This is a genomic window from Vibrio sabulosilitoris, from assembly GCF_055391395.1.
Map to the genome: position 1 here is coordinate 2,298,625 of NZ_AP029599.1, position 57,671 is coordinate 2,356,295.

Below are 57,671 nucleotides of genomic sequence, written 5' to 3' on the forward strand. Positions count from 1 at the left end.
CGGCATAAGAGAGCGGCAACTGGTGTTTGTACTTAATTAAAAGATCGACGGCAATGAGCTGATATTCTCGCTGCGGAAGGCTCCATAACTCGCGCACAATTTCTGCCAGAGAGTTAATAGAAGGTAATCCCTCTTTGCTAAACAAGTGCTTGATAGCCTGTCTTCTCGGAGAGGACTGAATACCATAAAATAAGAATTTATCTCGCATATAGGCTTGCATATTTGATGCATTGTTTTCATCTGCAAGTGGCTCGATTGCTAACTTAAGGGCTTGGTTCCATGAGTGAAGTGGCTGATTGCTCATAACAAAACTGACTTATTAGACGATTGTGTTAACCCACCATTTTAATTGATATACCAAGTAGACCTCAAGATTCAGTTTGCTCATTAAGCTATAGGGACGGTAAAACAACAACACACCAAAAGGGGCTCCTTTTGGTGTGTTGACTTGATACTGTCTAAGCTAGAGGTCATCTAGACTTGAGAGGTGATTCAGAAAATCAGGTGCCCACACAGTGCAATAATTGGCAATGTAATCAAGGTACGCAAAACAAAAATCATCAACAGTTCGATAATGTTAACCGGAATTTTGCTTGATAGGATCACCGCTCCCGTTTCAGACATAAAGATCAGCTGAGTAATCGATAGTGCTGCAATAACAAACTTGGTTAGCTCACTATCAATCGTTGACGCAGCAATAATCGACGGGACATACATGTCCGTAAAGCCAACCATTACGGTTTCTGCAGCAGCAGCCGCCTCCGGCAGGTTTAATAGCTCAATCAGGGGCACAAACGGCATACCAAGCAAAGTAAACAGAGGCGTGGTTTCAGCAACGACCAGACCCAAGGTACCAACAGCCATCACTACTGGCAGTACACCAAACATCATATCCAGTGCACTGTGAAGGCCTTCTTTTGCTACACCACCTAAACTTTTTACCTGACTCGCGCGACCCAGTGCCAATTGGTAGCCGTAAGCCAAGGTTGATTGTCCCTCTGGTACTAACTCTGCGTCTTTGTCTGGTACTGAGCCATCGATGCACACATCGGGCTTATAGCACAGTGGTGGCAAATACTGGATCAGCATTGCTGCAATAACGCCAGAAATACAGATGGTGGCATAAAAAGGCACAAAGTAGTTTTCTAGGCCAACTTGCGTCAATACCACGAGTGAAAACGAGATCCCGACTGGCGAGAACATGGTCGCGACAACAGCCGCCTCTCTGGCCGTATATTTCTTCTGCTCATACTGCTTACTGGTCAAAAGTACGCCAACGGTGCCATCACCCAACCATGACGACATACAGTCAATCGCCGCTCTTCCTGGCAAACGGAACACTGGGCGCATCAATTTACTTAGCAGGGTACCGAGAAGTTCAAGCAGACCAAAGTTAAGTAACAAAGGAAGAAGTAGGCCAGCAAAAAAGAAGGTCACGAACAATGAAGGCAACAAGTCATGCAGCACCAAACCGCCCGTATCGCCACTCCAGATAAATTCAGGCCCAACCTGATGCAAAGCAAGCAAGGTAAATAACGCGCCTAAAACACGCACTGCAACCCACACAGGGGGGAGAACAAACAGGCGCGAGAGTAACTCAGAGCGCTGAAAGAGTTTAGGCTTTATGACATTAGCAATAGTAGTCACTGCAGCAGAGAAACAGATGATCGCAGTAACGGTTGGCAAAATTGCCTCGCCCAGCACACTCTTCACACCTTTAGCCATTAAGGCCAGTGGAAACGACACATTGCCATCGACACTCAATGGCGCAAGAAAGAAGAACAGGCCCAATAGGGAAGGAATTACAAACATTAGCACAGTTCTTATGCTGTGCGGCTTGGTTTGAAGGGTAAGTGTATCGCTCATCTACAACCTCATGATGACTAATAATGCCAATTTTGTGCATAAATTTTCAAAAACAAGCTAAGTCTACCAATCTCGCTCGATAGTTCAAGTGAAAAATATGGTAAAAATTCACTCTGACAGCATTTATAGTTAACATTAGACAAAAAGGCTGCATAGTCTGCTCATTTTCTGGTCAGTGAATCAGAAAACTGCATGCTATCAGAGAGCTCGCCAGATCCATTTTTGAGATAGCGATTCGCGCTCCTATCGATAATCATCAAAATGCATAATAGATGCCAGTACATTGAACGTAACCGTTCACCGGAGTAGCTTGACTCAAGTAGCAAGCTCAAAGACATCAGGGTATGGTTGGCGGTGCACAACAGCAGTGATAATCTGACTCAACACATCCATTGTTGATAGGCCGCGTTTCTTGCAGGTTTCGATAAGCGTATGGATCCGGCTTCGGAACTTGTCACCAGCATCAGAAGTGGTTCCATAGCTAATTTTACGCATGATCACGCAACCTCGAAGACGTCGCTCCGCCTCATTATTGGTCAGAGGGATCGTGAGATCCTTGAGGAAGACCCACAAGCTACTTTCATGCTTAAGTAAGTGAGCACACCTTCCTCGATATCGCTTAACCATCACATCTGTGCCTTTGTTGAGCCAACTATGTAACGATTTCCTCAAGCGCTGCATTCTGCGAAGGTAGACAAGTTCTGTGATGTGGCCTTCTTCTAAGTTGTGACGATTACGGAAGACCAAGTTGACAATAAAGCATAGGTGCTGACCAATAAAGGCCGTATGCCCACCACCACTGTAGTCGGCCATCTGCTGTAAGTTTCGTTTTACATGAGCCCAGCAGAGTTGGTGGTTTTCGCTAGGTAGCCAGTTGTAACTGGCATATTGATCAGAGACAACGATACCTGTGTATTTTTCTCCGAGCACAAGCTTGGCAGAGTGTATGGAGCGGGAGTATAAGATCTTCTGATAAACAAGATCCTCACTGGCAACCAGCCAACACCATCTTAGACTCTGCTCATCATTACGGATGTGTGAGGTTTCATCGATATGAACTAACGGCGCTTTGTTCACTGCCAGTTTAATGGCTTGGTGCAGTGGTGTTAGCATTGAGGCCACTTTGGTTTGAGCTTCACTGATAGCACCAATCGAAAAGGTTGTTCCCAAATGCTCTTTGAGTAGAGATTGGATTTTACGGACACTGAGATGATACTGCCCCGCAAGCAAGGCGATGTAGCTTAATAAATTCGGACCCAAGATACCTTGTGGGGCATCATCTGGTTTCTTGGCTCGAACTTGGGTTTGACAGTGGGAGCAATGGCCAGAATAAAGTTGATATTCGATGATGTGAACAACAGGCTCGGGTATTTCGTGAACTTGGTGGCGATAAAATGGCGACGAGTTTATTTTGACGTCGGGTTTTCCACAACATGGACATTGAGAGTCAGGCAAGCATTTAACAACGTTGTCAGTGGGTTTTAGTTTGCTGATTTCTCGTCGATGCCCTGTGTGGCCTTGTTGAGCTCCTCGCGTATTGCCACTACTAGGGCTTTGAGCTTTTTTCTTTCGGCTCGCTCTTTAGGGCCGTCCGATGAAGGTGATTTTGAGGAGTTCCGTGAACTGGTCGCAAGCTTATCCTCATAAAACCGAAGCTGCTCCCAGAGCTCGTCAATAAGCGCCTTTGCCTCACTTAGATTAGAGACCTCAGGCGGGGCTAGTTTAAAGCTGGCTTTTTTCTTTTTCATGGTTTCCAGCATGAGCCAGCGGAATGATCAATCAATAGGCAAAAGTGGATCAAGTGCTCTTAGTCACATTTTCTGTGTCAATAGGGGGCAGGTGAACGCTTACCATTGAACTACTGGCTCAATTAGACCCTGCTCTGAGCTTAATTTAGCTTTTATTTCTTATTCACTGCTTCTTTCACTGGTATGCTTTGCCATTCTTTTTATTGGCTTTTTATTTAAACCTAGAGTAACAACACCAAATTAAATAGCCATAAACCAAAAATAAATGATTTTTTTTGAAAGTAATAAAACTTCCCCAAGGTCTTTATTCGTACCCTACACTAATCGAGTCGGTTAGATTCGATAACATTTCAGGTAAGAAAGGAGAATATTATGAAACGTCTAATCACACTACTAAGCGTAATGACTATCGCCGCCCCTGTATTTGCTGGCGGTTACAGCTGGACCAACAGTGAAGAGATGATCGAGGGTGCCATTGTCGATAACAAGCAAGCAGCGTATGCGATCGGACTGGACATGCTTGAGGGTTATCAAGCGAAATCTGCGGATGAGCTAAGAGATGAGTTTATTCTCGACTTCACCTATGTTGATAATGATTCATTTGCGATCACTGAAGCCACGGTTACCGTCGATGAGTTCCTACAAGAAAATGGCAAAATTGTTTATCAACCAGTGCTAAACCTAGAGTATGAATATCGCGTAAGAGAACTCGGTAGTGACCGCTAAAATAAATAGCCTTGCTATCTATTACGTGAAATAAAATTTTCGACCTACCCTATTAATAATAATTTAGGGTAGGTTAACTTTTCAAATTTATATCTTATTATCTAAGCGGTCTCAAATTACTATCCCTTCAAGATTTGCTTACTTTACCAGCGCGAAACAAACTCAGGGATCGACTGTGTTTATTGAAAGGAAAACACGCCAGCACGTGGTGACACCTCGCTCCTCGAAACGCAGTGTCCCCGCCACCTGAACCTGTTTTTAGATATTGTCTAAGCGGATATGGCTGTTCTTAAGATCATCACGCGTGATGCCTTGACCTTGATTCATGTTATTGAACTCGCGCAATAGACCTGCGATAGCATGAATCGAGGCTAACAAGTCACCTGTGTGCGCCGATTCAGAAGAGGTGTGCATGTTGCGAATTGGGTAACCCAAGGTGATCGCCGCGCTATCAACACCAGCTAGTGCTGCTGCCATGCCGTCAGTGCCCATATCGCGTCCAGTAAAATCAAGCTGGTATGGGATCTGTTGTGCTTTACACACATTCTCAAGGGTCTGAACTAAGAACTCCGAGGCCACAGATCCGCGACCGATGGTAAAGCCCTCGCCCATTTTCAGTGGATTCATATTGCGATGACCAATGCCTGGCGCCGCCTCGTAGTCGTGATTCACGTCCGTCGCAATCAACACGTCTGGTTTTAGCTCACCCACCAGCTGCGTTGAGCCAAAACGACCGATCTCTTCATGTGTTGCAATCGTGTACAGCACGCGCAGGTTATCCAGACCTTCTTTTGCTACCAAGCGAGCGATCTCGGTGACCGAAAAACAGCCTAGGCCATTATCGAGGTACGCACCGTAGAAGGTGTCTGGTGATACGCCACGTTTGATGGGACGATCAAGAATGATTGGGTCGCCTGCGCGCAAGCCAAGTGCCTCAACCTGTGCCTTGCGATCTTTACCATGGGTGTGCAGCTCAAGATAAATCGACTCTGCCTTGATACCTTTCTCACCTGTTCGCTGTCCTGGTGATGAGAAGTGGATAGCGCCAAGTGCTTCTACTGTGCAACCCTCGATGACCTTGTATTTACCCGCTTGCTCTGGGTGTTGGCAGAAAACTTTCACCTCATGACCGATTAGGGTCGTTGGCAAAAATGAGTCAGTATTAATCCACACCTTGCCATCGTTGTCGATCTTACGTACCTGCATGCGGATCTTATCCGCATGCCCCACAATCATCACACTCACCAAATCATCTCGACCCGGATGTGAATCAAACACTAAGCCCGCATTGGCTTTAAACTGATGCACGCCCCACCCTTGAGGCATAAAAGATTCAAACTCAGGCTTGATCACGCCGTAGCTCATCGCTGCCTCAAATCCAATCGGCGAAGGTGATGCAAGGACCCTCTTCATAAATTCAAACTGATCCGATGGCATCTCATTTTGCCACACTTGTTTTTCCATGTTGCTTTCTAAACTCATGATGTTGCTCTGTTATTCTCTTGGGATAGTGTTCTCTCTTACGTTGCCAATTCGTCAGATATTGATGATAGGGACAGGCAAGAGGCCAAACAAACTATCGTGAGCACGTAGCAACTGCAAGCGTTAGCGCAAATTAATTTGCTGAAATCACTCAATAATACCTAGCTGTCTACTGCAGCGATAACGATCAGCTATCATCGCCGTTCCTGACATCCTGTATCCGTTGAGGTTACGAGAAAGCTCTTGTGTGGTTGCTCACCCTCAATAACCGCTACAGCTTCACTATCAGAGCGATCTTTAAGCACGATGCCTGAGTTCTCAATCCGTCGAGCTTCATTTAGAAGGTAAACGGCGCGCTCACAAGCAGTTGAATAACTCAACCCTTGGGGACGCACATTAGAAATACAGTTACGTTGCGCATCTTTTGTTCCCCTTGCCGCTCCCCAAGTTAAGTACATTCCCATGCTATCGGGCGAAGACAGTCCCGGCCTTTCACCAATCAGCACCAGAGCCGCTCTAGCATTGAGTCGCTGGGCAATATCATCACCAACCGCCACTCGTCCCTGCGACACGATACATATGGGAGCAAGGCGCCAAGGAGGTTCAGTATCACTGACCAAGCGCGGGATCAGGTAATCTAACACCTCTACCGCGTGAGATTGCACCGCAACCGCCGAGAGCCCGTCGGCAATCACAATCACAAGGTCATACACTTGCTCAGGTAATTTGCCCGGTATGGTTAGCTCCTGCCAAGCCCTATCACTCAACTCACGCCCCCAGTCAGGGCGCTGCAAGTACGCTAATCGATCGGGTGCTTTGGTCTCAAGTACCTTGGGTGGCATCGGGGTATGTACGCAAATGGCCTGATTGGCTGCCAGCTCTGTCACCAAAGCCTGGATATCCAGCGGGGCGTGCACCGCGTCCATTGCTTTAGCGTGGTCAAGCTGAAACTTGAGCAGCTCATTGGTCGGTATGCTGGTGCCACTGCGGCCAATTGCCACGCGTGCTGAAGTATATTGGCGCAATGCTTGCCATGGCGTATGTGTGACCCCCAGTGATGTTGCTTGTGTCGGTTTAGTTGTCATAGTCACCCCCTGTGAGCATAGACTCAAGACTGTGGGTAAAGTGCGGCGACACCTTGTCGCTTAGGGCCACGCTGCCGACATCATCAAAAATCTGCATCCGCTGCAGCCACTGCTCAAATTCTGGCGCTGGCTTTAACCCCAGCACCTTTCTCGCATAAAGCGCATCGTGAAATGACGTGGTTTGATAGTTAAGCATCACATCATCAGAGCCGGGTATACCCATAATAAACGAGCACTCAGCAACGCCCAACAAGGTCAAGAGATTGTCCATATCGTTCTGATCGGCATAGGCATGGTTGGTATAACAGATGTCACAGCCCATTGGCAGTCCAAGCAACTTACCGCAGAAATGGTCCTCTAAGCCAGCACGAATGATCTGCTTGCCATCAAAAAGGTACTCAGGGCCAATAAAGCCCACCACGGTATTGACCAGTAAAGGATTAAACGCTCTCGCCACGGCATAGGCGCGCGCCTCACAAGTTTGCTGGTCGACACCATGAAACGCATTGGCTGACAGCGCGGTTCCTTGTCCCGTCTCAAAATACATCACATTGTTGCCCACTGTTCCCCGCGATAACGACAGCGCCGCCTGCTCCGCCTCTTTGAGCAAGGCAAGATTAACGCCAAAGCTCTCGTTCGTCCCTTGGGTACCGCCAATAGACTGAAACACTAAATCGACTGGGGCGCCCTGCTCTATCGCCTCGAGCGTGTTGGTCACATGAGTGAGCACGCACGATTGCGTTGGGATCTGGTAGCGCTCAATCACTTCATCAAGCATAGAGAGTAGTCGAACGGTCTGCGCCACGTTATCGGTAGCAGGGTTGATACCGATTACCGCATCGCCATTGCCGTACATCAGTCCATCAAAAATGCTCGCGGCAATACCATCTAAGCTATCGGTGGGATGATTAGGTTGAAGTCGGGTCGAAAGACGATTAGGCAGACCAATCGTGCTACGAAATGCGCTGATCACACTGCATTTTTTGGCGACTAGGATCAAATCTTGATTGCGCATAATTTTGCTTACTGCGGCCACCATCTCCGGAGTCAGCCCCTTGGCGATCCGCGACAAAGTTTGCGTATCAGCTTCATCACTCAGCAGCCAGTTGCGAAAGTCTCCCACTGTAAGGTGCGCTATGGGCATAAATGCATCAAGGTCATGCGAGTCGATGATCAAGCGTGTCACCTCATCACTCTCGTACGGGATCACCGCTTGATTGAGGAAGGTTTTGAGTGGCAAGTCAGCTAATGTCATTTGCGCGACAACGCGCTCAGTGGCGCTTTGTGCTGCGATGCCCGCCAGCGTGTCGCCGGAGCGCAGTGGCGTTGCTTTCGCCATTAATTGTGCCAGTGAGTCAAAGGTGTAAACCTCACTTCCCTGTTGCCAACGGTATCCGCTCATTGCTTTCCCTCTCTAGAGATGCATCTAGTCATCTAGATCTAATAATCAATACATATGGAGTTAATTCTAGACCGCCCGTGTTACAACGAGATAAACAGCTCCGCTGAGCCATCCCATAGCAACTTAATCCCAGAGATAAACAGAAAGAAATAACACAACTGATAAATCCGCTTTTGGCTCACGCGGTCAAGTAGCCACACCCCAAGCTTGACGCCAATTGGCGCAATGGGAAACAGCACTAAAGCCGTGGTAAGATTGGTCGCATTCATCTTACCTAGCGCAATGTACGGGATCATCTTAAACAGATTCATTGCCCCAAACAGCACCGCCATGGTGCCAATCATCTCCATCTTATTCAGCCTTTGCGGCAGTAAATAAATACTGATCGGCCCACCACCTGCGTGAATCGTGGTACTGGAAAAACCGCTTAGCAGGCTCCAGAAATACCCTTGCGCCTTGCGTGGCGGCCGACTCGCTTCGGTCTTGGACAGCACATACTGGATACTAAACAGCACAGAAAGCAGCCCAATCAGGATCTGCAAGCCAAACTCAGGGGTGACACTTAAGAACAACCCAGCAATAAATATCCCCACCACCGCAGATGGCAGCATCACCCACAACTGCTGGTAATTGCAGTTTTTGGCATGATGCGAGATAGCGATGATATCCATAAAAAACAACAGCGGCAGGAGGATTGCCGCCGCTTCAATCGGCGATGTGGTCAATGTCATCAGGGGTACTGCGATAATGCCAAGCGCACCACCGAGTCCCCCCTTGCCGATCCCGTAAATCAAGACGGCAGGGATCGCCGTCAGGTAAAACCAAGGATCTGTAATCATAATATTAGCTTGCTATATAGGTTTAACGGCTAAGTAAGATCTGTTGCCAAATCGCAACCTCGTCAAACAGCACATACTCTCGACGCAGTCCCCACGGGCCAAACTCAGCGTGAGCCGCACCCATGATATACACATCAGCACCGGTTGGAGCGCCAAACATACCTGGCCCCTCGTGCTTACCCTCGAGTGTCCAACGTATCGCAGCGCGCGGTGGCATCATTGGGTCATCACGGCCGATCCGGTGGTGAATCTTAAATTCTGCATTAGGAAACGCCGAGCGCAGGCGCATCCAAAAGCTATCGATTTCAGCATGCGAGTGGGCCTGGACCTCACTTGGGTACTCGGCGATACAGGCGCGATCATATTCCCTAGGGATCACGGAAAATTCTGCCTGCATAATCCGCTCGAGAATATCTTGGTAACGACAGCCCCATTGTGAGTCATTGCCGACACCGTGGTAAGGACCTTGGATATCTTGCTCACGGGTAAAAGGTCGTGGGCATTGCTCCCCCCCACCCGCTTGCTCGATCACGTATGCGGCTTGCTCCTTGGCAGTCTTACCTAGGTGTTTCGCTATCGCACCATGATCGCGAATCATCCACTCGTCATTAATCTGATCATTGATTGCATGACAATCAGCGATGATACGGAACTGGACTTTTTTGCCGGTCTCAAGTTGAGTGGCAGTGGATAAGATCCGGTGTGATGAGTACATGCCATACTCAGGGTCACCTGACCATATCACGTCCTCGCCCAGCAGCACCCGGTCGGGAAACTCAGCCAGCACTCCCATGGTCGCATTAATCACATCAACGTTACCCTGTGACACCGCCAATGGTGTGCGCACCACAATGTCCGGCGCATAGTAATGATGCAGGGAGTGCAATTGACGCTCCTCCCAGATCTCCTTAGTGATACCCAAAATGTAGTCTGGGAAATCTTTGAATTTTGGGTTGAATCCTTTCATCATTTGCTTGGTCCTACTACTTATCAAAATTGCGATAGCGCGCTTTGTTCAGCTCGCGCATTCGAGCCAATACATCCACACCCAGCTGTGCATAGGCGTGGAGAATATCCACCAGCACCCAGTTCTCACGAATCATACCGTTTTCACAGCGCCAGAAATCTAGGCTGCGTAACGTGATCTCTTTATCGCTTGGTGCGATACCTAGCCAGCCATCGCCTGACACCTTCATCGCCATACCCGGCCAACCAGTAAACGCAACATAGTTATCCTCAGCAAACAAATAGCCGTTCTCTTCTATCGTACGCCGGTCCGGCATGGCTTTTAGAAAGGGGATCTGATGCCAATTGCGAAACCCTTTGATCCCGCGGCAGGTACCGATCCCCGACGGGCCATACCAGCTGCATTTTGGGTGCCAACGTTTTTCGAGTTCCATCGCCTCCACGCCGCCCTCGGCGTAGTTCGACAAAGCATCGAGCATATCACCCACTAACTTGAGGCTTTGTTCAGTGCGGTCTGGGCTTGATGCATTGACTAAACCGTCACACGTCGCCGGAGCAGGTGTATGCCACTCACGTCCCAAACTCGGTGACATTGGCCAAGCGCCTGCCTGCATCATCACCTCTGGAATATCCCATAGAGCCTGCATCTCTACGATTTTATTGTTTTCAATACAATAAAATTCATGAAAGCGCATCGAGACCTGATGGCCGGTTGGCGGAATGTCTAACCAGCTATACAGAAAAGCCCCAGTGTAATAGCCTGCGCAGCCAACCCAACATTTGCCTTCTGCTTCACCCACCATGGAGATATAGGTGCGTTTTTCTAGATCTGGAATCGCATTAAGCAGCAGTCCGTAAACCTCCTCCCATAATGCATCCACACCAGAGAGCGTCTCAAATGGATACGCCAGTTGGATCAGCGCCTCTCTATCAAAGCTGGCTTCAATCAGGCTGCGCACCTCAAGCGGGTCAAAGTCGTACATCGCGGCATTGAGCCGGTCGACAACAGCGCGGCTATCTGCTAGCCCTCTCATTCCATCACCTCAGCAGTGTGGACCAAAGGCCCCTGCTCACTGTCCAGGTTCTCCCAACCATGACCAGAAAACGGGTCAACACCAAGCTGCATCATGATGCTCGGAAAATCGACGGTCACATAGTTGTCGACGATCTTGCCATCCTCGACCTTCCAAAAGTCCATGTAACGGATGATGACCTTTTTGCCGGTTGGCTCAATCCCCATAAAGGTGCCAGAGTGGATCGCTTCTTGACGACCAAAGGCCGCGCACCATTGACCTTGTGTAATGCGCGCCTCATCAACGCAAATCTTATTCGAGAACGCCTGTTGGAATGGTCGCTGCCAACCGTCTTGAAACTCTTTTAAGCCATTTTTAAAGCCACAGCCGCCATTGCCCATCCAGCGAAATGACTCGGCGAAAAAGCGTCCCATATTGTCGATATCGTGATCGTTAAGACCATCGACCATAGAGTCAATCACGCGCAAGGTCTCTTCGGTCTGGCTCAGATCGTTGTCTTTGGTCAATACACCTTGTTCTGGACGATTCATAACTACTCCTTAAAAAATTATCCTTTAACCGCTCCGGCAACGAGACCTGATACGATTTTTTTCTGAAAAACAATGATTAATGCAAGAATTGGAATGGTGATAGACACAGCACCTGCCGCGCTCATCGACCAGTATTTAATGTCATCGGCACCAAACTGAGATATTGCCACCGGCATGGTCGCCGCATCGGTCGCGGTCAGCGTCAGTGGGATCAAAAACTCGTTATAGGCCAATAAGAAAGTAAACAAGCCGGTGGTGATAATGCCGGGCCACATCACGGGTACAATGGCTCGCAAGAAGGCTTGGAACTGATTACAACCGTCCATCATTGCCGACTCTTCCAGCTCTTTGGGAATGTTCATAAAGAACGAGCGCATCATCCAGATAGTAAACGGTTGGTTGATGGCCACGAGGATCATGATCAATACCAAGTGGGTATCATACAGCCCAGTAATTCGGGTGAACTCATAGTAAGGAATGAGGAACACCGTGTGAGGTAACGAGCGAAACACCAAGGCTAATAGCAGCAGAACAAAGCCGAGCTTGCCCGAGTAGCGCGCCAAGGCGTAGCCTGCCAAGCAGCCAATAGAGAGTGAAATTACCACCACACCTAGCGTGACGATAACCGAGTTCCATAAAAACGTATTGAACCCAAACTCCAGCCAAAGCCCGGCGTAGTTTGCCGCGGTCGGCTCAAATACCCATACCGGCGGATTAGAGAACGCATCAACGGGGTTTTTAATCGAGGTCATGAAGGTCCAGAAAAACGGGAACGTACAGTACACCAACCAAATAAACAGGACTGGGTAGATCAGCAGTGCACTTTTATTTCGCAATAAGTTTGCCATTAGTGGGCCCCTCTCTGCTCTTTGTAGGTGAGATATAGAAACGGCATCAAGAAGATAAAGATACCCAGCATAGTCAGTACTGAAACTGCGCTGCCTTTTGCCACCGCATCCTGAATAATCCCAATGCGATAGTTGTAGTACATCAGGGTTTCGGTGTTGTTCAGCCCACCAGTCATGATCGCAACGGCATCAAACAGGCGATAGGCATCCATGATGCATATCATCGAGACAAACAGCACCAATGGCGCGAGTGCTGGCAGCATCACGTGTTTGATCTGATCCCAACTGCGCGCTCCATCGAGCACGGATGATTCAATCGTGTCGCTTGGGATGGCCTGTAGCCCGGCAAAGAACACTATCGCGGCGAACGGTGTGACCTGCCAGATGCCATAAAGGATAATCAACAGTCGAGACTCAAAGGTTTCACTAAACCAATACACCTCTATCCCCATTAGGTTGAGCAGATAGGTGACATAACCAAAGTCTTGGAACAGCCAAGAAAAGATCAGCGTACCGACCACGGGGGTGATAACAAAGGGCAGCAAAGTGGCGGCCATAAACACACCGCGAACCTTCTTGTTCATATTGTTAAGCGCCAGCGCAATGCCAAACCCCACGACTAAAACAATTAAGGTCACCGAGACGGTGTAGACAAAGGTAAACTCAAACGCCTGCCAAAACTCGCCGTCAGACAAAATATCGAGATAGTTGTCGAATCCCACCCAACGTAAATCGCCCTTAAAGTTAAATCGATTGAGCGACAGATAGAGCGTCATCACCAAGGGTGCTGACATCAGCAGCACCATGGTGGCAATAGACGGCCCAGAAAATGCGAGAAAATGTCGTCTATTCATACTCATCCTACTCCAAATAGCCCTGGGCTTTGGCCTCGCGATGATAGGCGCGCGCCGCCTCACTCAAGGCGAGTTTGATCTGTTTACGACCGCGTAGTGCGTCTGGTAACTTACTGCCAATTTGGTTATGCGCAATCGAGTAGTAGGCTTGATTTGGAAATGGCTTAGCGCCTTTGGCGATATTGTCATGCATCGCGGTTAGGTAACGGTATTGATCCCCTGATAAACCTTCGCTTGCAGAGCGTCTAGATAAAAAGGCTAACTCGCTCGCGCCGCGCATCGATTCAGCCTTTAACGCCTCCATAAGGACCTTAAACACCAATTCGCGGTCGGCCTTGATTCGATTTGGGATCACATAACCGTCCCAAAATACGCTAGTTGCCGGAATCGACGACGCCACAGTGGCAGTTGGTGCAGTGGCATATTGGATCTTGCCGACAACTTTCGATACCGCGGCATCATCCATTTCAGCGGCGCGTGTACCCCAGATATTACCCATCACGGCTTTGTCTTGCTGTAAGTTGACCATCACTAGGTCATTAGACATAGACAAGGCATTGGGTGACATATAAGGCAGTAGGCCCTGTAAAATCTCCGCAGCTTCAACACCTTTATCACCATCAAACAGCGGTGCACCCTGCTTATCAAAGAACTCACCGCCGAGTGACAAATAGATGTTGGTAAATTCAGTGGCCAAGTTCCAGCCCATACTCATAGCCTGAGCAAGCGGATATTGAATGCCGGCCTCTTGGAGTGTTTTCGCGCTGGCAACCACATCTTGATAGGACTGGGGAACAGACAAACCGTATTGATCAAGTACGTCCTTGCGATAGAAGAACTGCTGCATATTCATTTGCAGTGGCACGGCATAGATTTCGCCATCAACGGTCGCCAAGTCCCAGACGCTTTGTGGAATATCATCCAGGGCGTACTCGTCCCAGTATTTCTCTACTAGGTCGGTAATTGGCTGAATTTGCTGTTTGGTTTGAAACTCGTGAAAGCTCTCAGCCGAGACCTGGATCAGCTCATACGGCACGTTACCTCGACGGCCCGAGAGTACGATTCGTGATTGCTCTTGCACAGCGCTACCGCTGACTAACTTACTGCTCACCTTAAATCCGCTTTGCTCACAAGATTGGATCGCATCAGAAAAGTACTTGAGCACCGCGTAGCTGTTTGATAGCAGCGACAGTTCGCCTTTTGCCTTAACACCAGTCAGATCGCACTGTGCACTTGCCGTCGCGCTGGCTAAAAGAAGTCCAGCTGCTAATAGGTGTTTTTTAAATTTTGTCATCATCTGTTCCCTCAGAATTATGCAGTTAGTTTGGCGACACTCTCTTCAAGGACAAAGTCAATCCGTTGCTCTGTTTGAGAGTTGAATAAGTAGGTATGGTGAAGGTCGAATTGGTAGCCAATGGTGTCGCCAATCTCGACTTGATAGTTTTTATCTGCGCGCGCAACGACCAAGTTGCCATCAATAGCAACCGTAACCAGAGTGCTCTCTCCGGTCATCTCAATCGAGTACACCTCACCAAAGAGATGTCCCTCGTCAGCCAGACATACGGTAATGTCCTCCGGTCTTATGCCTAAGGTGACGCCTGCATTAGAAAGACGCTCAAAGCCGCTCACCTGACAGTTTTTGCTGCTAAAACTGCCTTGTCTTAGCGAGCCCTCAATAAAGTTCATCGAAGGTGAACCAATAAAACTGGCCACAAACAGATTGCGCGGATTGTTGTAGATGTTCTTTGGCGTATCCAGCTGTTGAATCTTACCCTTAAACAGCACTGCAACTCGATCTGCGAGTGTCATCGCCTCAATCTGATCGTGAGTGACATAAATCGTGGTACGCTTAAACTCGTGATGGAGATTTTTCAGCAGTGCACGCATTGAGACGCGCAATTTGGCATCAAGGTTAGACAGTGGCTCATCCATAAGAAAGAACTTTGGTTCACGCACAATCGCCCGCGCTAATGCGACTCGTTGGCGCTGCCCACCAGATAACTGGGCAGGCTTACGATCAAGTAGGTGGTCTAACTCAACCCGCTTGGCGGCTTTGAGCACCCGCTCATGGATCTCCTCCTTTGGCAGTTTTTTCATCTGCAAAGGAAAGGCGATATTGCCATAGACGTTCTTTTGCGGGTAAAGACCATAGCTTTGAAATACCATTGCGATATCGCGATCTCTTGGGTGCCAGTCGTTGACCACTTCCTGATCGAAACGCACTTCACCTGCGGATGGAGTGTCCAATCCCGCGACCATCCTCATTGTCGTGGTCTTGCCACAGCCAGATGGACCAAGAAGAACCAAAAACTCTTTATCGTGGATTTCGAGATTCAGATCCTCGATCACCGTAGTGCCACCCCAAGTTTTCTCTATATTGCTTAATGTGATAGACGCCATGCTTCATCCCTCTGCATTGCCTTCTCGCTATACAATGAATAGATTCTCATTGCATAGGAATTCAGTATTTAAGTTTTTATCGCTAAATTGACTAGAGCAAGTTACGTACCAAACAGAGTAACTTAAGCAATACAACTTAATAATATTGTTATTTTTCAATATCTTAATAAATTTTCACGATATTTGCGGTTACAAAATACCTGATAAATTGCATACGCCTGCATTTTGCATATTATGCATGCACTATGCATTGGCTTACCGTGTGCCATTTTGATGCAATTTATTGCTCTTAATATCGAAAGAAAGTGACATGGTCCACTGATATCGGGAGTAAACGCCATTCCACGTAGTTGGTATCAGATTTGCTACGTCGAACAGACTAGGTTTTGACTAATCAGGATGATAGGAAAACGATGGCGAACGGAAAAATCACCTCCACTGATGTAGCAAAGGTACTTGGCGTCTCTCAATCCATGGTATCCAGAGCGTTTAATCCCAACGCCAGTGTCGCTGAAGATAAACGCAAGAAGATCATTGAGGGAGCACGTAAACTCGGTTACACCCCGAACGCATTAGCCAGAAGCCTGACCTCAAATCGCTCTGGTTTGGTCGCGATTGTCGCCAGTAGTGAGCAAAACCCTATCTATGATGAAATCACCCGTCAACTGACCCTCGCGATTCAAATGAAGGGCTCGCAAAGTGTGTTGTGCTTGGTGAGTGAGCACAATTTTGAGGGAGCGATCTCCAAGGCAATAGAGTATCAAGTTGACGGTATGGTGATCGCCTGCAGTGGTATCAGCAGTGCTCTACTGCAGCGTTGTATTAACCTTGGGATTAGGATCAGCTTTATTAATCAGTATCATCAAGGGGTAGCCGCACAGAGCTATTGCTCCGACAATGAGCAGATTGGTCGAGATGTGGGCAACTATCTCATCGACCGCGGCTATCAAAAAATCGCTTACCTGGCTGGCGATAAAGGCAGTATGGTCAACGAAGAGCGTTGGGCCGGACTGCGCAGCAGCTTGTTCGATAGAAACGCCGAGCCGCCACTTTATCTCTCGGGCAGCTTTTCGTTCCAATCGGGCATTGAAGCTGCCGAACTATTACCGACTAAGCCGCAAGAGATAGATGCGGTCTTCTGCGCCAGTGATATTATCGCCATTGGCTTGATCGAAGGGCTGAAAAAAACGCCTGATTATCGGCATATCGCGATTATTGGCGTGGATAACATCCCGATGGCAAGCTGGCCTTCTTTTGAACTGACGACGGTTGAACAGCCGCTGACACTGCTAGTTCACGACTGTATCAACACCTTATTCGATCAGATCCACTTCAACCGTTATTGCGATGGACAGTATCACTATTATCGAGCCAAGATCATTGAGAGAAGGACGACATAATATTGAAAAAGCTCTACCCCAATCGATATAGAACCTAATTAGCCACTATTTCTGCGAATAAGACCATTGACACCAAGCCACAAAAATAACCACCAAATGCCGCTACTAGCATCTTTGTCGGAGATTGCGCAGCGTCCGTATTAAACATAGCCATAGTTTGCATATGTCGGTTTAAGGCTTCGTTATTGACTGGCCTAGGGTAAATTCCATATCAACACGCGTTGGCAATCCCGTTGGAGAAAAAATCATAACCGTTTGGGTCAACAATAATGACATTTTGGTCTAGCTTTTATACGCAGAATGGTCAACATTATGCGTATAAGCATCCTACAAAAAATACACTCACACCTTTTGCTCATTCGGATTGGCGCCTAACTTTCCTGTGATAAGCCCAAAAAATCTCTCTCTGTCTGGGTTTGCGTTACTAGAGATGGATGCTTTATCTGACATAAGTTAACCTTTTGGAGATTGATTTAATGAAACAAGTCATTGTTATAACAGGTTCCACTGGCGGCGTAGGACAACTGATCGCCCGTGGTTTAGGCTCAAAAAACCGACATATCATTTGTGTTGGGCGTAATGAGTCGCTACTAATTAATCAGGTCAATGAGCTTGCATCAACCTCCTCACCAGAGGCTAAGTTTTCTTATCGAGTTACCGACATGATGGATGCGGTTCATGTTGACAACGTCGCTCGCAGTATCTTGCACGAGTTTGGCAAGATTGATATGTGGATCAATAACGTTGGCGTGAATAATATCAAAGCCATGGGACCGACGTGGGGGGTCGAGCCTAGTGAGTGGTTGAAAGAAGTAGAGCTCAACCTCTTCACTGCGTTTGCCGGCACCTCTGCCGCTATCAAAGTAATGAAAGATCAGCCCAAAGGTTACGTAGTCAACTTAGGTGGCGGCGGTGCGGACACCCCCAAGCCGTTCGGCTCGGCTTACGGTGCTGCAAAGGCAGCAGTGGTCAAGTTTAGTGAGACGGTAAACCAAGAGTTGGTCGAGCAAGGCTATAATATCCGTGCTTTCTGTTTCAACCCTGGCTTTATTCGCAACACCCGAACCGAGGCCTTAGTCGAATCTGATATCGCGCAAAAATACATGCCGATCCTGGCAGAAGTGATGAACAGTGACAAAATGTCGAGCATTGATGATTCTTTGTTCGTCTTGGAATCGATCTGTTCGGGTGACGTCGACGAACTCGCCGGTGGGTATTTGTTCGCTGATACGTTCAAGCAAAATCTAGATAGTGGGTTAGATAAACAATCCTTCTATCTGCGTTGCAACAACTAAATTCAGTGACGAGGGGCGAGCAGTTTTTCAAGCGCTTCCCCAAAAAATAAAAGCCTACCTAACCGTGTTGGTTAGGTAGGCTTTGGTTTCACAACGTGCAGTCTAGCTCAGATCGAATCTGTCGGCGTTCATTACTTTTGTCCAGGCGGCAACGAAGTCGTGGACAAACTTCTCCTTGTTGTCATCCTGTGCATAGAGCTCTGCATACGCGCGCAGAATCGAGTTAGAGCCGAAGACTAGGTCGGCTCGCGTCGCTGTCCAAGCGGCAGTCCCCGTTTGACGACTGCGGATCTCATAGAGGTTCTTGCCTGTTGGCTCCCAGGTGTAATTCATGTCGGTCAGGTTGACGAAAAAGTCGTTAGTCAGTTGCCCTACTCGGCTGGTCAACACACCGTGCAGTTCACCGCCATAATTAGCGCCCAACACTCTCATACCTCCAACCAATACCGTCATTTCACTCGCCGTCAGTCCCATTAGCTGCGCCCGATCAAGCAGCATCTCCTCAGGCATCACCTTATAGTCCTGCTTCAGCCAGTTACGGAAACCGTCATGGACCGGCTCGAGCACCTCAAACGAGTCTTGATCGGTCATGTCCTGACTGGCATCCCCTCGGCCCGGTGCAAATGGCACATCGATATCCACACCCGCTGCTTGTGCTGCCTGCTCTACGCCGACGTTACCCGCCAAGACAATCACATCAGCCAGACTGGCTCCGCTGTCATCGGCGATATTACCAAGAACCGTGAGCACTCTAGAGAGGCGTTCTGGCTCATTACCCACCCAATCTTTTTGCGGCGCAAGACGGATTCGAGCACCGTTAGCCCCACCGCGATTGTCTGAGCCACGGAAAGTTCTCGCACTGTCCCAAGCAGTCGCGACCATATCACCAATCGACAGTCCACTTGAGGCTATCTTAGCTTTGACTGAGTCAACATCATAGCTTGTACTGCCTTTGGGAACCGGGTCTTGCCAAATCAAATCTTCTGCGGGCACTTCTGGCCCGATATAACGCGCTTTCGGGCCCATGTCTCGGTGTGTCAGCTTGAACCATGCGCGAGCAAACACCTCTGAGAAGTAGGCCGGATCATTATAAAAACGCTCAGAAATCTTGCGATACTCTGGGTCCATCTTCATCGCCATATCGGCGTCGGTCATGATCGGATTATGACGTACTGAAGGGTTCTCGGCATCAACGGGCTTGTCCTCTTCTTTGATGTCGACTGGCTCCCATTGCCATGCGCCAGCAGGACTCTTCTTCAGCTCCCAGTCGTAATTAAGTAACAAACTAAAGTAGCCGTTATCCCATTGGGTTGGGTTAGTTGTCCATGCCCCTTCGAGTCCACTAGTGACAGAATCAGCACCAATTCCACGATTGGTTTTGTTGAGCCAACCAAGAGCTTGGTCGTGAATATCACCGCCCTCTGGCTCGGGGCCAAGTAGCGTGGCATCACCGTTACCATGTGCTTTACCAACGCTATGACCACCGGCGGTGAGCGCTACCGTCTCTTCATCATTCATGGCCATACGACCAAAGGTCACGCGGACGTCATGTGCGGTTTTGAGTGGGTCTGGATTACCATCAACCCCTTGGGGATTAACATAAATAAGGCCCATGGTGACGGCGGCGAGTGGGTTTTCCAAATCGCGCTCACCAGAGTAGCGGCTGTTGGGATTATCTGTTGGCGCCAGCCACTCTTGCTCTGAGCCCCAATAAATGTCTTTTTCTGGATGCCAAATGTCTTCTCGACCAAAGCCAAAGCCAAACGTTTTGAGTCCCATTGACTCATAAGCGATGGTGCCAGCATAGGCGATAAGGTCAGCCCAACTCAGACTATTACCGTATTTCTTTTTAATTGGCCACAAGATGCGTCGTGCCTTATCTAAGTTGGTATTATCAGGCCATGAGTTGAGGGGAGCAAAACGTAAGTTACCGGTTCCTGCACCACCACGACCATCGGCGATACGGTAAGTACCCGCCGCATGCCAAGTCATACGGATCATTAGACCACCGTAGTGTCCCCAGTCTGCTGGCCACCACTCTTGGCTATCGGTCATTAGAGCGATCAGATCTTGTTTCAGCGCGGAAAAATCGAGTTTTTTGACAGCTTCTTGATAGTTGAAGCCATTCATGGGGTTAGTTTTGTCATCGTGTTGGTGGAGGATGTCTAGATTCAGCGTCTTTGGCCACCAGTCCATTTCTGTCCGGTTGTTGGTCGTCATCGAACCGTGCATAAATGGGCAGCCGCCCGACGACTGAGTTTTATCATTTGGCATAATAACTCTCCTTATTTCGTCCTTTCCAAGTGCTACTTGGTAAAGCTAGCGGCCGGCACCCAGTTACGGCGATACAACTCTGTTAACGTGGCCAACTAACCTGTCGTTTTACTACTTATCTCTATTGCGTACGTGCTTGTTTAAAGAGTGTGCTACTTTTGAATCGTTCTCAACATCCAAGCGGTTTTCTCATGGATGCGCATGCGATCAGACACCAAAGCGACACTCGATTCGTCATCGGCCTGCTGCGCAAGTTTCAATACCTCACGCGCTGTTCTTACCACGCGCTCGTGCCCTTTGGTGAGGATATCAACCATCTCGGCGGCACTAGGCACACCCTCCACTTCCTCTACAGAACTGAGGCGTGAGAATTCGTGAAAGGTTCCAGGCGCGGGTACATCGAGGGTACGAATACGCTCAGCGATGTCATCAACCGCGGTGGCAAGTTCGGTGTAGTGTTCTTCGAACATCAGGTGGAGTTCACGAAAAAGGGGCCCTTCCACATTCCAATGAAAGTTGTGGGTCTGCAGGTACAGAGTGTAGGAGTCTGCCAGTAGTCTTTTTAAGCCATCTGCAGTGCTCAGTCTATCTTCATCATCAATACCGATATCGATTTTGCTCATACTTATTGCCTCTCGTCTGGTGCGAAAATGCGATGCATAAGTTGTGTAAAAGTTAGGACAAGTATTGTTGAGAACGAGATATTTGTAAAAGTGATAAGATTGAAGATAGTGTTCGCTTTTTTAGAATGATCCAACCGATACATTAGGTTTTGACTAACAAAAAAACCAACATACTGAGTTTATTGAAAAGTCTTCGAGACTCAACAAAACTGCACCTAGCCGCAAAGCTATTTTTCCTCGTAACTAGAAGCGTTGCGTCCCCGCTCCCCAGCGCTTTCTTTGAGGGACTTGCGCGCCAAATCCGCGAGTATTTCCAAGCTTGCGACATTGACGTAATTAGGCCTAAATATTAGCGCAATCCGTCGGTGTGGGCTCGGCTCCTCGAGATGGACGACCGACAAGTTTGGGTATTGATCGACCAACTGCCCTATCGCCATCTTGGGGATCAAGGTTGACCCCATGCCGCTGATCACCATTTGGATCAGCGTATTTAAGCTGGTTGCGCGATAGCCTTGGTTGGTGTCTTGCTCGGGTAAGCGACATACATCAAGGATTTGATCCTTCAAGCAATGTCCGTCCTTAAGCAGCATCAGGTTGCTTGTGGTTAGGTCGTCGGTGGTGACACCGGTTTGGTTGGTATGCTCTTGCCCAGTCTGCGCAACCCAATAGAAGTCCTCCTGCCAAAACTCGATACTCAGTAAGCCCTGACAAGGAAATGGTAAGGCCAGCACGGCCGTGTCAATCTCGCCTCGCTGGACCATATCAACCAAGACATGGGACTGCTCTTCGAAGATATTTAGCGTCGCCTCAGGATAGTGGCTTTTCACCTCTGACATTAATCTTGGCAACAGGTAGGGAGCAATCGTTGGGATCATGCCAATACTCATCGGAAAACTAAAAGGTTGGCCATGGCTCTCAGCTAAGTGAACCAGTTCATCAATCTGATCTAGAATGTTTCTCGCTTTCTCTACCACCTCCTCACCGTGCTGAGTTAGGAGGACTTTTTTGTTGTCTCGCTCGAATATCTTGATGCCTAATTGGCGCTCGAGTTCATTAAGTCCAGTGCTCAAACTGGACTGACTAACGTGGCATAGCTCGGCCGCTTTTCTAAAATGCATCGTTTTGGCCACGGCAAGTGCATAAGTTAACTGTTTCACCGATATCATAATCCCTCGCTCGTCTTATCCTTTTTGTCCGCCTTGTTACAGCCTATTAAATTACCAACCCAATAAGCGAATCTCGTTCTCTATCTTGGCTGCGAGTTGTTGAATTTTAAAATCTAGATACTGAGAATCACATCTCATGCTGAGCATATCTTCAACAAAATATTCCGCTCGGACTAACCTCATTGCCTGTTGGTTTTTGCACACAAAATCAACACAAGGCAGTCCGTGGGAGTTTAAATACTCAATCACATAGGTAGCTGGTGTTTGCTGATTGAGGTGAATATTTAGCTCATCAATAAGTTCGAAATAATGGGCATTAATCCACTCTGAGTAGTGGCTAATAAAGTAGGCTTTGAGAGATTCATAACTGAACTGCCCCTCTTGGTGCAACGCTCTCTCCCCCGCTAATGTTGCACCATTATGTGGCAAAAGTTGATGACTGGATAAGAACTGGAATGGGTACCTAGCGTGAAGCCAGGCTGCGACTTCGACAAAGGCTTTGTACATAATGTAATGTAGAGCGCTGTATAGGTTGCCATAAACAAAGCGCTGTCGGTAAAAGAGCCGAATCCATTCCCCCCTGAGCTGATTCACATAACAATTTGGGGCCGTCATATTTAGGGCATACTTGCTCGCCTCAAAGCCTATCACACCATCACGCCGCCCTAATTTGTTGATTTCATGTAGCTGTCTATTCCAGTAGGCGATATCAAAAGTAAGTAAGTTAGGCCACTCAACTATCGAGGTCTGCGGCCGCCTGGGTTCGTTTAGGGTGATCCGATCTTGGCCTTCGCCTAACTCTATTTGACTCGCCGCATGCGACTGATAAGTCAATTTCGCGTCTTGCTGATACTGGAGAGAGGGTGTATCTGTCGCATCACCCAGCACTCCAGACTCGCGCCCTTTGTTCCATGACGTTCGATTTAGCATACTGCCTCCCCAAATCAGTGCACAATCTTACTAAGTATATACTCAATTTCTAATAGGCGTGACCACCGTCACACTGCTGTTAGATCAAAATCAAGCGGTGATCTCTTTGCGCAAGGATTGTGGAAACGGCACTTTGAGCTTGCCGGATATATGGATTGGAAGCACAGAACTTATTTAGTCACCCTTTAATTTCTCTGACTGGCTAAGTCTACTGCTGACCAAACTAGCAACCATAATTGCTAAATAAAAGCTGCCGAGAAGAGATTCAATAAAAACGAAAAAACGCGGAATCGGTAGCAGTGGCGAAATATCACCATAACCTACGGTAGTTAAGGTGATAAAACTAAAATAAATCACCTCAAACAGGTTATCTAACCATGGCTTTTGCTCTAGTCCATTAAAAGCCTCAGCAAATAATTCAAGCTGAATGAGATAGATGATCGCCCAGGTAAGGCCAAACAATAGATAAACACAAATAGAGCCGACAATTTGGTTTTTACTCACATGGTCGGTGATCATTACCTGCTTTAATGCGGTGTAGGTGTGAGAAAGTAAAAAAAACAGCAAAGCTGACAGAGTCAAGAGCGACATATCGAACTCGTCGAAAAAAGAGACCACACCGGAGATGGCCGCTAGACTGAGCAAGAACCCGTACCAACTGCGATAAAAGGTTTGCTTATGCTTAACCCCAACGACAGAGAAGGCCAAACAGAGGATAATTAACGCCAGAATTGATTTTTGCCCGCCAATATTAAATTGCTGCATCGCCGCACTTGAAAATAATATTGCGATCAAAGCGCAGAACAAAAAATAGAAGTTATCATCGCTAGACATTCGTCTCATCTATCAATCCTCAGCCTTAACCTCGATATCAAGCCACGCCACCAGCAATTTATAACTCAGACTGAGGATAACGGCGCCAACAAACAAACCCACAATGCCTGACATCGCCATACCGCCAAGAGCGCCGAGTAAAATAACCAGCATAGGAATATCTGACCCTCGGCTAAGCAGCATGGGTTTCAATACCGCATCACTACCACTAACTAGCAATGACCAGATCAAAAACAACACCGCGGTTGTAGTAGTGTCGACGCTAAACAAATAGACGATTGGGATCAACAGCGCCAGAATTGGCGGCAATTGAACAATCGCCACTAGCAATACTGCTAGAACCCATATTCCCGCAGCGGGCACACCTGCCACGACTAACCCAATCCCGGCAGCTATCGATTGAATCAATGCCACACCGATCACTCCTTGAACCACACTGCGAACCGTGACTTTGGACAGTTGGGTGAGCTCTTCCCCTCTCGCGCCTGTGAGTCGGTTAGCCACCAAGATAAACGCGCGCTGGCACCTATCAGCGTTTGACATAAACACACCGGCAATAACGGTCGAGATAATGAACTGAACAATCCCACCACTTAAAGAGCCAAGCACAGAAGCAAGCTTGGTCACAAGTGCGGTAATCTGCTCCCCATATTTACTCAGTGCTACCTCAAAGTTCGAGGCCGCGAGAGAAAAGGCGGCATAAGCCTTATCGCCAATCACGGGCCAGTCTTTTATTGAAACATCAGGCTTTGGGATCACCAAATCACCACTTTGATACTGAGCGACCACCTCAGAGGTGCTGGCATACAGCCCAGTGGTGATTAGAATTAACGGAATAAGCAGCAGCAAAACACCGATGAACGACAGAAGTCCACTCGCCTTAGATTTTGATAATGAAAATCGACCATGCAGCCAAATAACCACAGGATAAAGTGCCGTCGCGATAATCCCTGCCCATACAATCAATAAGATAAATGGACGCAATATCGAAAAGCACCAAAAAGCTAAAATCGAAATTGCGGCGATTTTAATAAACGCATCTATCGCATTGGCAGAAAAGGGGGTGTGGTTACTCATATCGGCTCCAATTAGCTTTATTTCAGCTTCCCGACAGCATCATTTGACTGTTTCGGGCTACTCGGCGACCATTTACCGCTGCTAATCCTATTTAGCCGACTCGATTGTGCTTGTTTATCCATCAAAAACACTCCACAGTCTATTATCAGATTCTGTTATTTATAGAAGTGAATGGGTTAGATTGTAAATGTTCGCCTTGTTAGTGAACTCTATTCACTCTGCACATCGCTTAACGTTGACCACGGTATGATACCTTCAATCTCGGGTAGTTTTGATTGGCCTTTGGTGAACATCGAAAAGTACTGGCTATGATGTTGTTGGATAGGAGAGAGCCCCGTATGGGGCCGAGAATTGAAATTGAGCCGGAGGTGTTGCTGTGGGTACCAAAGATTTTGGTGTCAAGATAATCATTGGTGTCACAATGACACTGAAACCCCAAGGTCGGCAACAGTCCAAGCTCGAGGCGGTTCCTTTGCCAGTTTATGCGGCTTGAACAAACAAGGCGCGATCCAAGGCTTGAATGAGCGATGGTATATCATCTTGTTTGAGCGATTCAGGTAGCGTGACCCACTGCTCTAACGCCCCACAAATGAAACTGTTATATACAAGGCAAGCCGCTGAAGACGTCAGTCCAGGGTTAAGGATCCCTTGCTGTTTCAAAGACATCATAACCTTGTTAAGTTTTTTGTTTTCTTCACAGCGCTGAGCACGATTTTTTAGAAGCAACTCTTGGTCAGAAAGCCACTGCATGGTCACCTTGATCACTTGCTGAACTTTCTTGTCGTGCAGAACGCTTTCGACAAAATACTGTGCAATTTTCAACAACAGCTCACGTAAAGCATCCCCTTGCGCTGTCTCAATACTGTCAAACAAGCTCGTTGCCGGTGCAAACACTTGCTCAAACATCGCCTGCAATAAGGCATCTCGATCTTCGAAATGCCAATAGATAGCGCCTCGGGTGACGCCAGCGTGGCTGGCGACCTTGCTCATGGTGGTTTTTGCTAAGCCCTCTTCTGTCAGGACAGCTAAGGTTGAGTCCATGATCGCCAAGCGCGTTCGCTCTGCTTCTTGTTTAGTCTTTCGAGCCATAGGTTCCTTATGCAGTGCCCTTAAGCGGGCACCTGCTGGTCTGAATCTAAATTTTGCACACCCATTTCACTGGTTTTGTCGCGCGTCAGCAACACATAAAGTGCAGGGATGATGATCATCGCAATCACGGTCGATGCAATCAGCCCGTAAATAATCGCCATACACAACGGATACCATTGTGGATCACTGTATGCAAGCGGCAACAAGCTTAACACGGTTGTCAGACTCGTGCTTAGAATTGGGCGTAATCTGTCGCCAGCGCCCATGGCCGCGGCTTGCACTATGCTCTCACCATTGTTGCGATGTTGGTTCATGGTATCCACTAGCACAATGCCGTTATTCACGGCAATACCCGCAAGTGACACAATACCTATCAGACCGGAGAATGACATCGCAGTGCCACTTAGGAAGTAGCCCAAGAAGGTGCCGATCAGCGCCAGCGGGACAATCAAAATAATAATCGCAGGCTGAACAAACGAGCCAAACATTAGGGTGAGCAGAACATAAATCGAGAACATTGCCAGTATAAACGCACTGCCCATCTGACCATAGCTGTCTCCCGACTGACTCACCTCGCCACCAAACTCATAGCGATAGCCATTTGACCACTGCGCTGACATCTTCTCCAACACCGGTTGGATAGCCATAACGACCTCTGCCGCCGTTGCTCCTTCGGCGCGCGCTGTGACGGTGACCGTGCGACGTCCATCGCGGTGAACAAAGACGCGGGGTACTTCCGCAATGCGATAGTCGACAAGCTCACCAAGTGATACCGCATAACCTTGTGGGGTAATGATTTGCAGTAGATTCATCTCGGCTAGGTGACGTGGTCCACCCAGTTCGCCATGACGACTCGGCCAGTCTATCCCTAGACGGATTTTCGGGTCATCTTCAATGCCCTCGACCTTAAAGTAACCTATCTCGTCTTGCTCCATTGCCACACGGATCTGCTGGGCAAGGTCAGCCTCACTGACGCCATGAAAACTCAGCATCTCGTGCTTGAGTGAAAAGCGGATTTCATGCAGCGCAGGTCCCAGGTTATCCGCCACATCGGTTGCACCGGGTATGCTCGCGAGCTCACGTTTCACCTCGGCGGCAATATCGATAAGCTCAGCATAGTCGTCACCAACCAAGCTAATCTGAATCGGCGCGGCAGTATCTGGATTACCGCCGATGTGCACCAGTTTCACCGACAAACCCGGCTCGTCGGCGAGTACTTGATCTAAGCCCTGGCGAATGTCAGGCAGATAATCGAACGACAATCGGTCGCGCTGATCTTTTGGGTAAAGCGTCAAACTAAATCCGACCTGGTTCCAAGACTCATTGGGCAGCAAGGCATCATTGAGATTCGCGGTGGTCATCGGGCTTTTTGCTCCGACGTAAGCAATCATTTTTTCAAGCCAAGGCTGCTCTCGCAAAAACGCCCCTGCCTTATCGGCGACTCGCTGAGATTGCGCCAGTGTTGCGTCAGGAGCTAGCTCAATCGATACCCCAATCTTGCGATCATCGGCCTCAGGGTACATCTCTGATGGTAGCAAGCCTGCGATCATCACCGAGGCAACAAATAGACCAAATGCCCCCGTTACCCAAGCAGCGGCATAGCGGCGACGCTTGACAACATAACGCCCCAGCCAATGGCTCAAACCTGCCTTATACCGTGACGAGAGCACGTCAATCAGCAGTGGTTTTTGCTTCTCATTCACTCGCCCTAAAATGAAGCTCGAGAGCGGTATACAGATAAGAAACGCAACAAATAAGCTCAGTAACAGGGTGACGGTGATTGTGAGCGGTAAGATACGAATAAACTTGCCATCAATGCCACCGATCATCATCATTGGCAGCATCGCCAGAATGGTGGTTAGCTGGCCTGCGCCTGCTGGCAGAATAAAGGTTTTTACGGTATTTAACGCCGCCTGAGAAAACGGCTTCTTGTGGACATACAGGTTCTCATGCATGCCTTCCATGACCAGAATAAACACATCGACCATTAAGCCCAGTGCCAGCACCATACCCACCATAACCATAGAGTTAAAGGTGTAGCCAATCGCTCCCATGATAGCAAGTACACCAAGCATAGTGACTGGAAGCGCAAGACCTGCAACGATGGCTTCTCGCCAACTGAGCAACAGCATCAATACCAAGAACACGATCATTACTGCCTGTTTCATCGATGACGAGATATCATTGAACGCTAGCTCAATCAACTCCCCATCGTCGCTGACGTGGGTCAATGTCAGGCCTTGCGGCCAATCGTGCGCCATTAGATCATCGGCCAGCGACAAGGTGGAATCAATCACAGCAAAGGTATCAGCGCCGGGGCGCTTTAGCACATCGAGAGTGACGCTGCGCTCAAACTCAGCGCCATTAATACTAAAGAAGGTGCGACTGCGTTCACGATCGAGCTGCATGCTGACCTCGGCAATCTCACCAAGGCGCACAGTGCGGTTATTATCAATGCGCAAGATTGGCAACAGTTCAACTTGAGAAATGGTGTCAAAGCGACCGGCCATGTATAGGTTAAAAGTATTTTCATTACCCTCAAACTCACCCCAGGTCATGTCCATATTGGCTGATTGAATTCGCTCTCTGACCAGCAGCGGTGAAATCCCAAGGTCGCGTAATTGGGCGGGATTAAGACGAATGTGCAAGCTCTTCTCACGCATACCACTGATGTTGACCTTTTTAACCAGTGGCAGGTTTTCGATCTCTGACTCTAAGCGCTTGGCCGTATCCGAAAGCAACATATCATCCACGTCACCACTTAATGCAAAGCTAATTACCGGCATGTTTGAGACTGACATCTCTTCGATATCGGGTTTTTCTATGCCCTGACCGGCGGGAAACTGCGCCGCAGCACTATCAACCGCCGCACGCAGTAGTGGCATGGCTTCATTGACGGGCATATCCGCGTCGAACTCAACTGCAATAATCGAGTAAGAGTTATACGAACCACTGGAAAACGTTTTCAGCCCGTTGAGGCTGGCAATTTCATCTTCTAAGTGCTTGGTGATCTCTTTTTCAATCTGCTCAGGTGCCGCTCCTGGCCAAAAGGTCATGACGATTGCAGCCGGGATTTCCAAATCCGGATAGCTCTCGCGCACCATATTGTTATAGCTCAGTACACCCGCAAGAAGTAGCATACCCAATAACAGGCGGCCAATCAGGGTTTCGACAAACAGCTTACGGCTGATCATGATTGTGCTCCTACCTTGACCACTGATGCGCCATCGATAAGCAAGTGCTGGCCACGCACTACAACTTCATCACCACGGTTAAGCCCCTGCGTCACTTGAATAGCATTAGTGCCTTGTAAGCCAAGCTGAATCGGGCGTCGCTCGACGTGCTGCGTGTGTGAATCAAATACGAATACAAACGGCTGACCATCTCGAAATGACAGCGCATGAAGCGGCAAAACCAATGCCTCAGGCTCAGTTTGCGCAGCGATCCATGCACGCACAAACTGCCCTTCTTTAAGCAAGCCATCGGCCTGTTCTACTCTGACCTTAACGCTTTGCGTGCGACGCTGGAGGTTGATTGAGGGACTTACCGACCAGATTTCCCCGATAGCCACACGGTCAGCGAACTGATTATTTTGCTCTGCCTGATACAACTGATGATCATCGCTTGCCAAGATGACCTGTTGCCCTTCACTGAGCAGCTTCGCATCCACCATGCTGATCTCAAGTTGGACCTCCATTAATGAATCATCCACAATCACAATTGCCGAGCTTGCTTCACGCTCTCGATCGCTTACGCCACTCATTGGTGGGTAGTAATGATTATCCTCACGAATATTCATGGTGGTGATAACGCCATCAAATGGCGCAAATAGACTGGTCTTTTCAAGACTCAGAGTGGCGCGATTTAATTCTGCAACTAAGCTGGTAATCTCCGATGACACCGATACGAGTCCGCTCTCAGCCGCTTTGACTGCGGCATCGGCATTCAAGCGCGAGGTTCTGATCTGATCAAACTCATCTTGAGAAATAACGCCACGGGCAAACACCTCTTGCATACGCTTAAAATTCTGCTCGGCAAGCGTTTGATCATTAAGCGTCTGCTGAACACGCGCCTGCGCTTCACTACGCTGAGCCTGCATACTCTTAAGCCTAGCCTCTAGACTTTGCACGCCCGCTAGGCTATCTCGATTATCAATCTGCGCCAAAAGCTGACCATTACGTGTACCCTCTGCTGGGCCAAACACTCGAGTGCCTTCACGAACTTGCGTACCATCATCGGTGAGTGAAATACTCTCGACCTTACCTGACAGTTCAAAATCGAGAAATGCCTTGCGCTGCGCTTGGACTGTACCCTCAGAGAATACCCATGCTGTCAAGGGTTGGGGCTTAACTAACTGAGTTTGAACGCGCACCGAGCGCTCTGGAGAGGCCACCTCGGTGCCCTGTGCAGAAAGGGTCATAAAGCGATAACCCACCAAACTAACCAATAACAGTGGCAGTGCAACCACTAATAAACGACGTGAAGACCTTTTCATCATCTGACCCTGATAACTTAAATTCTGCACGGATTATACAAACATACATGTATGTTTGTATATGACAATTTTTCGGTTATCGCTCAGTATGTGCTGACACCTACCCCACGATACTAATATCAAACTCAACACATACCCATACAGAGCGTGATCACATTCACAGCAATCAAGCTTTAAAGAGGTTAATAGACCATATGCAGCTAGTCTTGATGTGGTTATATTTTGTCCTACTCTGCTTTATGCGATTAGCTGAGCTTGTAATCGTTACTATCAACTCAGAAAACGGCAGGTCAACATGAAACATTTTGTACTTATCCTCTTACTGGCATTACCTCTCACTAGCGTCGCTTCATCTGGTACCGGTGGTGTACCAACGGTGCCTTGTTATGTTGATGGCGAGTATATAGGCAGTGTTGAGATCACTAAGTGCACTAGCCATAGAGGCAAAGCCTCAAAGTCGTAGCTCGCATCCTCACTTAATGTTGTTCACCAAAGATCCACCGTCTTCAATCAATGGCGGTATTGTTCGGCAGGGCTTTAACTTAGAGCAGTGTATTTGGTGAGATAGAACGTCACATACCGCTGCGCTTAACAGCGATAGGATGTGACGTTTTTTTCGTAGCAAGGAACGTGTGGTTATTGGCAACATTAAACTGTGACGTATTTAAGCACTGCGTAACTGCGGCTGAGAGTGACACCCGACATCCGAGTCAATCCAGTCAAGCGTCGTGCGCCAAAAGAGCGCATCAAGGCTGTCGTCACAAATCGAATTGTCTGCGTAAGTCTGCTGATAAACGGGCGAGTCTGTCATCATGCCAAGCGTGCGATAGTTTCTAAAATGACCCAGCAGCTTTAACGTGCGTTCTACCTGTGCACCCCCAGAAGCCGGGCAGCGGTTAAGAAAAAAACCCAGTTGAGTGCGGCGATTTAAGCGCGACATCTCGCGGATGATTTTTTCAATGAAAGGTAGGCTGGCATGCAGGTCCATCGGGGTTGGTTGGATAGGAATAATGACCCGATCAGCGAACGCTAGATAGCGATTAAGGTGGTGGTGCGGAAAGTTGGCAGGAGAGTCGATAATAGCAATCCGCTCCTTTTCGCCGAATTTAAGCGACGTAACAATACTTGAGTAGCTTTTATACGCCAAATCAAACTTGACACCTCGCACGTTTGGGTTGCTATTACTCCAACTGAAGCTCGATTGCTGAGGGTCAGAATCAATCAGTGTGATAGGGCTACCAAGCAAAGACAACTTGGTGGCTAAATTGATGGTGAAGGTTGATTTCCCTACTCCGCCCTTGGGGTTAATTATCAGCACTTTTTTTATCGTATTAGACGCAAGAGTAATGCCCTTTAACTTCATCACCACTCATTAACCCTCTAAAATCAGAAAAACGTTAAAAGGAATGTTATCAGGTATCGTCACTCTTGATCATCACAACCTGTCATCGCAATGTTAATCTGAGAGTTGTGTTCCGGTTCGGTTAACTTTGACACTTCTCACCCACTTTTGGCTTATCTTTCGGATTTTATTGGTCGTTTTAACTTGCTCACTAAATCAATTTACTCTGGTTCAACGACCTTGGCTTCCAGTTTTGCCACCTTAAGCCTGCCACCTTCGACAATGATTCTCAGTTGCTGCTCAATCGTCAGCGTGTAATATTGGTTGGCCTTATCTCTCGCTTGCCAATAGACTTGATAAACGACACGCCAGCCAGCGTTGTGGTCGCCTTCAATCTCTAAGTCGCTTAACTGATGGGCGTTCCAGACAATATTATCGGTAACGCCTTGGTACCAGTTTAGAAAGTCTTGATAGGAGTTAATCGGGTACTCTGGATAGTGCATATCGACTGGCTCAGCAATTCTCGCCAGAAAGAATCCGGGCTCTCTCTGATGATCAAAGCCAGCAAACCACTGATAAACAAAGCTTGCGACATCGTTTGCACTAAATTGTAAGCGGGCGTTTGCGTCATAGGTTTGACTGAGAATATTCATGTCTATTTGCAGCCGCTCGATTTCACCCGCTTGATTAAACGAAAAATACTCTCGCCAACGATGCTGACTCGGGGTGATGATAAGGCGAGCACCGTTTTGAGTTTGATCGAGTGTGCCATAAACAGCCACCTCGTAGACGTTCTCCTCCACCTCACCCTTGATTTGATAACGAAAGTCATCGCGAGTACGGTAGCGTTCAAACCAATCTAAAACGGATTGGATATGCCCCTCTCTACCAAGATACTCGCTGCGCGTCACATCATGGACAACAGTAATGCCATTTTCGGCAAACAGCTGCTCACGTTGGTGAACAAAGGCATCAAATCCTTCCATTCCAATCAGACTGTATTGGGCAAAAAAACTGTCAATCGTGTGGGCTTTGTCTTTTAGGTGCGCTGAATTTGTGTTCCCGGCTAAAGACACCAAAATCAATGCGAGTACCGATTTGATAGTCATTGATTCACTCCTTCTCACCTCAAGGCCAAAAATTTCCCCTGTGTTACATCGAACACGAGACTCCCAAAGCCGGTGCACTCTCTTTGATAGTTAACAAGCCAGCGAGCCAAGCTCCCCTTGAAATTGTTGCCGGATCTCGCCGTTTCAACAAGGTTGAAAGTTTGCTGAATTTGCCACTTGGCCAGTGCGATATACCCACAAATATCAAATATGCGTCTTAACAATACGCTCCTATGAACTATTCTAATTTCAACTGACCAAGCCAAGTTTGCCAACAAAAAGGGGCCTGAAATGTTGCTTACTATCCATGTATGGCCTTTTGCTAATGTCTGGTGAGCAGTGGTTAATCGTCGCGCTGTTGCTCGCCACAGTCGGCCTGTTTTTGTGGGGGCGCTGGCGCCATGATGTCGTTGCAATGACGATGCTTTTGATCAGTGTTTTTACCGGCTTGGTCCCGACGGCTGACGCTTTCGCCAGTTTTAGCCATCCTGCGGTGATCACAGTGGCCAGTGTGCTGGTACTTGGGTTTGGCTTGTTACGCTCGGGGGCCGTAGACATTCTCGCCAGATATGTCATCCCATCTACCGCGGGCACAACTATCACTATTTTTACTTTAGTCGGACTGGCCGCCCTTCTGTCTGGCTTTATGAATAATGTCGGTGCCTTAGCACTATTGATGCCAGTCGCTATTCAAGTTGCTGCAAAACACGAGTTACCTACGGGTAAAGTCTTAATGCCCCTTGCCTTTGGCTCCATCCTAGGAGGTATGACAACGCTAATTGGCACCCCAACCAATCTGGTTGTGTCCGGTTTTCGCGCTGCCAATGATCTAGGCAGCTTTTCCATGTTTGATTTCGCCCCAGTCGGGGTCTCTGTGGCCTTGGTCGGTATTGTGTTTATTGGCTTGTTTGGCTGGCGGATTGTACCGACGCGAAAGCAACCCTCTTCAGGTAGCTTTGACACCGGGACCTATTTCTGCGAAGTGACCGTTACCTCGGATAGCAAAGCCAATAATGCCCGGTTGGTTGAAGTAGCACGCCTACTTGATGAAGCGGATGCGCAGGTGATCGGCGTCATCCGGAACCATGTTCGTCTGTCTCCAAGGTATCGGCGCAGAGTGCTTATCGAAGGTGATATTCTGATCATCGAGGTTGAGCCTGAATCGTTACCTAAGGTGTTACTTGGGCTGGGATTAAACCTAGAAGAAAGCGTGCAAAGCATTGATAAAAAGGAAAAAGATACAACCAAACTACTGGATAAAAACACCAAAGATAGTAGCGATGACAATGAGGGGCAAAAGTCAGATGAAGTTGTGGTTCAAGAGGTTGTTGTTGCCCCCTCTACCGTCTTAGTCAATCTCTCAGTGACGGACATTGATCTCCAAGCGCGCTATGGCGTTACTCTGCTGGCTATTTCACGTCAAGGCCGCCGCTCAATCAAGCGACTGCGCTACACGAAACTCAACGAGGGTGATGTATTGCTACTCCAAGGTGACTCAGACTCAATCGCTCGCTTTTGTACCGATTTTGGTTGCCTCCCGCTTGCTCCTCGCGATATTCAAGTCCCCAAAAAAGGCCAAGCACTCAAAGCATCGCTGATTATGCTGACATGTTTGGCCTGCGTGACATCGGGGCTGCTGCCCGCAGAAGTCTCTTTCGTTGCCGGGGCACTCGCCTTTGCCATCTTCGCTATCGTGCCACTGCGCCTTCTTTATTCCTCCATTGATTGGTCAGTGGTGGTGCTACTAGCCGCCCTTTTCCCCGTCGCCAATGCGATGGTCACAACGGGCGCGGCAGATGTCATTGCGCAGTTTTTAATTAATACCATTGCGCGTAGTGATGCAATGACGGCCCTCGTGCTACTGTTAGTAGTGAGTATGTTTCTTTCTGATCTAATGAATAACGTAGCTACCGCCGCAGTAATGTGCCCGATTGGAATCAGCACCGCGACTCAACTTGGTGTGAATGCCGATGCCTTTTTAATGGCGATTGCCATTGGGGCTTCTTGTGCCTTTTTGACACCGATTGGCCACCAAAATAATACCTTGATCTTGGGCCCTGGTGGCTTTCAGTTCGGTGACTATTGGCGCTTGGGGCTGTTTTTAGAGCTGATTGTTGTGCTGGTTAGCGTTCCCATGTTGTTGTGGGTATGGCCTCTCTAAAAGCAGCGGCGAGAGTTGGGAGGCGTGAAGCGAGAAACAGCGACAGCTGTGCTGGTATCGAACTTGATGGTTCCGACCATATAAGCCTGTTGATACCTTTATTTTGGATAGATGGTTGTCACATCGCAGATAAACACCAGCGCATCAGAAACAGTGAAACTGTCAGTTACTTTCATAGGACTGATAGACAGGTTGCAAATTTCTATTTTTCGTTACTCAATGCCTTATATCAGATAGCCACATCGACAAAATCTGTGGTTCACTGATCTTTCACCTATCGACCCCAAGGAGGGAGCAGTGAAGACATCTCGACCTATCCTTAGCCTCTTAGGCTGCGTTATGGCGCTTTTTAGCCAGGGCTGCAGTAGCGACCACACGCACCACTCCGATTCTTCTGTCGAACTTGATTCACGTTATTACCAAGATATCTATGATTGGAATCAACACAGAGGCTTGGATGTCACGTTTCTTGGGCGTGGGATCAATATGGGCAATTACTTGGAGTCACCGCGCTATGAGGGTGAATGGAACAATGACCTCACCATTCAGGCTGAAGACTTTATCAATATCAGAGATGCGGGCTTTGCCAGTGTGCGCATCCCTATCCGTTGGAGTGCCCATAGCGCTAAAACCGCGCCTTTTCAGATTGACCCAAAGTTTATCTCTCGCGTCCAAGAGGTGGTGCAGCAAGCCATTGATGCCGATCTTCGCGTGGTGATCAACACCCATCATTATGATGAACTGTTTTACACGCCAGGTGGTTTCCCTCACCACAGGCAACGATTGATCGCCATGTGGTCACAACTGGCGACCCATTTCCCACTCGCTGACTACCCGCAAGATACTCTCGTGTTTGAGCTACTTAACGAGCCTCACGCTGAGGTTGGCAGTGAGCAATGGAACCTACTGATTGATGATCTATTAAAGCTACTTTGGAGCGACCACGCAGCTGATCAAAATAGCGTTCTCGGACAACGCAAAATTATGATTGGCACTGCAGATTGGGGCGGACCATTTATGCTGCCAAAACTTGAGTTGCCCGACTCAGCAACAGCCGACAATACCATTATCACCGTACACTTTTACGAGCCGTTTCAGTTTACTCATCAAGGTGCCGAATGGGTTGAAAACGCCAACGCATGGCGAGGTACCCGCTGGCTCGGCAATACCAAAGAGCAGCAGGTCTTATATGACTACCTTAATGCGGTTTCAACATGGAATAGCCAACCCAATCGTGGCTATGAAATTAATATTGGTGAGTTCGGGGTCTATAGTAAGTATGCTCGTGCTGAAGATCAAAAGGCCTGGACCGCATTTATCGCCCGTGAGTCGGAAAAACGCGGCTTTAGCTGGCACTACTGGGAATACAGCTCGGGGTTTGGTGCCTACGATCCCGTCACTCTCGATTGGCGACCAGCACTGATTCAAGGCCTAATTCCACAAGACTAATGCCAGCTCGCCTCCTCCTCACGGCTTTCAAACTCGACCTGAGTTTGGTGGCCGACCAGTTGACTGATCTTGGTTGGCCTACCCTCTTGATCAAGCTCAACCAAACCAATGCCTGAGTGGTTGAGCAGTCGCTGGCCTTTTGGCGTGCCAAGCGGTTTGCGCGGAGTAATACGCATCCGCCGCCTTCGGGTAAACCAGTTGAGTGGCGAGCGTGGTGAGTACAACCACCGATTAAGCTTATCGAGGATGCTCAGTAATGGCTCTGGAAAATTGTTGCGCAGCCCACTGCTGCAGATCTGCCAAATCTCTGGGCTATTTCGTCGCCCACGCAACTCGACGTCGTAGACAAATGAGTAATGCACGTCACCACTGAGCACCACAAAATTTTGCGGGGTTTTTCGATGACAGAACACATTGAGTATGCCACTTGCTGTACCTGGGTGCGCCATCCAGTATTCTGCGTCAACGGCTAAGGGTTGACCGACCATAGTTGCTACTCGCTGGATAACCTCAATCAGTTTTACCCCAAATATTGGTGCCGCCGAAACCAGAAGCACACACGAATGTCCACTCAAGCGACCTTGTAACTCGGTCAGTGCCTCCCAATCCAGAAGCCCGGATGGTTTAGTCGCTGAAGACTCGCTGCGCCAGCGACGCGTACGCGTATCAAGGACAATTAACGGCGGGTCAGTTGGCCACTCAAAATCCCATGCTTCTAGCTTAATTAAGGCGTCGAGAAGTGGCGGGTAATCTTCAGCTCCGGGCTGCTCTAGCGCTTGCTTCACCCTAGTGATAAGTTGCTGGCTAAATGTCTCTGGACTGTTCCCCCAGGCTTGGTTAATTAAGTAGGCCAGCATGCCGTTACCCACCATCCGGTGAGAAAGCGGATGATTATACACCGTTTCTTCCCAGCCCCGATGGAGGTTGAAGTCATCGGTAATATCGTGATCATCGAGTATCATCGCGACTGGTAGGTGTGCCATCACGCGCTGAACTTGAGCAAGGCCGTGAATAAATTCGTTAATTACGCTCTGCTCTTGTTGATAACGCTGTTCTAGCTGTGGAGAGAGTGACGGGCAATGGTTTTTGTCCACTAACTGCCAAGGTACTTCAGACCAAGAGAGTAAATAGCACGCCAAATATTCACCTAGAGTGATCAAGTGATTGTCTGCTGAGGTACTGGTAAAGACCGGTTTACGTGCCCCACCAAACAGTGTTTTGACCAGCATCTGCCCCTCTTCGGTACAGGGTAACAAATGCTCACGCCGATAATAGCAATCCGAATGCTGGTAGAGCGCTTCACTGGTCATCCTCTCACCAGAGTCAGGCGCTACCTGCCACGTTTCGCAAGGGAACTGGAGCTTGGTACTCAATTGGTGGATTGCGCTAAGCATGGGCCCAGCAACATCATCGGCATAAATCTGATCGCCAGACATCACTATCATGGAGGGCCAATCACTGATACGTGTTTTCTCATTCGATAATACGTGCTCAACGTGTCGGTCTGCTTCGACCACTCCATCAACACCGGCAAAATGCGGCTTACGGCAAGAGCCATGTAACAGTGACCTGACCCGGCTGGGAACGCACAGTTTTAATGATGATTGCCCCGGATAGAGTAACTCAGGCATCAACTCAGTGATATTTTGCCAACCTGCAGTTTCGTCTTCGACTGGTTTAAGCATTAAATGATAGTCAATCAGGCAATCCGTATCGAGCGGCTGAGATAGGTTAAGGTGGATGAGTTGATAATGCAGCGAGGGTGCATAGCCAAAGGTAACGTGCTGTGCGCTGTTTGGCTCCAAAAGGTATTCGTCACTCTCCCACGTTGGCGAAGAGAAGTTGATCTTCACCTCGACATCTTGAGTGGTGACCAACCACAAGGTAACCGACTCGCGGGTCAGTTTGCGTAAAATTGGGCCAGCAAGAACCAAGGGGAGTTCATTTGTCGCACTCATCCAACTATCCTTAACTGATCAAGTTTTTGACTCTTTTTGAAATTTTTCTAGTACTCTGGCGAAGGCTTTCTCGTCAGTTTTTGCCAGTTTTGCCAACACTTCTTTCGCTTGCCATTCTAAGTCAGGCTGAAACTGAGCCTTGATCAACTCGATAGCTTCGACTCGTTTGGCTAATTGCACGACCAAATCATCAAATCCTTCTTTACGCTCATCAGGCGTTTTAGCCAACTCAAGAATGATCTCCGACAATAGCCCCAGTTGTTTACCATAACTGGCAACATTGCTTACCACTTTATTTTCAACCGGACGATTACCAGCGAAATTGATCTCAAATGTCGGCGAAAACCAGTTGCTCCAAGCAGTAATCCATTGGTCAACAGAACCACTCAACGGGTGATTATGTGTCTCAGTCATAGACGGCGCTCCTTAGCTGCATTCAAGCAGTAGAGTTTAGTGTATAGCTTTAGATTAACGCGGCAGAAGAAAAGCGGTCAATAAACAACCAGTTAAATTCACTAACCATTAACAATAATGTTCACTGGCGCGCAAAAACACGGTCAATAAGTACAAGACCAACTAGCGGCTGGGAGACTCATTTCTGCCCCATAACTTGCCAGCAACCCTCTACTTCACAAATTACAGCGAGGTAGCTTGACTCATTTTTTTTAATGCAAGTGGGAGATATTTCGCTTTTTCGATATAAATTGCAATCTGAGCTATTTACCAAACACATCTTCAAATTTGTTTAAATTGTTACCAAACCAGCTAACTTTGTAACGGGCAGTTAATGAGTTATTTTTGGGCCCTGGTGTTTAAATCATAATTTGGTCTATTTATTAGTTAGTTAGATGAATAATTGAATTATCCTAGTTGAGGGGGGGGGAAGTAGTGAAAGCAGTAAAAGCAGTTATGACAACCATTGCCATCGTAGCGGTAGCAGGGTGCAATGATGATGGAAATAACAACGATTGGTATACCGAAGTGAACACCACAATGCGTACAGCGGAGTCGCTAGGTGATGAATTGAAGGTGGACGAAATCCACACTATGGATGACGTCTTTGACTTACAGTATCGAGGTTACATTAGTCCAACTCCTGAAGAGTTCGAGCATAAGACAGTGTATACCTATAAGGATGCTCGATATACCCTAAAGGGAGGTGATGCAAGTTATGTCAGCGTAGATGATATAGCCACCACTCTTTATGGGCTTAATGAGCATCTAGATAGGTTGTCCTACTTGTTAGGGTACAAAGATAAAGATGAAATACTCTACTCCATGAACTATGACAGAAAGTTTGGTCATATGAGAAATCGCAATGATGACTTAATTGTTAATGTTCTTAATCATGACATCAACAATCACCTCGATGGTGGAACATTAATAGTCTCTCCAGAGTTGCTTGATTACCTCCACGAAGACCCTAGATATATCGAATCGGTTCAGAAAACCGCTCTGTTGAGTTGTTTTATTATGGGTGGTGATTATTATTCGCAATTTTGTTTAGAGGATCAGAATCGCTATGGTTTTGAGGCTCTCGGTTACCTGAGACGCAGAGATATCGAGTTGGAATACGGAGCCTACTTCAGTGAGGCTGGGAATGATTTTGAAGCATGGTATTGCGATTCTACCAGCGATTATGAGTATTGTAGCAAAGATGCCCAGCTTTTTGACAGCTACCTGACCAGTTTGCGTGGTGAAGGTTCTAAGCATTTTTTACGAGCCACTTTTAGCCCTTGGCTGTGCCCATGGTGCGGACAGTATTCTAACGAGGATGTGGGCTTGCAGTTCCCATCAGGTATCTATAATGCTGAGATATACCCACGAGCGACCATGGCTCACGAACTCGTCCACTTGCTGACCTTCGCTCCCATGAATGAAAATAAGGCTATGTACTACTTTGGTTGGATGAATGAGGGCATCGCAGAAGCTTTGGCTTGGCGCTTTAAAGAAGATTGGGGTTTTCTAGCCAGCGCAAGTCAAGAGACCATTGATGGAGCCTTCGAATACCGCACAGAAGATTATCCTCTATCAGCCTTGTTCCCTAGATACATGATGTCAGGCTTTACGCTCGATGAATCAAAAGAGCGTCACGAGAAGTTCATTGAGTATATTAAAAACGTTAGACGCCATTCTAGTGATGCTCATAAGGAGCTATTTGATGATATGAAGTTTACCGATCACAAAGGTAATGTAATGACGGCTGACAGGTTTCAAGCTGATATAAAGTCACTTGCTCAAGAGCTTGTCGATTCTGGCAAAGCGTCTAGCTATATCTCTTACGCGGAGAGAAAATTTCCAAACCCTTAACTCAGTAAAAGATTGACTCACACTCTATTGCGAATGAATGAGTGTGAGTCAATCAATAAGAGGATTTGCATTACCTCTTGTTATCCGCTTGAAGCTAATTTATTAAAATCACTGACTCGTTTTTGTCCGTGCGACGTGAAGTCGCATGAAGCGCTGTTCACCGCGATAAGAGTGAACCGTTTGTATCACCAGACGACCCTAAGGCTCTGAATAAAGCAGCGAGCCTGACAATGTAACGAAGTTTGGCACTATGCCAAACGGGAGCAGAACCGTGAGAGGATGCTCCTCCTGATAACCACGAATTGGGTGAGTGCCAGGGAATCAGTATGATGAATGAAAGTGAATCCATGTAAGGTGCGTTATGCGTGAAGCAGCGGAAGTGGTTAATACGCTGTAGCCAAACGGCGAAGGGAGTAGGAAAGAGGTTGAGCGTCATGTGTTAAGGCTCCAGATGCGCATTGCAAAAGCAATCCGAGAAGGTAAACACGGTAAGGCGAAAGCACTGCAGTGGATACTGACTCACTCGAAAGCAGCAAAGCTTCTTGCTGTTCGTCGAGTATCACAAAACAAAGGCAGTAAAACGCCAGGAATTGACGGCGACATCTGGAACACCGACGCACGTCGAATGGCGGCAGTCAGTTTACTGAGCAGAAAAGGCTATCGAGCCAAACCGCTCAGAAGGATCTATATCCCGAAGAAAAACGGCAAGCTCAGACCATTAGGTATCCCGTGCATGATAGACCGTGCGCAACAAGCGTTACACCTTCTAGCACTAGAACCAATATCTGAAACAATTGCCGACCCTAACAGCTATGGGTTTAGACCCAATCGAAGCGCAGCCGATGCAATACAACAGTGCTTCAAATGTCTATGCAAAAAGGGAGCTGCACAATGGGTTTTTGAGGGGGATATCAAAGCTTGTTTCGACAAGATAGGTCACCAATGGCTACTTGATAATATCCCGACAGACAAAAGGATGCTCAAGCAATGGCTGGAATGTGGCTATATAGACAAAGGTCTCTTCTACAAAACGGCGGAGGGAACACCACAGGGCGGGATAATTTCACCCACCCTGATGTTGCTCACTCTTGTCGGACTAGAGAAGTTAACTAAGTCTATCGCTCGCAAAACAGGCAGCAGAGCAAACTTTATAGGTTATGCTGACGATTTTGTTATTACTGGGTCTTCAAAGGAAGTCCTTGTAAATTACATTAAGCCGCAACTGATGGCTTTCTTACAAGAAAGAGGTTTAACACTTTCTGAAGAGAAAACGCATGTTACTCATATTAATGATGGCTTTGACTTTCTTGGCTTTAACGCCAGAAAGTACAAAGGGAAACTGCTCATTAAACCGAGCAAATCCAACGTATTATCATTCTTACGAAATATGCGTGACCTTATTAGAAAACACGCAACAGTCCCAGTAGCCGATCTCATCAAGATGATCAATCCGAAACTACGAGGGTGGGCGAATTACTATCGCCATTGTGTTGCTAAACAAACCTTCGGCTATGTTGGCCATCAGATGTTTCTCGCGTTATGGCGATGGTCAGTCAGACGACATCCAACCAAGGGGCGCAAGTGGATCGCTCATAAGTACTTTCTAAACTACCAAGGGCATTGGATTTTCCATGGCTGGTTTAAAAAGGATGGACTGTATGGAGTGATCCGGCTGTTTCAAATCGCTCAAGTGCCGATTAAGCGACATGTTAAAATCATGAGTCAGGCGAACCCGTTCGATCCTTTTTGGGAAGGTTTTCTCAATGAACGTAAGGTGAAAAACACAGGTCGCAACTCATGGTTTGATCCTGTCGCCACGGCTTTGTGAGTTGCTGGGTAACAATAACGCCTTAGTGGAGGCTTGAGCCGTATGCAGTGAAAGTTGCACGTACGGTTCTTAGGAGGGCGGCATCTGGTAACAGGTGTCGCCTATCCGACAAAACTTTGCTGGTCGGCACCTTGACGGTTTTCGCCCTCACTCAGATAGCGGGCTAGATCAAACCGCTCAGGTGTCCCCAAACCCGCTTTCCCTGGAAAGCTGCGAAGAACCTAAAAAAGCCGACATCATTGCCGGCTTATGTTGATTAATTAGCGACCCCACACCTCAATATGGCGGAAGTTGTTCCAATCACGTAAATGCGCCAGGCTATCTGTGTTGCCTTGACATACAAATCGTACATAGCGCGCTTGAATCGAGCCCAGTGAGTACTTCACCATATTATCACTGTCGCCATCGGTGGAGACACTCATCACATGCTCAAAGTTGCTTCCATCACTGCTTACCTGAATATCCATAAAGTAGCGACGCTCATGACCTTTGTCCTGTGCAAAGCGCACTGAATGCAGCGTGGCCAAGTTGGCAAGTGTCAGTGTATAGGTCACATTCTGACCTTTCGCCGACCACTTGGTGGCAAGATTGCCATCAATCGCATGCTCAATCTTGTCTATCCCATTTGGGTTTACCGCACTGGCATTGGCAGAAACGATAGTCAGTTTGCTATCAACTGCGTCGTCACAACTACGGAAAATTGGCAGTGACTTAACCGTAAACTCTTTCAACGATGGGAAAAGTACCTCAATACCCGAGTCTCGCACGCCGACCCACTTGAGCAGTGACGCATGGAATAAGTCGACACTCATTGATGGGATCACTCGCCCACGGCTGAGCAATTCATCACTGCCATTAGCAAGGTTTGGCCATTGACCCAACACGCGCTCGCCTAGCACATCTCCCCCAAGTACCATCTGGCAGTTACCCCACCCGTGGTCGGTGCCTGAGCCATTTGGCTCTAAAGTGCGGCCAAACTCAGAGAAGGTAAAGCTGGTCACTGAGTCGGATAAGCCCAACTCTTCCAAGCGCTGGTGGAAAACCGAAAGCTGAGATGCCAAGGTGCGCAATAGTGCACCTTGCTCTTTGCTTTGCGACGCATGAGTATCAAAACCGCCCATGCTGACAGAGAAGAACTGCACCGGGTGGTTAAATTCATCGCGCGCGTTAAGCAGCAACAATACCACGCGCAATTGTTTACCCAGCGATGTACCTAGGTCAAATCCGTAGTCATTCTCATCTTCAAAAATAATCTCGAACTCTGAGTACATCTCTTTCGCGTCCGCACACAGCTCAGCATAGTACTCTTTAAACAAAGAGCCTTTGGTCATGCTGCTATCGCGAAACGCTTGATAGAGAAACTCACCCTGCTCGTGTAATGCCATAGGTGCTGGCAGCGAGGTGCCGATACGGTTGGCCGATTTTGGTAAGCTGTTCGTCCAGATGGTCTGTGAGCCAACTTCAAACAGAGGCGGTAGCTCTTGAAGACTAAATAAGTTATCCAACAACTCAGCCGACAGACCGCCCCAACCTTGATCGCTGATCTGCAGACCAGTGCGAGTTTGGGTAACCGCACTTTGATGGCTGTGTGAGTAGATATGCACCGGCTCAAGCTGTTTAACATCGCTCACCACAGTTGGATCGCGCATCAGTGGACCAACATTAACTACAGGCAGTGCCTTGCCCTGATCAAACAGCCACTTTAATTCCTCTAGCTCCGGCGACAGGCCGAGCTCTAAGCCCGCATCGCTGAGCCCAAGATCCAGCACTTGATCGCGTCCAAATGCCAAGCTTGTTCTCAGTGCCTGATAGTCTTCATAGTGACCGGCACCTTTAGGAATAAAACAGTTAAACCCATCATTACCGCCACCAAGATTGATGCCCACCAGCGCCTTATGGGGCTTATCCCCACCACAGGTGTTATCAAAAGCGTGAGCCAAAGGAGAGGATAGGTTCAGTGCGGCTACACCAGCCCCGGATAAGCCACTTTTTAGAAAGTTACGTCTAGAAATCTTCATTATCCTTTACCCCTGAGTCATGAATTCTGGTGACATAAGTAGTTGAATGATCAATGCGCGCAGATGACCATTGTTACGAGGCGTCCCTGCTAGGAACTCCCTAATAATCTCTTTCATCGCATCGCTCATATTGGATGCAAACAGATGCAGATCAAGCTCCTCGATCAGTTGCTCATCATTCTGTGTTTCAAAGAAGTGACGGGTAAAGCTCGAACGATTCATATAAGTTTGTGCGTTCTCGCTCTCTAGACGCACCGCGAGATCAGACACTTGACGGAAGTAGTGGTGCACATCATCCCAGTTGTAGATTTTAAACTCAGGCGCAGCTAGGCCGACGAAACGCTCATCACTTGGCGCTTCATGGGGTTTGTAGTAGTAAAACACACTCGGGCCATTCATAGGCAAGCGACGATTATGCCATGCAAACGCATTTGGCAAGATATTGTTGCCCGGCTTTAATGTCAGGTTAAGCGCTCTAAAAGCGTGAGAGAGAGTGATAAGAGGATCACGGACCAGTCCATCTTCTTCATCATTGCGTGAGTAGTCTGCTTCAGGGTCTGACAAGATGGCATTGATCAGTGTGACCATCTCTAGACCGCTGTTGCGAAACGCATTCGCAACTCGATATATGTAATCTGCCGATGGATTGGATGTGACCATCTTCTGAATAAAGAACTTGGCGATAAATGGCGCAATGTTGTCGTGCTCACACAGGATATCTAATAATTGATCAAGGTCTTGCTCAGCGCTTGCACCTGCCGGGAAATCGTGGCCAAGAATGGTCTTTGCTTCAGTGTTGTGGGCGCCATCTTTTTCGCGCATGGCGACGTCCCAACGATCATTGTGCAAGCCCCAACCGGTCATCACTTTAGCACCTTGCTCGATATCCTCTTGGCTGTATGACAACACCGGGCGACCGTCTTCAGTCACGACACTGCCATCCATTCTCAGCATGGCTGGGCCGATCGAGAAAAGCTGCATCAATTCGCGAGCGAAGTTCTCATCAGGTGCCACTCCCTCCACCGCATCGTTATCCAAATAGGTCAGGTATTGCCCCATGACTGGCGAAGTGGACATCACCTTAAGCAAGTCTCGAAAGTTGCCAAAACACACCTTGGCAAGCTCATCGTAGTAATGTGAGAAAGCGATACGGCGGTAATTTTGAGATAAGCCTGGTGCATTATTACTGACGACGAACAGTTGAGTTAAGACGTAGGTTATGCGCTGGCGCAACAGATCGTTACGCTTGATTAGCATATCCGTATAGCCAATATTGAAGTGAACGTCACTCCAATGCTCTTGTTCGTGCGCGCTCTCTGTTAACTGATGGAAATTTGCCAACGATGAGCGTCCGACCGCAATTTGATCGTCAACCCACTGGGTGATACTGCCCGCCTGATGCACTTTCTCTACATCGTTGCTTTTAAAGCCCATAGTGGCTTGCAACAACATCTGATGCACGCGTCTGCTATCTAATACTCGCATACGATTTCCTTGCTAACTATATATTTCGCCGCGAAATATACTGAGGAAAGTCGCACTGTTGTTGATGGGCTTATAGATTTGGAACCATGCTTTAAGTCTTACTAACAATGACTCAAATTGACTGTCAGCCTGTTGATGACCAAATCGATAACGCGTTAAATCAACACTTGGTAAAATATGTGCAAAAAAGTCGTGCAATAGAAGTGTGCTCTTATCTTGACCAGGATCGTCGTAAAAATAACTTACTGAGAGACAGTATGACACGCCTGATGTATGACAAAATATTTCAAGGGGTAACCTTACGTTAATCTCTGACATTTCCAATTGGCTACTGTCCTGAACATAACACGCCCTGACCGGAAGCTAACACCTTATTCGAGCCAGGCAGTTAACTTCTTAGCACACGATTTTTCAGGACATAACAAAATGAAGAACATAACCCTAACCCTTTTTATTGCCGTTTTAGTGACACTGTTTAGCGTCGAGAGCTACGCTAAACCGCCACACCATGGGCATGGTCATAAGCACGCACACAAACATGGGTACAAGCACGGGCACAAGAAAGGTCACAAAAAAGTCGTCGTGGTGAAGAAGCATCGCCCGTCACCGAAAAAGCGCCCTAAGCATAAATACTACCACTACAAAAAAATGCCACGTCACACCACTTACATTAAGATCGGTAAGTTTACCTACGCCCAAGTAGGTGGCCATTATTATCAGCGTCGTGGCGATCGCTACGTCAATGTCATTATCAAATAAGCTTTTCGCTTTGGGGGAGTATAATTTTGACTACTCCCCAAGCACTATCCCTTCCCTGCGAGAATCTGCGCCGCCAAGCATGATGTTATCGCCAAACACAACGCCGTGTAAGCCTGAGTTAAGATCCCTTACTTGCACCTCAAAGCCCATCGCTTGTAAAGGCTGTTGCATTTGCTCCGCCTCAGTGCCAGCCTCTAGGTCAAATGTGCCAAATCTATTTACCATGTTGGGCAATTCGATCGCCTGTTGAATATCCATCCCCCAGTCGATATGAGCGATCAAAGCTTTGACGACATAACCAATAATTTGCGAGCCACCTGGCGAGCCGATTGCCATATACGGCTTACCGTCTTTCATCACTATCGTCGGTGCCATGGAGGAACGCGGACGCTTGCCCGGCTCCACTCGGTTGGCTATCGGATAGCCCTGTGCATGGGACACAAATGAGAAATCCGTCAATTGATTGTTGAGCAAGAAGCCATTGCTCATCACCCTTGAACCAAACCCATTTTCGATTGTGCTAGTCATCGACACTATGTTGCCATACTGGTCCACAATAACCATATGCGTTGTGCTCGGCAGCTCAATTGAGTCATCGTCGGCAAGGGCTATTTCTTGGCTCCATCGCGGCTCGCCCGGTGAAACAGACGAGAGTGCCTGACCTTTAGTGATAAATGCAGCACGTTTAGCAAGATAGTCAGCATCGAGTAGCCCTTCCGGCATCGGGACATAATCCGTATCTGCGATATACCGTCCGCGGTCAGCAAAAGCCAAACGTGACGCATCACCAATAATTTGCCAAGCAACCGGACTGTTTGCCCCCAGAGCGCTTAAGTCAAAATGACTGACCATCCCTAGGATTTGACCGACCGTCAGCGCTCCTGAGCTCGGTGGCCCCATCCCACAAATCTGGTACTCTCGGTAAGGCGCACACACCGGGTCTCGTTCAACCACGCGGTAGATAGAAAAATCATCCTTGCTCAACACGCCCGGATTGTCAGTAATGTTGGTGACCTTGTTGACAATATCAGTGGCGATTTGCCCTTGATAAAACGCTGCGTCACCATATTTTGCAATCTGCTCAAGTGTCACAGCGTACTCAAGATTGGTAAGTCTTTCGCCCTGAGCAACTGGATTGCCATCTGGGGTGAAGAAATAGGCCTGCGTGTCAGGATAACGCTTGAGGCGCGCCTCATCGCGGGCTATCGCAGAGGCCAGGCGCTCAGAGACAATAAAACCTTGTTGGGCCAGCGCAATAGCGGGTTGATGCAGCTCAGACCATGATTGCTTACCGTATTTGCGGTGAATCGTAGCCAATAGTTTTACGGTAGCAGGCGTCGCAACCGATCGCCCACCCACGACGGCGTCAAAGAACTTGACTGGTTGTCCATTCGCGTCTTGGAAAAGACTAGGGGTCGCTGCGAGAGGAGCGGTCTCACGCCCATCATAGGTGGTCAGGCTTTGGCTGGCAGCATCGTAATAGACTAAAAAGCCCCCTCCACCTAAACCAGAGGATTGTGGCTCAACCAATCCGAGTACTGTCTGTACAACCACTGCAGCATCGGCAGCTGTGCCTCCACGCTTCAGCACTTTGGCACCGGCGCTGACTGCAACGGGATTAGCCGCAGTCAGTATGTATTTGTTGGCCGATACCGCTTGTTTGCTGACAATCTGACTGGTGAATTCTGGTGCCACATGGTCAGCGACTTGCTCACTCGCAAAGACACTGACTGTGAACAACGAGAGGCTAACTAAACTCATCTTGTTGCGCATAACTTGCTCCCTGTGTACGGTGACAATGTGATAGAGAATTCAACCGGTAAGATCTAATCCGGCTCGGTGGCCTCGTGGATTGCGCCTTTGGTGTCATTCCAAATCGTCGAGCTGTCTTCCTTAACCCCTTTCCAGGTTTGTGAGCAACCGCCGACAAAAAGCCCTAACATGAGTAATAAACATATTCTATCCATGACCTTTCCCTCTCACTGACGCGTCCTATCCTGACACGTGGTTCATTTGAACAGTGTAGACTCAATTTCACCTTGGAGTCATGGTCTGAATGCCAAGGCAATCACAAAAATATCATGAACTTATAGGTTGATAGCTCCAACTTATTAGCGTTATTTTCGTCTGCTAAGATTGCTTGTCATCTGCTTAGACACTGCCTGAAAGAGCGCTATTTCTTGTTCACTCAACCCCTGACACATGGTTTCAAGCATACCAATATCGAGGCGCTTAATTTGCTCGATAATCGCCTGACCCTTATCAGTGAGCACCAATCTTTGGCTACGTTTGTCCTCTGGGTTCGGCTGTTTGGCAATCATTTGCTGTTCGATAAGCGGCTTTAACATCCTAGTAACCTGTGCCTTATCTCGTTGAAGAAAATTGGCGATATCTATCGCCGTACACCCCTTGTTGCGTGACAGAATCTTCATCACCCTAACCTGCATTGGCGCTAAGGGAATATCGATATTTTCAATCTGCTCATGCATAAAACGCTTGAGTGAATGTACTAAGTTAAACACGCTATCCAGTGTTTTATTGTCGACCATGCTAATCCTAATATTGTCGTTGACGTTATCAATTATATTGTTGATAGTATCAACGAGGTGCTTAACAAAAACAAGTGAGCGCTTTTCAGGTAAGATCAACGCATTGCCCGAGTCAGTTAGTCTTCTTTATTGAGCATCAAAATATAATCTACCATCACCTCTGTCAGCTGCTGTGATGAAGAGGGCGAGAGGATATCGCCGCCAAGCACATGCTGCATTGGATCCGTTGAAGCGACAAAACTTATCATACGATTAGCACGGTTACTCAGTCGCTCGACATGGGTTTGAATCTGTTTCACGTCCACCACTCGGTCCTTTGGAGAATAGATGGTTAGTACAGGCACCTCGACATCCATCATTTGATGTCGAGTCGTTTCGACTACCCCCATCATAGTGACCAATGAGCGTGAGTGGTACTTCTCTGTCCAGTATTGGGCTTGTTGCGCGTTATGCGGCTTGAACTCACGATATTCTCCCACCACGAGCCGCGCCAAGTATTCGCCCCACGGCAGGAGTAGTAACTCGCTGTTGGTATCAGCCGGTCCAAAGTTTGGGGAGACAAGGACTATCGCTTCTAGGGACGCAGCACACCAATTCTGACTGCCTAGCCAAGCCGCTAATGTGCCACCTGTGGACGTTCCCATCAATATGACCTTGTCCCCCAACTGCTTAGCAACATAGCAGGCCTCAGCGGCATCTGTTAACCAATCTTGAGTTTGCGGCTCAGCCATCGCATCAGCGTCAAGGCCATGACCTTTTAATCGAGTGAGTAGTAGATTGGCCCCTAATTGCTGAGCTACCATCTGTGGCACTGGAGCCAAGTCTTGATGTGAAGAGGAAAAGCCATGAAGGTACACCAGCGCATACTGGGTCCTGTCACCCGGTTGTTGATACCACCGGATAGATTTTTCGGTGCCAGCAACGATACCTGAAATCGAGTGTTCACTGATGAGATACTCTTGTGCCGTGATCGCAGGCTGATCGATATGATGCTCTGTAACAACGCGAGGGCCAAAACTGATCATCCCCGCTAGGATCACAAACACAACCAAGATGCGATTTTTCATTGCCCTTTCCTGTCTATATCTCAACGCGCAAATAATAATCTAACATTAGCTCAATGATTTTGAGGTGATTCATCTACAAAAAACCACACAGCACCCCGTCAAGTAACATTCCCAAACAAAATTCCCAACTGACCGTCAGTCAAGGGATTGCATTAATGCACTGAGAGTGCAATTATTCCTGTATACCCAAGTCACCTCAAGATGCAGTTTCTGTGAGATTTATTTGGGTGTATTGTGCATTTTGACTGCGATCGGATAGACACAGTCAATTGCCTGATTTCGGGTGTCACTGTCCAACTGTGACTTCCGAAATAAGGTTTTATATTGGTAAGGTACATATAAATGCAATCTCGCATAATCGAGGCAGGAAGTGGTCGCCATCGTATTGCGCCATCGAGTATTCCTCGAGCAAGCAAAGCGACAACGGAGCTACTACAGCAGCAATTACACACTGAGTACAGCTTGTTTCAAGAGAGTGACTACGTACACAAACGAGCCTTGGCAGCCCAAGACACTTATCGGGTTAACTGTGAGTTCACCTTGGTCCAAGTTATCAGTAAGAATATTACCAGTAATTTAGCCGACTATATTCGGGCGCTAGAGCATTGTGAACACCATACTCAAAGGTGTAATAATAATCGACAGAAGGCCGAGGGGTTGACCGGTACAATAGTGGGTCGCTTACCCAACGGTGAAGAATATACCTTTATTCTGTGCGATCGAATTATTCGTCAAGTCTCTCGTGGTGATTGGCTCGCGCTGGCGATCAGTAATTTGCAGTACTCAACCTCTTCATGCCTTTACTTTAACGAATACGCCTACAACATCACCAAAGATAGTGAGATCACGCTTGACGGGTCCCTCCTCAATTTTTGTGACCACAACAACCCGAGCATGACATCATGGCGCATTTGGTCACTAGTTTTAGGCTCAAGCTATCTCGCCCTCGCCTTGGTAAAACCTGACATCGTATTTATTCCTACTTATACATTTATCGCCCTCACGATTTGGTCTATCTGTAATGGTATGTGGAATTATCGCCGCAACCGTCAGAGAAGAGCCAAAATTCTTGCTCCCCTTCACCAACTAACACTTAAGCTCAAACGTAATAAGGCTAAAATTACCCAGCAGTTAGAGACTATCTCAAACGCTCTCGGCAATGTCAGTCAACAGGACTCTTCTATGCCTGAGTAGCTCAGTTTGCTCCCCAGCATGACAATGACATTTACCTTAATTGACATCCCGCACGGCAATCGTCCCGCTGAGGCCTTTAATGCCTTTGCCTGTAGATCTTTTACACCATAGGTCGCTTTAGCGCGCATTAGAATCGGATAAATTTGGTTTGCCTCGCAACTTCATCAGTAAACGAATAGTCCACTGTGTACCTTAACTAGACTGGTTGGTAGCAAATTATGTCAATCAGATTCAGCTAAGGGAGACGACGATTGAACACCCTACGAATAATTTTACTCACGATACCCTTTTCGCTATCGGCTTGTGCGACAACCGACCGTTACGCTGTTAATCAATCAACTCCTGTTAAGCATGAACAGGCTGATGCCCGTATTGCATTGGGACTGAGCTATATTCGCCAACGACAAATGCCAAAAGCACAATACAACCTCTCTTTAGCCATTGAGCATGCCCCCGATTACTACAAAGCACAACTCGCGCTCGCCTATTATTTTGAGCAAGTCAATGAGCCCCTTCAAGCACAAGCCCTCTACCATCGCGCACTTAAGATACACCCCAATAATGGTTATGTACTTAACAACTACGCAAGTTATCTGTGTCGATATGGCGAGTATAGGCAAGCACAGGAGTTATTGGAGCAAGCATTGGCCACTTCAGCGTATCCGGCCACGGTTGTGACACTTGAGAATGCTGCGTTATGTTCACTGAAAGCCGGAGATCAAACCCAGGCTAGGCACTACTTTCAGCGTGTGTTTGATCATGACCCTAGTCGAATTGACGCAGCCCTACAGTTAGCCAAACTCGATATCGAGTCAGGAGAGCTATCGCTGGCTCGACAACGGTTACTTCCTGTATACCGACTCCAACCTCAACATCGTGATACGTTAGCGCTATTAGTAGAACTAGAAACCCATGATAACAATCAAGCCATGAGGCAATATTATCAATCAAAGCTTGACCGACTTAGACCAAGTCAATGACAAATGAACTCAATTAGGAAGGATGAGTGCATTGTTAATCCCTCCCATTGCCCTCCACCGGCATACACTGGTTCTTCAGGCTTTCAAGACCAAAAGCAAGGGTGTCTTTCCATGCTGCGGCTATTTGCTCATTAAATAGCGGATCGGTATCTTCAACAGCAAGCAGTAAGCAATGAAGCCAAATATCAATATCTCCGGGCGTCAATCTTATGCCGCGCTCATCGTGCCGATGTGCCAGTTGCTTGACTAACAAACTCACTGGAGGATTTTCATCGGCATTACTTAGCATCAACATTGCCGCATTCAACATCTTGATTTGCTCGCCCATATCGGTAGCACTAAACATCTTTTTTAATCTTGGTTCGACGCTCATAAATAAATGGTAAAAGCGGACAAAAAACTCTGAGTCTGCTCGGCAACGTTCAAAACTCAATTCAAACATTTCTCGACTATCCATTTGACTTCCTTATCAATTATCGAATTCATATCCATAGCTCTGATTTGACTTAAGTTTAGGAAAGAAACCCCTCGTTAACGTCATTTTCCTCGCTGTAAATTTAACTTTCATATTGAGTTTAAGTTGGGTAAAGCCTTTTCTGTGTCCTAGCATGCTGTTATTAGCACACACATCACTTGGAGACCTCAATGATGTCAGATTCCGAATTAGAATGTTTCTCTGAAGTCTTACCCAATCTCTTTTCCGGGGCGCCGTGGGAATTAAATTGGGAAAATAAACAGTTCACCTTGATGGGACCGATGATCGAGCAGATTCTTGGCTGGCCAAGCCAATCCTGGGTCGATGTCTACAGTTGGGCTGAACGAATTCACCCAGATGAGAGAGAACAAGTCGTGGATTTTTGTACTAGTCAATCACTGTTTGGCATCGACCACGAGGCAACGTTCCGCGCACTCGCTGATGACGGCAGCTATCGATGGATTCGGGATATTGTTCATGTTAATCGCCGTGATGGGGAAACAGAAAAGTTGATGGGGTTTATTTTCGATGTCACGGAAGAGCCCGATGTTAAATTTGAACTCAAGGTTTTGAAGAAGTATGCCGATTTTGAGTTTGTCGACTTGCTGTGCAGATAGTCATTGCCAAGCCATATTCTGCTACATAGAGGCTGACCATACGCACTATCTAATTAGGTAGTTAACCTTGGGATACAAAACAGGGCTGGCGAGATTGGCTTCGAAGCGTGACATGTTGTTTTAGGCACACCACAATGCGTTTTGCGCATTGTGGTGTATTTGACAAGCTAGCGAAAGTATCAGCGTTTTTGCCAGATCGACAACTGTGAGATAGTGTGTTGGAATTTGCGTTGAGTTTCGCGGATCACAAACGGTACGTCTATGACACTCACCAACACAAAACTCGGGTGAAGAGCCTCGGTCAAGCCCTCTAGTGTGGTTTGATTCTCGCCGTTGATCTTGATACCCCCTACCCAATTTTGTTTCGGCGTGTACTCCTCAAGCCAAGTATAAGGCGAAGCGATAGCCAAGATGCCGCCCTGGTTAAGCCTCTGGTAAATCAGGTCCAAGAACTTGTGGGGGTCACTCAATCGGTCGATTAAGTTAGCGGCCAAGACGAGGTCATAATCACTAAATTGGGGCTTAAGATTACACGCATCACCTTGGGCAAAGTGGATACGCTCACACTCTGTTTTACCATACCCAAGCTCGTTTAGATTCACCGCTTTAAACTCAACCAAATCACCCTCGGTAGGAATCGTATAGCGAGTATGCCCCCGCTCACTCAAAGCGTAAGCCTGCTGGATAAAGCGCGCAGAGAAATCAATCCCATCGACTTTCTCAAAATGTTTAGCCAATTCAAAACTTGCCCGCCCGACAGAGCATCCAAGGTCGAGCGCCTTGGCTCTATTGGTAAAATTATGCGCTGATAGGATCTGCTCGACCAAACTGACAGAGAAGTTATCAACGTTAAAGTAGCGCTTGCCATAATGAAACTCGAGGTATTGAGAGACCAGCTCATCAGTCTCATACACATTGACCGATTTTTGCGCCTGAGGCTCTTGGTCTGACACCACATAACGCAGGCCCGCATGCTGATAAAAATGGCGGCGGAAGGCGTAGCGTGAGAATTGCTGAGCTTCATTACCCGTTGAGATCCATGACCCGCCCTTGATCAGGTTGTGTTTGCCATCAAACGTCGGCGTTGAGAAGTCATCATAAAGGGGGTGAACGTCAAAACCGTTCAACCCATCGATTGGCGTTTGCGTCCATTGCCAGACATTGCCCACAACATCATACACACCCTGATGTTCGAACTGATCAACAGGAGCGGAAGACGCAAAGTGGTTCAAAGCGATGTTTCCTGGTGCCTGATGCCAATCGACACCATCGCCATCAACGCGTTGGCGCAAGACATACCATTCGCTCTCTGCAGGAAGACGCACCGTTTGGCCAAGCTGCTCCGCTTTCCAGCGGCAAAAAGCTTGTGCTTCGAGTTGATTGACCTCAACCGGCCAATTCATCGGCAGAGGCACCTCTTGGGTCAAATTACGTTGCCAATACTGCCCATCTCGGTAGCGCCAAAATCGCGGCATTTTGGCTTGTGTAAAGTCAAGCCACTGCTGGCCCTCTTCATCCCAATATTTTGCACTCTGGTAGCCTTGCGCCTCAACAAACTGCAAGAACTCTTGATTACTGACCAAGTATTGACTGGTTTGGAACTCGGGCACATGCACATCAAGTTGGCCGAACTCGTTATCCCAGCCATAAGTGTCATCACTCTCAGCCTTGCCAAGCGTTATATCGGCTGCATCAATCGAGACCAACTGATTAATTGGCGCAGGTCCAGAAGTATCGCAGGCTCTCCAAGCATCGTGGCTAACCACTGACTCTAGTGGCAACTGGCGAATGATCACCGACGAGGTCTCAAGATGAATACGCTCATGCTCAATACCCATTAAAATCACCCAAGCGGGGTCGCTTTGCGTTATCGGCAGACTGAGCGGCATGGTGTCGATAACCGTGTTAACGACTTCTCGAACTTGGTCGCGATACTGCCTAACCTCATCAACGCTCGGCCAGTCGTAATTACGCTCATCAAGATCATCCCAAGACATTTCGTCGACCCCAATTGCAAACATTGACTCAAATGCAGGATTGACTCTTTGTGTAATCTGTTGCGCGAGCTTGAGTTTATTAATAAAAAAGCACGCCGTGTGGCCAAAATAAAACACCAACGGATGGCGCAGAGGCTCCGCTTTAACATAGTACGCTTCATCATTCGCGATGGTCTCGAACAAGGACTCGTAGAGGTTATAGGTCTGTTGGAAGTAGGCTTTGATCTCGTCGCGTTTTGCCTGGCAACTATCACCACTAAGGCGGATAGTCGGATGGTACATATGAGTAGGAAGTGCCATTACTGTCGTCCCGTTATCTGGTCGTATAAACAAATGCGCTAAATTACTTCGTATTATCATTAAGTTAGAAGGCTAATAAGCGCTTAGCAAAAAAATATTGCCGCGCTTGTGCTCCCCGCCCAAGATGAATAACGCCTGTTTACGTCCTCGACCAAGACATAGTTCAAAATAACAGTATAGTTTAAAGGGGATTTGAGCCGTGCCACCGCAAACCTAACCAAAGCTGCGGTGACTAAATACGGGCGAGAAGCTGAAGTCAAACTCCTCTCGCCTCTCGCAGCAACGCGATCTCGCTTCTCGCCTCTTGTTTAAACTATCCTTCAGTACCGCTGCGAACGACTTCCTCTTCAATATCGAATGGCGAGTTCGCCACCTGCTGTTGCACTAAGCGCTCCTCGAGTGGTGAGGCAACAATTTTACGATTGATAAGGTGTTTAGGACCGACGTTTTCGGAGATCGAGTTACCACCCCAAGTGCCACAACCCAGTGTCAATGATGGCGGAATAATAGTATTGTAAATCCCACCAATCGCGCCCTGAGATGTTGGGGTGTTAACCAAAATACGCACAGTTTTTAGTTTCTTACCAAAGTAACGTACTCGTTCAGGGTGGGTGTTTTCATTGGTATAAAGGCCCGACGTATGACCAATACCACCGAGTTCTACCATGCCAATTGCCTGGTCGACGGCATCTTCAAAGTTATCGGCTTTAAATAGTCCTAGGGTCGGCGAGAGTTTCTCGTGTGCAAACGCATCGGCAGAACAGACTTTGCCAAGCCCCTCACCAACCAATACTCTTGTCTCAGGTGTAACATCAATGTCTGCCATGCGCGCAATTTGGTAAGCAGATTGGCCAACGACATTTGGATTCAGGTGACCTTCAACGCGTAATACTCCGCGTACCTTCTCTGCTTCATCGGCATCCAGTAGGTAACATTGGTGCTTAGTCAATGCTATCTTAACCTTATCATAAGCGCTCGCTACTACAATAGCCGCCTGCTCTGACGCGCACACCACACCATTGTCAAAGGTTTTCGACTTGATGATTGACTCGACTGCATGCTCAACATCGGCTGACTCATCAATCACAACCGGCACATTACCCGCGCCAA

47 protein-coding genes and 2 pseudogenes (2 of these 49 only partly in view) are annotated in these 57,671 nt (G+C 47.9%); 13 read left to right on the forward strand and 36 right to left on the reverse strand.

All coding sequences use genetic code 11. From position 1 onward, the window contains the following. The 3 genes from ACZ5R2_RS10895 to tnpC form a co-directional block, all read right to left on the reverse strand. Positions 1-304: the 5' end (the start) of a DNA alkylation repair protein gene (locus ACZ5R2_RS10895; RefSeq protein ID WP_464902274.1), read on the reverse strand. Its footprint begins 398 nt before the window's first position; 304 of the gene's 702 nt are visible here — the first part of the coding sequence; its start codon is at positions 302-304; its stop codon lies beyond the left edge, outside the window. Between the two features lie 188 nt (positions 305-492). Then, positions 493-1,866 (reverse strand): YjiH family protein, encoded by a 1,374-nt coding sequence (locus ACZ5R2_RS10900; RefSeq protein WP_464902275.1) that lies wholly within the window; start codon positions 1,864-1,866, stop codon positions 493-495. 315 nt (positions 1,867-2,181) lie between these two features. Continuing rightward, positions 2,182-3,614, reverse strand: a protein-coding gene (gene tnpC, locus ACZ5R2_RS10905) for an IS66 family transposase (RefSeq protein ID WP_464899933.1) whose coding sequence is annotated in 2 segments (ribosomal slippage) — positions 2,182-3,425 and positions 3,425-3,614 — 1,434 coding nt in all. Because the reading frame shifts where the segments join, the coding sequence is not laid out codon by codon here. 372 nt (positions 3,615-3,986) lie between these two features. Here tnpC and ACZ5R2_RS10910 point away from each other — a divergent pair. Next, positions 3,987-4,340 (forward strand): DUF3316 domain-containing protein, encoded by a 354-nt coding sequence (locus ACZ5R2_RS10910; protein WP_438458321.1) that lies wholly within the window; start codon positions 3,987-3,989, stop codon positions 4,338-4,340. Between the two features lie 258 nt (positions 4,341-4,598). On the opposite strand, the gene ACZ5R2_RS10915 is transcribed toward ACZ5R2_RS10910, so the two are convergent. The 11 genes from ACZ5R2_RS10915 to ACZ5R2_RS10965 all read right to left on the reverse strand — a co-directional run bounded on the left by ACZ5R2_RS10915 (position 4,599) and on the right by ACZ5R2_RS10965 (position 15,780). Then, positions 4,599-5,822: a M28 family peptidase gene (locus tag ACZ5R2_RS10915; RefSeq protein ID WP_464902276.1), complete on the reverse strand. Its 1,224-nt coding sequence runs from the start codon at positions 5,820-5,822 to the stop codon at positions 4,599-4,601. 194 nt (positions 5,823-6,016) lie between these two features. After that, positions 6,017-6,907, reverse strand: coding sequence for an ethanolamine ammonia-lyase subunit EutC (gene eutC / locus ACZ5R2_RS10920; protein ID WP_464902277.1), 891 nt, complete (start codon positions 6,905-6,907; stop codon positions 6,017-6,019). Beyond that, a complete protein-coding gene (locus tag ACZ5R2_RS10925) occupies positions 6,897-8,309 on the reverse strand; it encodes an ethanolamine ammonia-lyase subunit EutB (RefSeq protein ID WP_464902278.1) in 1,413 nt (470 codons plus the stop codon). Before ACZ5R2_RS10925 ends, eutC begins: the two co-directional genes overlap by 11 nt. A gap of 80 nt (positions 8,310-8,389) precedes the next feature. Next, entirely contained in the window at positions 8,390-9,148 is a 759-nt protein-coding gene (locus ACZ5R2_RS10930) for a sulfite exporter TauE/SafE family protein (protein WP_464902279.1), read from the reverse strand. Positions 9,149-9,170: 22 nt separating this feature from the next. Then, on the reverse strand, positions 9,171-10,115 hold the full coding sequence (locus ACZ5R2_RS10935) for an ester cyclase (RefSeq protein ID WP_464902357.1): 945 nt from the start codon (positions 10,113-10,115) through the stop codon (positions 9,171-9,173). Positions 10,116-10,131: 16 nt separating this feature from the next. Next, a complete protein-coding gene (locus tag ACZ5R2_RS10940; RefSeq protein ID WP_464902280.1) occupies positions 10,132-11,148 on the reverse strand; it encodes an ester cyclase in 1,017 nt (338 codons plus the stop codon). Beyond that, positions 11,145-11,678 (reverse strand): ester cyclase, encoded by a 534-nt coding sequence (locus ACZ5R2_RS10945; protein ID WP_464902281.1) that lies wholly within the window; start codon positions 11,676-11,678, stop codon positions 11,145-11,147. The genes ACZ5R2_RS10940 and ACZ5R2_RS10945 overlap by 4 nt, the downstream gene beginning before the upstream one ends. A gap of 17 nt (positions 11,679-11,695) precedes the next feature. After that, positions 11,696-12,526: a carbohydrate ABC transporter permease gene (locus ACZ5R2_RS10950; RefSeq protein WP_464902282.1), complete on the reverse strand. Its 831-nt coding sequence runs from the start codon at positions 12,524-12,526 to the stop codon at positions 11,696-11,698. Further along, complete coding sequence (locus tag ACZ5R2_RS10955) at positions 12,526-13,380, reverse strand: carbohydrate ABC transporter permease (protein ID WP_464902283.1); 855 nt, start codon at positions 13,378-13,380, stop codon at positions 12,526-12,528. The genes ACZ5R2_RS10950 and ACZ5R2_RS10955 overlap by 1 nt, the downstream gene beginning before the upstream one ends. Before the next feature lie 7 nt (positions 13,381-13,387). Continuing rightward, a complete protein-coding gene (locus tag ACZ5R2_RS10960; RefSeq protein ID WP_464919413.1) occupies positions 13,388-14,677 on the reverse strand; it encodes an ABC transporter substrate-binding protein in 1,290 nt (429 codons plus the stop codon). Positions 14,678-14,691: 14 nt separating this feature from the next. Continuing rightward, complete coding sequence (locus ACZ5R2_RS10965) at positions 14,692-15,780, reverse strand: ABC transporter ATP-binding protein (protein ID WP_464902285.1); 1,089 nt, start codon at positions 15,778-15,780, stop codon at positions 14,692-14,694. Positions 15,781-16,193: 413 nt separating this feature from the next. Here ACZ5R2_RS10965 and ACZ5R2_RS10970 point away from each other — a divergent pair, with 413 nt between their 5' ends. Both ACZ5R2_RS10970 and ACZ5R2_RS10975 read left to right on the forward strand, forming a co-directional pair. Further along, positions 16,194-17,180: a LacI family DNA-binding transcriptional regulator gene (locus ACZ5R2_RS10970; protein ID WP_464899416.1), complete on the forward strand. Its 987-nt coding sequence runs from the start codon at positions 16,194-16,196 to the stop codon at positions 17,178-17,180. A 476-nt stretch (positions 17,181-17,656) separates the two neighbouring features. Continuing rightward, positions 17,657-18,475 (forward strand): SDR family NAD(P)-dependent oxidoreductase, encoded by an 819-nt coding sequence (locus ACZ5R2_RS10975; RefSeq protein WP_464899417.1) that lies wholly within the window; start codon positions 17,657-17,659, stop codon positions 18,473-18,475. A gap of 102 nt (positions 18,476-18,577) precedes the next feature. Here the strand turns inward: ACZ5R2_RS10975 and katG are convergent, their stop codons facing one another. The 6 genes from katG to ACZ5R2_RS11005 all read right to left on the reverse strand — a co-directional run bounded on the left by katG (position 18,578) and on the right by ACZ5R2_RS11005 (position 25,379). Continuing rightward, positions 18,578-20,749: a catalase/peroxidase HPI gene (gene katG / locus ACZ5R2_RS10980; protein WP_464899418.1), complete on the reverse strand. Its 2,172-nt coding sequence runs from the start codon at positions 20,747-20,749 to the stop codon at positions 18,578-18,580. Positions 20,750-20,901: 152 nt separating this feature from the next. Continuing rightward, the gene (locus ACZ5R2_RS10985; protein WP_464899419.1) at positions 20,902-21,372 is read right to left on the reverse strand and encodes a Dps family protein; all 471 of its coding nucleotides are present in this window, start codon (positions 21,370-21,372) and stop codon (positions 20,902-20,904) included. Positions 21,373-21,599: 227 nt separating this feature from the next. Further along, positions 21,600-22,538: a LysR substrate-binding domain-containing protein gene (locus ACZ5R2_RS10990; protein ID WP_464899420.1), complete on the reverse strand. Its 939-nt coding sequence runs from the start codon at positions 22,536-22,538 to the stop codon at positions 21,600-21,602. A 51-nt stretch (positions 22,539-22,589) separates the two neighbouring features. Next, positions 22,590-23,468: a hypothetical protein gene (locus ACZ5R2_RS10995; protein ID WP_464899421.1), complete on the reverse strand. Its 879-nt coding sequence runs from the start codon at positions 23,466-23,468 to the stop codon at positions 22,590-22,592. Positions 23,469-23,642: 174 nt separating this feature from the next. After that, the gene (locus tag ACZ5R2_RS11000; RefSeq protein WP_464899422.1) at positions 23,643-24,311 is read right to left on the reverse strand and encodes a potassium channel family protein; all 669 of its coding nucleotides are present in this window, start codon (positions 24,309-24,311) and stop codon (positions 23,643-23,645) included. 3 nt (positions 24,312-24,314) lie between these two features. Further along, positions 24,315-25,379 (reverse strand): AI-2E family transporter, encoded by a 1,065-nt coding sequence (locus ACZ5R2_RS11005; protein WP_464899423.1) that lies wholly within the window; start codon positions 25,377-25,379, stop codon positions 24,315-24,317. 275 nt (positions 25,380-25,654) lie between these two features. Here ACZ5R2_RS11005 and ACZ5R2_RS11010 point away from each other — a divergent pair, with 275 nt between their 5' ends. Further along, a complete protein-coding gene (locus tag ACZ5R2_RS11010; protein ID WP_464899424.1) occupies positions 25,655-25,786 on the forward strand; it encodes a DUF3541 domain-containing protein in 132 nt (43 codons plus the stop codon). Positions 25,787-25,859: 73 nt separating this feature from the next. Here the strand turns inward: ACZ5R2_RS11010 and ACZ5R2_RS11015 are convergent, their stop codons facing one another. From ACZ5R2_RS11015 to ACZ5R2_RS11025, 3 genes are read right to left on the reverse strand one after another with little or no spacing between them, the layout of a single operon-like run. Next, entirely contained in the window at positions 25,860-26,468 is a 609-nt protein-coding gene (locus ACZ5R2_RS11015) for a TetR family transcriptional regulator (protein WP_464899425.1), read from the reverse strand. 20 nt (positions 26,469-26,488) lie between these two features. Continuing rightward, on the reverse strand, positions 26,489-29,662 hold the full coding sequence (locus ACZ5R2_RS11020; RefSeq protein WP_464899426.1) for an efflux RND transporter permease subunit: 3,174 nt from the start codon (positions 29,660-29,662) through the stop codon (positions 26,489-26,491). Continuing rightward, positions 29,659-30,966 carry an efflux RND transporter periplasmic adaptor subunit gene (locus ACZ5R2_RS11025; RefSeq protein ID WP_464899427.1) on the reverse strand — a complete coding sequence of 436 codons (1,308 nt, stop codon included), beginning with the start codon at positions 30,964-30,966 and terminating at the stop codon, positions 29,659-29,661. Before ACZ5R2_RS11025 ends, ACZ5R2_RS11020 begins: the two co-directional genes overlap by 4 nt. Before the next feature lie 292 nt (positions 30,967-31,258). Between ACZ5R2_RS11025 and ACZ5R2_RS11030 the strand changes: the two genes are divergently transcribed. Further along, entirely contained in the window at positions 31,259-31,426 is a 168-nt protein-coding gene (locus ACZ5R2_RS11030; RefSeq protein ID WP_464899428.1) for a hypothetical protein, read from the forward strand. Between the two features lie 201 nt (positions 31,427-31,627). On the opposite strand, the gene ACZ5R2_RS11035 is transcribed toward ACZ5R2_RS11030, so the two are convergent. After that, on the reverse strand, positions 31,628-32,326 hold the full coding sequence (locus tag ACZ5R2_RS11035) for a ParA family protein (RefSeq protein WP_464902358.1): 699 nt from the start codon (positions 32,324-32,326) through the stop codon (positions 31,628-31,630). 200 nt (positions 32,327-32,526) lie between these two features. Further along, the gene (locus tag ACZ5R2_RS11040; RefSeq protein ID WP_464899429.1) at positions 32,527-33,414 is read right to left on the reverse strand and encodes a hypothetical protein; all 888 of its coding nucleotides are present in this window, start codon (positions 33,412-33,414) and stop codon (positions 32,527-32,529) included. Positions 33,415-33,739: 325 nt separating this feature from the next. Here ACZ5R2_RS11040 and ACZ5R2_RS11045 point away from each other — a divergent pair, with 325 nt between their 5' ends. Further along, complete coding sequence (locus tag ACZ5R2_RS11045) at positions 33,740-35,575, forward strand: SLC13 family permease (RefSeq protein WP_464899430.1); 1,836 nt, start codon at positions 33,740-33,742, stop codon at positions 35,573-35,575. 297 nt (positions 35,576-35,872) lie between these two features. Continuing rightward, positions 35,873-37,024, forward strand: coding sequence for a glycoside hydrolase family 5 protein (locus ACZ5R2_RS11050; RefSeq protein ID WP_464899431.1), 1,152 nt, complete (start codon positions 35,873-35,875; stop codon positions 37,022-37,024). On the opposite strand, the gene ACZ5R2_RS11055 is transcribed toward ACZ5R2_RS11050, so the two are convergent. Both ACZ5R2_RS11055 and ACZ5R2_RS11060 read right to left on the reverse strand, forming a co-directional pair. Beyond that, entirely contained in the window at positions 37,021-38,982 is a 1,962-nt protein-coding gene (locus tag ACZ5R2_RS11055; RefSeq protein ID WP_464899432.1) for a metallophosphoesterase family protein, read from the reverse strand. The genes ACZ5R2_RS11050 and ACZ5R2_RS11055 overlap by 4 nt on opposite strands. A gap of 18 nt (positions 38,983-39,000) precedes the next feature. Continuing rightward, complete coding sequence (locus ACZ5R2_RS11060) at positions 39,001-39,396, reverse strand: hypothetical protein (protein ID WP_464899433.1); 396 nt, start codon at positions 39,394-39,396, stop codon at positions 39,001-39,003. A 474-nt stretch (positions 39,397-39,870) separates the two neighbouring features. Here ACZ5R2_RS11060 and ACZ5R2_RS11065 point away from each other — a divergent pair, with 474 nt between their 5' ends. Continuing rightward, on the forward strand, positions 39,871-41,292 hold the full coding sequence (locus tag ACZ5R2_RS11065; RefSeq protein ID WP_464899434.1) for a hypothetical protein: 1,422 nt from the start codon (positions 39,871-39,873) through the stop codon (positions 41,290-41,292). 418 nt (positions 41,293-41,710) lie between these two features. Continuing rightward, a pseudogene (gene ltrA, locus ACZ5R2_RS11070) lies at positions 41,711-43,120 on the forward strand (group II intron reverse transcriptase/maturase); the annotation flags it as partial. A 260-nt stretch (positions 43,121-43,380) separates the two neighbouring features. Here the strand turns inward: ltrA and ACZ5R2_RS11075 are convergent. After that, complete coding sequence (locus ACZ5R2_RS11075; protein ID WP_464899435.1) at positions 43,381-45,138, reverse strand: DUF1501 domain-containing protein; 1,758 nt, start codon at positions 45,136-45,138, stop codon at positions 43,381-43,383. A 6-nt stretch (positions 45,139-45,144) separates the two neighbouring features. Beyond that, positions 45,145-46,623, reverse strand: a complete 1,479-nt coding sequence (locus ACZ5R2_RS11080) for a DUF1800 family protein (RefSeq protein ID WP_464899436.1) — start codon at positions 46,621-46,623, stop codon at positions 45,145-45,147. Between the two features lie 426 nt (positions 46,624-47,049). On the opposite strand from ACZ5R2_RS11080, the gene ACZ5R2_RS11085 reads away from it, so the two are divergent. Then, the gene (locus ACZ5R2_RS11085) at positions 47,050-47,382 is read left to right on the forward strand and encodes a VPA0510 family protein (RefSeq protein ID WP_464899437.1); all 333 of its coding nucleotides are present in this window, start codon (positions 47,050-47,052) and stop codon (positions 47,380-47,382) included. 30 nt (positions 47,383-47,412) lie between these two features. Here ACZ5R2_RS11085 and ggt read toward each other — a convergent pair whose 3' ends face one another. From ggt to ACZ5R2_RS11105, 4 genes are all read right to left on the reverse strand, one after another. Further along, a complete protein-coding gene (gene ggt, locus ACZ5R2_RS11090; protein ID WP_464899438.1) occupies positions 47,413-49,155 on the reverse strand; it encodes a gamma-glutamyltransferase in 1,743 nt (580 codons plus the stop codon). A gap of 53 nt (positions 49,156-49,208) precedes the next feature. Further along, positions 49,209-49,349 carry an entericidin EcnAB gene (locus ACZ5R2_RS11095; RefSeq protein WP_464899439.1) on the reverse strand — a complete coding sequence of 47 codons (141 nt, stop codon included), beginning with the start codon at positions 49,347-49,349 and terminating at the stop codon, positions 49,209-49,211. 150 nt (positions 49,350-49,499) lie between these two features. Next, positions 49,500-49,931, reverse strand: a complete 432-nt coding sequence (locus ACZ5R2_RS11100) for a MarR family winged helix-turn-helix transcriptional regulator (RefSeq protein WP_464899440.1) — start codon at positions 49,929-49,931, stop codon at positions 49,500-49,502. Positions 49,932-50,047: 116 nt separating this feature from the next. After that, positions 50,048-50,998 (reverse strand): alpha/beta hydrolase, encoded by a 951-nt coding sequence (locus ACZ5R2_RS11105; protein ID WP_464899441.1) that lies wholly within the window; start codon positions 50,996-50,998, stop codon positions 50,048-50,050. 342 nt (positions 50,999-51,340) lie between these two features. On the opposite strand from ACZ5R2_RS11105, the gene ACZ5R2_RS11110 reads away from it, so the two are divergent. Together ACZ5R2_RS11110 and pilW are read left to right on the forward strand one after the other, a co-directional pair. After that, positions 51,341-52,192 carry a hypothetical protein gene (locus tag ACZ5R2_RS11110; protein WP_464899442.1) on the forward strand — a complete coding sequence of 284 codons (852 nt, stop codon included), beginning with the start codon at positions 51,341-51,343 and terminating at the stop codon, positions 52,190-52,192. A 251-nt stretch (positions 52,193-52,443) separates the two neighbouring features. Next, positions 52,444-53,172, forward strand: a complete 729-nt coding sequence (pilW, locus tag ACZ5R2_RS11115) for a type IV pilus biogenesis/stability protein PilW (protein ID WP_464899443.1) — start codon at positions 52,444-52,446, stop codon at positions 53,170-53,172. A 34-nt stretch (positions 53,173-53,206) separates the two neighbouring features. On the opposite strand, the gene ACZ5R2_RS11120 is transcribed toward pilW, so the two are convergent. Beyond that, positions 53,207-53,629, reverse strand: coding sequence for a globin family protein (locus ACZ5R2_RS11120; protein WP_464899444.1), 423 nt, complete (start codon positions 53,627-53,629; stop codon positions 53,207-53,209). 188 nt (positions 53,630-53,817) lie between these two features. Here ACZ5R2_RS11120 and ACZ5R2_RS11125 point away from each other — a divergent pair, with 188 nt between their 5' ends. Then, the gene (locus ACZ5R2_RS11125) at positions 53,818-54,264 is read left to right on the forward strand and encodes a PAS domain-containing protein (protein WP_464899445.1); all 447 of its coding nucleotides are present in this window, start codon (positions 53,818-53,820) and stop codon (positions 54,262-54,264) included. A gap of 179 nt (positions 54,265-54,443) precedes the next feature. Here the strand turns inward: ACZ5R2_RS11125 and ovoA are convergent, their stop codons facing one another. After that, the gene (gene ovoA / locus ACZ5R2_RS11130; RefSeq protein WP_464899446.1) at positions 54,444-56,561 is read right to left on the reverse strand and encodes a 5-histidylcysteine sulfoxide synthase; all 2,118 of its coding nucleotides are present in this window, start codon (positions 56,559-56,561) and stop codon (positions 54,444-54,446) included. Between the two features lie 385 nt (positions 56,562-56,946). Then, a pseudogene (locus tag ACZ5R2_RS11135) lies at positions 56,947-57,671 on the reverse strand (aldehyde dehydrogenase family protein) (its annotated part continues 634 nt past the right edge of the window); the annotation flags it as partial.

Excerpts from the sequence above, each read along its gene's own strand:
- ACZ5R2_RS10900 (WP_464902275.1), bottom strand. The coding sequence starts at position 1,866 with ATGAGCGATACACTTACCCTTCAAACCAAGCCGCACAGCATAAGAACT.
- ACZ5R2_RS10910 (WP_438458321.1), top strand. The coding sequence starts at position 3,987 with ATGAAACGTCTAATCACACTACTAAGCGTAATGACTATCGCCGCCCCT.
- ACZ5R2_RS10915 (WP_464902276.1), bottom strand. The coding sequence starts at position 5,822 with ATGAGTTTAGAAAGCAACATGGAAAAACAAGTGTGGCAAAATGAGATG.
- eutC (WP_464902277.1), bottom strand. The coding sequence starts at position 6,907 with ATGACAACTAAACCGACACAAGCAACATCACTGGGGGTCACACATACG.
- ACZ5R2_RS10925 (WP_464902278.1), bottom strand. The coding sequence starts at position 8,309 with ATGAGCGGATACCGTTGGCAACAGGGAAGTGAGGTTTACACCTTTGAC.
- ACZ5R2_RS10930 (WP_464902279.1), bottom strand. The coding sequence starts at position 9,148 with ATGATTACAGATCCTTGGTTTTACCTGACGGCGATCCCTGCCGTCTTG.
- ACZ5R2_RS10935 (WP_464902357.1), bottom strand. The coding sequence starts at position 10,115 with ATGAAAGGATTCAACCCAAAATTCAAAGATTTCCCAGACTACATTTTG.
- ACZ5R2_RS10940 (WP_464902280.1), bottom strand. The coding sequence starts at position 11,148 with ATGAGAGGGCTAGCAGATAGCCGCGCTGTTGTCGACCGGCTCAATGCC.
- ACZ5R2_RS10945 (WP_464902281.1), bottom strand. The coding sequence starts at position 11,678 with ATGAATCGTCCAGAACAAGGTGTATTGACCAAAGACAACGATCTGAGC.
- ACZ5R2_RS10950 (WP_464902282.1), bottom strand. The coding sequence starts at position 12,526 with ATGGCAAACTTATTGCGAAATAAAAGTGCACTGCTGATCTACCCAGTC.
- ACZ5R2_RS10955 (WP_464902283.1), bottom strand. The coding sequence starts at position 13,380 with ATGAATAGACGACATTTTCTCGCATTTTCTGGGCCGTCTATTGCCACC.
- ACZ5R2_RS10960 (WP_464919413.1), bottom strand. The coding sequence starts at position 14,677 with ATGATGACAAAATTTAAAAAACACCTATTAGCAGCTGGACTTCTTTTA.
- ACZ5R2_RS10965 (WP_464902285.1), bottom strand. The coding sequence starts at position 15,780 with ATGGCGTCTATCACATTAAGCAATATAGAGAAAACTTGGGGTGGCACT.
- ACZ5R2_RS10970 (WP_464899416.1), top strand. The coding sequence starts at position 16,194 with ATGGCGAACGGAAAAATCACCTCCACTGATGTAGCAAAGGTACTTGGC.
- ACZ5R2_RS10975 (WP_464899417.1), top strand. The coding sequence starts at position 17,657 with ATGAAACAAGTCATTGTTATAACAGGTTCCACTGGCGGCGTAGGACAA.
- katG (WP_464899418.1), bottom strand. The coding sequence starts at position 20,749 with ATGCCAAATGATAAAACTCAGTCGTCGGGCGGCTGCCCATTTATGCAC.
- ACZ5R2_RS10985 (WP_464899419.1), bottom strand. The coding sequence starts at position 21,372 with ATGAGCAAAATCGATATCGGTATTGATGATGAAGATAGACTGAGCACT.
- ACZ5R2_RS10990 (WP_464899420.1), bottom strand. The coding sequence starts at position 22,538 with ATGATATCGGTGAAACAGTTAACTTATGCACTTGCCGTGGCCAAAACG.
- ACZ5R2_RS10995 (WP_464899421.1), bottom strand. The coding sequence starts at position 23,468 with ATGCTAAATCGAACGTCATGGAACAAAGGGCGCGAGTCTGGAGTGCTG.
- ACZ5R2_RS11000 (WP_464899422.1), bottom strand. The coding sequence starts at position 24,311 with ATGAGACGAATGTCTAGCGATGATAACTTCTATTTTTTGTTCTGCGCT.
- ACZ5R2_RS11005 (WP_464899423.1), bottom strand. The coding sequence starts at position 25,379 with ATGAGTAACCACACCCCCTTTTCTGCCAATGCGATAGATGCGTTTATT.
- ACZ5R2_RS11015 (WP_464899425.1), bottom strand. The coding sequence starts at position 26,468 with ATGGCTCGAAAGACTAAACAAGAAGCAGAGCGAACGCGCTTGGCGATC.
- ACZ5R2_RS11020 (WP_464899426.1), bottom strand. The coding sequence starts at position 29,662 with ATGATCAGCCGTAAGCTGTTTGTCGAAACCCTGATTGGCCGCCTGTTA.
- ACZ5R2_RS11025 (WP_464899427.1), bottom strand. The coding sequence starts at position 30,966 with ATGATGAAAAGGTCTTCACGTCGTTTATTAGTGGTTGCACTGCCACTG.
- ACZ5R2_RS11030 (WP_464899428.1), top strand. The coding sequence starts at position 31,259 with ATGAAACATTTTGTACTTATCCTCTTACTGGCATTACCTCTCACTAGC.
- ACZ5R2_RS11035 (WP_464902358.1), bottom strand. The coding sequence starts at position 32,326 with ATGAAGTTAAAGGGCATTACTCTTGCGTCTAATACGATAAAAAAAGTG.
- ACZ5R2_RS11040 (WP_464899429.1), bottom strand. The coding sequence starts at position 33,414 with ATGACTATCAAATCGGTACTCGCATTGATTTTGGTGTCTTTAGCCGGG.
- ACZ5R2_RS11045 (WP_464899430.1), top strand. The coding sequence starts at position 33,740 with ATGTCTGGTGAGCAGTGGTTAATCGTCGCGCTGTTGCTCGCCACAGTC.
- ACZ5R2_RS11055 (WP_464899432.1), bottom strand. The coding sequence starts at position 38,982 with ATGAGTGCGACAAATGAACTCCCCTTGGTTCTTGCTGGCCCAATTTTA.
- ACZ5R2_RS11060 (WP_464899433.1), bottom strand. The coding sequence starts at position 39,396 with ATGACTGAGACACATAATCACCCGTTGAGTGGTTCTGTTGACCAATGG.
- ACZ5R2_RS11075 (WP_464899435.1), bottom strand. The coding sequence starts at position 45,138 with ATGAAGATTTCTAGACGTAACTTTCTAAAAAGTGGCTTATCCGGGGCT.
- ACZ5R2_RS11080 (WP_464899436.1), bottom strand. The coding sequence starts at position 46,623 with ATGCGAGTATTAGATAGCAGACGCGTGCATCAGATGTTGTTGCAAGCC.
- ACZ5R2_RS11085 (WP_464899437.1), top strand. The coding sequence starts at position 47,050 with ATGAAGAACATAACCCTAACCCTTTTTATTGCCGTTTTAGTGACACTG.
- ggt (WP_464899438.1), bottom strand. The coding sequence starts at position 49,155 with ATGCGCAACAAGATGAGTTTAGTTAGCCTCTCGTTGTTCACAGTCAGT.
- ACZ5R2_RS11095 (WP_464899439.1), bottom strand. The coding sequence starts at position 49,349 with ATGGATAGAATATGTTTATTACTCATGTTAGGGCTTTTTGTCGGCGGT.
- ACZ5R2_RS11100 (WP_464899440.1), bottom strand. The coding sequence starts at position 49,931 with ATGGTCGACAATAAAACACTGGATAGCGTGTTTAACTTAGTACATTCA.
- ACZ5R2_RS11105 (WP_464899441.1), bottom strand. The coding sequence starts at position 50,998 with ATGAAAAATCGCATCTTGGTTGTGTTTGTGATCCTAGCGGGGATGATC.
- ACZ5R2_RS11110 (WP_464899442.1), top strand. The coding sequence starts at position 51,341 with ATGCAATCTCGCATAATCGAGGCAGGAAGTGGTCGCCATCGTATTGCG.
- ACZ5R2_RS11120 (WP_464899444.1), bottom strand. The coding sequence starts at position 53,629 with ATGGATAGTCGAGAAATGTTTGAATTGAGTTTTGAACGTTGCCGAGCA.
- ACZ5R2_RS11125 (WP_464899445.1), top strand. The coding sequence starts at position 53,818 with ATGATGTCAGATTCCGAATTAGAATGTTTCTCTGAAGTCTTACCCAAT.
- ovoA (WP_464899446.1), bottom strand. The coding sequence starts at position 56,561 with ATGGCACTTCCTACTCATATGTACCATCCGACTATCCGCCTTAGTGGT.